Source organism: Alphaproteobacteria bacterium (genome assembly GCA_040218575.1).
Lineage (GTDB): Bacteria > Pseudomonadota > Alphaproteobacteria > JAVJRE01 > JAVJRE01 > JAVJRE01.
The window spans coordinates 1-54877 of sequence record JAVJRE010000005.1 but is presented as its reverse complement, the minus strand read 5'-3'; the positions used below and the strand labels follow the sequence as shown (position 1 = coordinate 54877).

The following is a 54877-nucleotide window of genomic DNA, read 5'->3' as shown; positions in this document are numbered from 1 at the left end:
CCGTTCGCGGCTCCAGGCGGTGGCGAAGCGCCGGCGGTACGCGGCGCTCCAGCTCAGCCATGGCCTCGCGCTGGCGGTCAATGGCGATGACACGCCAGCCGGCGGCCAGCAGGGCCAGGCTGTCGCGCCCGGCCCCACAGCCGAGGTCCATCGCCAGCGGCGCGTCCTGTGCGGCCGTTCGCTTGCCCTGCGGGGCGGCTGCCTGGTCTAGGACAAAGCACACTGTGTCATGGGGCGGGCGCAGGCCGCGCCCGGCATAGTATGCCGCCCAGTTCCGCGTTGGTCGGGGACTATGGTCCGAACCGCCGCCCTGGTCTCCGCGCCGACCGTCGCACCGGTCGCATCCGCCGCCATCTGGCGCGCCGCCGTCGCCGCCACTGTGCCCGGAAGTCACGCCTGGCAGACCACCACGTCGATGGTGTGCGGAATGCTGGCTGATTCCGTCCGCCAGCGCTTCAGGTGTTCGGAGGCGCGGTGTGCCTCCAGGGCGGCGGGGTTGCGGTACAACTCGAAGATCATGATACGGCCGGGCTTGTCCTCCGGCAGCAGAATGTCGAACTGCAGGCAGCCGGTCTCCAGCGACAGGCTGCGTGCCGCATGATGGCGCAGGATGTCCAGCAGCGCGTCACGCTGACCGTCTGCGACATCCACGGTGACAACAAGGGCGATGCGGCTCATAGAACTCTCCATTGAAAATAGACCAGTCGTCTAGTTATGCTTCAAGACTGTAACAGGCGGCCGAAGCTTAGTGCCAGAAAAGCATCCAGGGGTTCTGCGCCGCCGGTCACTTTCATCTGCAGCACCGCGCCCTCCCAGGCCGCCTGAAGATAGCGGGCGGTTCCTTCCGGTTCGACCCCGGCCGGCAACTGGCCGCTGTCCTTTGCCTCTGCCAGGCAGTGCATGACAAGAGTCTGCTCGCGCTGCAAGGCGATGGTGATGGCGGCGGCGAAGGGATTGCCGGGCCGCCCCAGCTCCAGGGCCAGATTCCCAAGGGGGCTGCCATTCTCCGGGCCGAGCGCCATCTGAGTGCGGTGGCTGTCCTGGTAATAGGCCCGCAGGCGGTCAAGCGGTTTCAGATCGTCACGGGCCAGGGCGTCCTGCAGATCAGTCAGGCGCTCTGCGGCAAACCAGTCAATAACCGCCAGGCCAAAGGCGGCCTTGTCCGCGAAGAAATGGTAGAAACTGCCCTTGGGAACTTCGGCTGCCGCGAGGATTTCAGCCAGTCCGGTAGCGTGGAAGCCCTGGGCCCAGATCAACTGGGCGCCGGCTTCGATCAGTCGCATACGGGTATCTTGTCCTGCCATCAGGAAAAAGTAGACCGGTCGCCTATTAAATAGCAACGAAAAAGGGCGCCGGTGGTGTTCCGGCGCCCGTCTTCGCTAAGCCCGTCTGACTCTAGTATTTGCGGTCCGGGATGGTCGCTGCCAGGCCGGTCGAATTGGCCAGATCCATCGACGTCTCATAGCCGGCTTCCGCATGGCGCAGGACGCCGATGCCGGTGTCCGCGTTCATCACCGCTTCCAGCCTTTCGCTGGCCGAGTCGCTGCCATCGGCCACGGTGGTTTGGCCGGCGCTCATGCCGGAGTGGACGGCAATCACGTCGGCGCCGGAGCAGGTGTTCAGCAGGGCGTTGATGATCGGCCAGTCACCGATGCGGTCGGAGCCGTCCTTCATCTTCTCGTTCTCGCGGAAGGGGATGGCGGTGGAGCCGGAGTCCAGGTGGTCGCGGGTGAAGGCGATGGGACCCTTGGTCTTGCCCTCTTTCACCGCCTGATTCACCAGCTTGGCCAGCTTGGCCCGGTCACCATAGCCAAGCCAGCCGATACGCGCTGGCAGACCGGTGAAGTGCACATGCTCGCGGGCCTGGCGGATCCACTGGACGATGGAACTGTTGTCCGACCAGTTGGCCTCGATGATGTCGTCAATTACCTCGATGTCGTGCGGGTCGCCGGAGATGGCCAGCCAGCGCGACGGACCTTTGCCCTCCTCGAACAAGGTCCGCACATAGCGCTCGATGAAGCCGCGCATCTGGCGGGCTTCGGGATAACCCGCCTTTTCCGCCTCCAGGCGCAGGCCGTTGCCATATTCGAAGACGATTGATCCCCGCTTCTCGAACTCCATCATGCACTGGGCATGGATCTTGATGGTCGCATGGCCGCGTTTGATGACTTCCTCGCGGTTGGTGCGGAACATTTCCACGGCCTCGTCCGAGGTCATGCCCTGGGGGACATAACCGCGACCGGCCCACACTGTGGTCTGGTCGGTGACGATGTCCGGTGTGATGTTGCGCTCCAGCAGGATCGGGTAGATGTCACCCACATTGGCCACCAGGCCCACCGACTTGCCCTTGCGCGCCTTCTTGGCTTCGTCGATCAGTTTGAGCGCTTCGTCCAGATCATGAGTCATGACGTCGCAATAGCCGGAGTCGATGCGCCGCTGAATGCGCTTCTCGTCCACGTCCAGCACCAGAGTTGCCGCACCGGCCAGCTTGCCGGCCAGCGGCTGGGCGCCGCCCATGCCGCCGCAGCCGGCGGTCAGCACCATGCGGCCTTCCAGCGTCCCGCCGAAGTTCTCCCGCGCCGCCGCCATGAAGGTCTCGTAGGTGCCCTGCAGAATGCCCTGGCTGCCGATGTACTGCCATGCGGCCGCCGTCATGCCGGGCATGATGGTCAGGCCCTTATCCTCCAGCTCCTGACGGATCGGATCGCCGAAGTCCATACCAACGACGTTGCCATTGCCCATGACCACCATGGGCGCAGTCTTCTGGGTGCGGAAGACACCGATCGGCTTGCCCGACTGCATGATGAGGGTCTGGTCTTCGTCCAGCGACTTCAGGGTAGCGACGATCTGATCATAGCTTTCCCAGTCCCGCGCCGCCTTGGCCCGGCCGGCATAGATCACCAGCTCGTCCGGATTCTCGCCATTCTCCAGATTGTTCTCCAGCATGCGGAGAATGGACTCCGCCCGCCAGTTCTTGCAGCGCAACTGAGTGCCGGTGGTGGCTTTGATACTGACGTTCTTACGTTTCAGCGTGCCGACCGCCATGGTCCGCCCTCCTGTCTGTTGTGGTTCCCAGTTTCCCCGGGAGTCTTGTCAAAGGCTCTGATGTTAGTATTTGCGGCCGGCGACAGACGCCGCCAGGCCAGACTCATTGGCCAGTTTCTTGGAGGTCTCATAGCCGGCTTCCGCATGGCGCAGGACGCCGATGCCGGTGTCGGTGGTCATCACCCGCTCCAGCCGCTCGCCGGCATCATCGCTGCCGTCGGCCACCGTGGTCTGACCGGCCGAGCCGATACCGTGAATGGCAATCACGTCGGCGCCGGAACAGGCGTTGATGAGTCCGTTCAGGATCGGCCAGTCGGCGATACGGTCGGAGCCATCCATCATCTTCTCGTTCTCGCGGAAGGGGATGGCGGTGGAGCCGGAGTCCAGATGGTCGCGGGTGAAGGCGATGGGGCCCTTGGTCTTGCCCTCTTTCACCGCCTGATTCACCAGCTTGGCCAGTTTGGCGCGCTCGCCATAGCCGAGCCAGCCGATACGCGCCGGCAGGCCGGTGAAGTGCACGTGCTCGCGGGCCTGGCGGATCCACTGGACGATGGAGCTGTTGTCCGACCAGTTGGCCTCGATGATGTCGTCAACCACTTCGATGTCGTGCGGGTCGCCGGAGATGGCGAGCCAGCGCGACGGGCCCTTGCCCTCTTCGAACAGCGTCCGCACATAGCGCTCGATGAAGCCGCGCATCTTGCGGGCCTCGGGATAGCCGGCGGCTTCCGCCTCCAGGCGCAGACCGTTGCCATACTCAAAGACGATTGATCCCCGCTTCTCGAACTCCATCATGCACTGGGCATGGATCTTGATGGTGGCGTGGCCCCGCCGCACCACCTGTTCCCGGTCCGTGTCGAACATGGCGTAGGCCTCGTCCGAGGTCATGCCCTGCGGGACGTAGCCGCGGCCCGGTCGTACGGTGGTCTGGTCGGTGACGATCTCAGGAATGATGTTGCGGTCCAGCAGGATCGGATAGATATCACCCACATTGGCCACCAGGCCCACCGACTTGCCCTTGCGCGCCTTCTTGGCTTCGTCGATCCACTTCAGGGCTTCGTCCAGGTCGTGGGTCATGACGTCGCAATAGCCGGAGTCGATGCGCCGCTGAATGCGGTCTTCATCCACGTCCAGAACCAGAGTCGCCGCACCGGCCAGCTTGCCGGCCAGCGGCTGGGCGCCGCCCATGCCGCCGCAGCCGGCGGTCAGCACCATGCGGCCTTCCAGCGTCCCGCCGAAGTTCTCCCGCGCCGCCGCCATGAAGGTCTCGTAGGTGCCCTGCAGGATGCCCTGGCTGCCGATGTACTGCCATGCGGCCGCCGTCATGCCGGGCATGATGGTCAGGCCTTTTTCTTCCAGTTCCTGGTGAATGGGGTCGCGGTTGGTGGCGCCGACCACACCGCCCGACGCCATGATCACCATGGGCATGGACTTCTGGGTGCGGAAGACGCCAAGCGGCTTGCCCGACTGCATGACCAGGGTCTGGTCTTCTTCCAGTATTTTCAGCGCGGCGACGATCTGGTCATAGCTTTCCCAGTCCCGCGCTGCCTTGGCCCGGCCGGCATAGATCACCAGCTCGTCCGGATTCTCGCCATTCTCCAGATTGTTCTCCAGCATGCGGAGGATGGACTCCGCCCGCCAGCTCTTGCAGCGCAACTGGGTGCCGGTGGTGGCCTTGATATTGACGTTGGGGCGGCGAAGCGTACGCGTGGCAGCCATGGTCATGTTCTCCTGTTTTGGGCGTCCGGGGGTGTCTGCGCGTGATCTACTCTTCGATCAACGGCACCCAGCCCGGCTGTGATTCGACCCGCTTGATCCAGGCTTGAATGGCCGGAAAGCGGTCCATGTCGTAATTCCCCAGATGCGCCATGCTGGTATAGGGGTAGAGATTGATGTCGGCGATCGAATAGCCATTCACCAGGAAATCGCTTTTCGCCAGACGCTTTTCCATTATGGCCAGCATGGGATAGCCCTGGTCCTGGAATTGTTTCACCACATCGGCCTTTTCTTCGCCCTGGCCAGCCAGAGCGACGATGAAGCGGGGAATGGCCAGCGGCTTCAGCAGGTCGCACTGTTCAAAGAACATCCACTCCAGAATCTTGTTGCGGGTCACCGGGTCGGCCGGAAAATATGTCGTGCCCTCGGCGATGCGGGCCAGGATGGCTGGCGACTGGGCCAGATAGGTGCCGTCATCGAACTGCATTACCGGCACCTGGCCGCGCGGGCTCATGGCCAGATATTCAGGCGTCTTGGTGTCGCCCTTGGCCAGGTCCAGGGTCTTGCGTTCGAAGTCCTGCCCCATGTTGCGCAACAACAGGCGCACTTTCCAGGCGTTGCCGGAACGCAGCGTGTCGAAAAGGATCATCTCATGCTCTCCCTCGTCGGCCGCGTGGGCGCAAACGGCCTGGCCAGTTGTCGATTGTGGTCTGCCGCCGGCCTCTGCGGGCCGGATCGGTTCAGTAGGTCTTGCCCGTGAATACGGGAATGGTGATCTCGCAGCCGGCCAGACCCAGTCCAGTCAGGATCAGCACCACAAGGCCCGCCGCGATGAGACCGCGAAACAAGAGCTCGGTCACCGCGTCAGGCTCCTGCGTTTCCCGGCCACATGAACTTGGCAGATCATGCCCACCGACGGTGCTCTTGGAAAGGCGAGGCGGCGGATGATTGGTCCAGACTCCATGGACCAATTCCTGTACCGCCGGTCATGGCGGGCCAATTGCCCTGCGTTCCGCCCGGCCTCCACTGACAGCCGGGCCGATTGTCACAGAGTGTGGCCAGGCGTCGCTCCTGACTGCCGCCGGCCCGGCGCGCCCTTCCATCGGTCTGCCGGCATCGGTCTGCTGGCGTCCGCGCTTGAGGCGCGCCCGGGCCGGCCCCATCATGCCGCGATGACCGTCATGCTTTTTACCCATCCGGCCTGCCTGGCGCACGATCCCGGCCCCGGCCATCCGGAGTGCCGTGAGCGGCTGGAGGCGGTCCTTACCCGCCTTGATCAGCCGGATTTCGCCGCGCTCGACCGCCGGGTGGCGCCGGCGGCCAGCCGCGAGGCGCTGGAGCGGGTGCATGATCCGCGCCATGTGGCGGATGTGCTGGACGGTGGGCCGGCAAGCGGCTTGCGGGCGTTCGATGCGGACACGATCACCGGTCCGGACTCGCCGCTGGCCGCCCGGCACGGGGCCGGTGCCGCCGTCGCCGCGGTGGATGCGGTGATGGCGGGAGAGGCGGCCCGCGCTTTCTGCGCGGTGCGGCCGCCCGGCCACCATGCGGAGCCGGCCCAGGCCATGGGGTTCTGCCTGTTCAACAGCATCGCCGTGGCGGCCGCCCACCTGGTGGCGGTGCACCGCCTCACGCGCGTCGCCATCGTTGATTTCGATGTCCATCACGGCAATGGAACCCAGGCCATGGCGCGCGGCCGGCCGGAGTGGTTCTTTGCCTCCGTTCACCAGTGGCCGCACTACCCCGGTACCGGTCGCGCAGACGACCGTGGCGATGGCAATGTGGTCAATCTGCCCCTGCCGGCCGGGACCGGCTCCGTTGCCTGGCGCACGGCGGTCAGGGACAGGCTGCTGCCGGCGGTGGCCGATTTCGCGCCGGAGTTTCTGCTGATTTCCGCCGGGTTTGATGGCCATCGTGACGATCCGCTGGCGGAATTCAACCTGACGGAGGCGGACTTCACATGGATCACGGCCGAACTGGTTGGCCTGGCCGGGAAATCTGCCGGCGGCCGCATCGTCTCAACGCTGGAGGGTGGTTACAATCTACCGGCGCTGGCCGCCAGCGCGGCAGCACACGTAGCGGCTCTCATGGCCTGACGGTCGACCGACACAGGAGACGGCAGTGAACGCGAAAGCCACAAAATCCGCCGGCAAGGCCGGCCCGGTGCCGGATGACATCAAGTCCATGTCCTTCGAAGACGCCCTGAAAGAGCTCGAGACCATCGTTGACCGGCTGGAGCGCGGCGAAGCGAAGCTGGATGATTCCATCCGCGCCTACGAACGGGGCGCGGCTTTGAAGCGCCATTGCCAGGCCAGGCTGGAAGAGGCGCGCAGCAAGGTGGAAAAGATCACCCTTGCTAGCGACGGGGCGCCCCAGACGGAACCGTTCGACGGGGATTCCGCATCCCCCTCAAAGCCCGGGTGACCCCACCGTCCGCCAATCGTCCGCTCAGCGCTGTGGGCAGCGCGGCCGGGCAGCCGGCGGATGAGGTTTTTGCCGCGGCCCTGGCCGCCGCCGCCGCACAGGTTGCTGAGGCGCTGGACCGCCTGCTGCCGGCGCCGGCCGGCGGCGAGGCGCGCCTGGCGGCGGCCATGCGCCAGGCCGCCCTGGCCGGCGGCAAGCGATTGCGGGCGTTTCTGGTTATCGCCGGCGGCACTATGCTGCAGGTGCCGGCCGACCGTTCTTTGCGCGTCGCCGCGGCGGTTGAGATGCTGCATGCCTATGCTCTGGTGCATGACGATCTGCCGGCCATGGACGATGCCAGTACCCGGCGTGGCCGGCCCGCCCTGCATCTCGCTTTCGACGAGGCAACCGCCATTCTGGCCGGCGATGCTCTGCTGACGGAGGCGTTTGCCGTCCTTGCCGACCCGGCGACGCACCCTGATCCGGCGGTGCGGGTGGACCTGATCGCCCGGCTCACCGCCGCATCCGGCCTTGCCGGCATGGCCGGCGGCCAGATGCTTGATCTGCGTGCGGCTGAAACGGTGACGGACGCGACGGACCTCCGCCGGTTGCAGGATATGAAGACCGGCGCCCTTCTGGCCTGGTCGGCCGCCGTTGGCGCCATGCTGGCTGCGGCGCCGGCGGCCCAGCTCCAGGCGCTTATGGACTATGGTCGGTGGCTGGGCTGGGCCTTCCAGATCGCGGATGACCTGCTTGATGTGGAAGGCGATCCGCTGGCGGTCGGCAAGCCGCTGGGTCGCGACCGGGCTCTTGGCAAGGCCACCCTGGCCGGGCAGCGGGGTGTGGCGGCGGCCCGTGAAGAGGCCTGGCAGGCGGCGACCCGCGCCGGCGAGTGCCTTGATTTGTTTGGCCAGAAGGCCGACCTTCTGCGATCCGCCGCGCGCTTTGCGGTGCTGCGGCAAAGTTAAAGACCGGCCACCCGATCGGCATAACGCGCGTCCGTTTGCCAAGCTTGTTTGCCACTTCCACCTGATCGCTCATGACTGACAGCAAGACGCCGCTCCTTGACCGTATCCATCAGCCGCGTGATTTACGCGGGCTGGATGTGGAGGAGTTGCGCCAGGTTGCGGCGGAGCTGCGCACGGAACTGGTGGAGGCGGTGTCGGTCACTGGCGGTCACCTTGGCGCTGGCCTCGGCGTGGTTGAACTGACGGTTGCCCTGCACCATGTCTTCGACACGCCGGACGACCGGCTGATCTGGGATGTGGGGCACCAGGCCTACCCCCACAAGATTCTCACAGGCCGGCGTGACCGTATCCGCACCTTGCGCAAAGGTGGCGGGTTGTCCGGCTTCACCCGGCGCAGCGAAAGCGCTTACGACCCGTTCGGTGCGGCGCACAGCTCGACCTCAATCTCGGCCGGTCTCGGCATGGCGGTGGCGCGCGATCTCAAGGGTGACCGCCGCAACGTGGTGTGCGTCATCGGAGATGGCGCCATGAGTGCGGGCATGGCCTATGAGGCCATGAACAATGCCGGCTCCAGCGATTCCCGGCTGATCGTCATTCTCAACGACAATGACATGTCCATAGCGCCGCCGGTTGGCGCCATGAGCGCCTATCTCTCACGCCTGATCTCATCGCGGCCCTATCGTTCGCTGCGCCACATGGCGAAGGACATGACCCGGCGTTTTCCGCGTTTCGCCCGCACGGCGGCACAGCGGGCGGAAGAATACGCCCGCGGTCTGGTCACCGGCGGCACTCTGTTTGAGGAGCTGGGTTTCTACTATGTGGGTCCGGTCGACGGCCACAATCTGGACCACCTGCTGCCGGTCCTGAAAAACATCCGTGATGATCGCGAACCGGGCCCGGTGTTGCTCCATGTGGTGACCCAGAAGGGCAAGGGTTATGGCCCGGCCGAGGAGTCACCGGACAAGTTTCACGGTGTGTCCCGCTTCAATGTGGTCACCGGCAAGCCGGATGCCGCCAGGCCGGCCGGCGGCGACGCCACCCCGCCCAGCTACACCAGCGTTTTCGCCGACGCCCTGATCCATCAGGCAGAGCGTGACAGCAATATCGTCGCCATCACGGCCGCCATGCCATCGGGCACCGGGCTTGATCGCTTCGCCAGGCGTTTTCCCGATCGCTGCTTCGATGTGGGCATCGCTGAACAGCACGCCGTCACCTTTGCCGCCGGCATGGCGACGGAGGGGTTCAAGCCTTTCGCCGCCATCTACTCCACCTTCCTGCAGCGGGCCTATGATCAGGTGGTGCACGACGTGGCGATCCAGAGCCTGCCGGTGCGTTTCGCCATAGACCGTGCCGGCCTGGTCGGGGCCGATGGCGCCACCCATGCGGGCGCCTTTGACCTGGCCTATCTCACCTGCCTGCCCGGGTTTGTGGTCATGGCGCCATCTGATGAAGCGGAGCTGGCGGCGATGGTGGCGACGGCGGCGGTGATTGATGACCGCCCGTCGGCCTTCCGTTACCCCCGTGGCAACGGCGTCGGCGTCGCCATGGACAGCGATCCGGAGCCGCTGGAGATTGGTCGTGGCCGGGTTCTGCGCGAAGGCTCGGCCGTCGCCCTGCTCAGCCTTGGCGGCCGCCTGCAGGAATGCCTGAAGGCGGCGGACGCGCTGGCCGCCCGCGGTCTCTCCGCCACCGTCGCCGACGCTCGCTTCGCCAAGCCGCTGGACCATGATCTGATCCGGCGGCTGGCCACGGAGCACGAGGTTCTGATCACCATAGAGGAAGGCGCGGTCGGCGGCTTTCAGGCCCATGTGCTGCAGTTCCTGGCGGAGGATGGTCTGCTCGACCGCGGCCTGAAGGTGCGACCGCTGACCTTGCCGGACCGCTTCATCGATCATGATTCGCCCGATGTCCAATATGATCAGGCCGGCCTTACGGCGCACCACATCACCGTCGCGGCGCTGGCCGCTCTTGGCCGCAATGACACGGGCTTCGATGTGGCGTCGCGGGACGGTCCGGTCCGTGCCTGACCGCGCCGCCTGAGCCAACGTCGTTCAGCGATGGCCGACCGTCCGGCGCCACGCCCACAGAAAATCAGGCTCGACGAATGCGTCGTCGCGCGCGGTCTGGCCGAAAGCCGAAGCCGCGCGCGGTCGCTTATCATGGCCGGAAAGGTGCATGTGGGCGAGCGCCGGGTTGATAAGCCCGGTACGCCGGTGGCGCCGGATGCCGACATCCGGCTGGCCCGGCCGGACCACCCCTGGGCGTCGCGCGGTGGCCTTAAGCTGGCTGCCGCGCTCGATCATTTTGCGCTCAATGTGAACGGCTGCGTGGCCCTGGATCTTGGCGCCTCCACCGGCGGCTTCACCGATGTTCTGCTGGCCCGTGGTGCGGCTTGCGTGCATGCGGTGGACGTGGGCTATGGCCAGCTCCACTGGCGGCTGCGCCAGGACGCCCGGGTCATCGTCCATGACCGGACCCACGTCCGCGACCTGACGGCCGACAGTCTGAGCTCTCCGCCGCAGGTCATCACCGCCGACCTCAGCTTTATCGGATTGCAGGTGGCGCTGCCGGTGGCGCTGGCGCTGGCCGCCCCGGGGGCGCTGCTGGTGGCCCTCATCAAGCCGCAGTTCGAGGTCGGCCCAGGCCGTGTGGGCAAGGGCGGAATCGTCCGCGACCCGGCGCTGCATGAAGAGGTCAAAGCGCGCCTGTGTACCTGGCTGGAGCAGGACATGGGCTGGGCGGTGATCGGCGTCATGGCCAGCCCGGTGACTGGCGCCGACGGCAATCGTGAGTTCCTGGTGGCGGCCCGCAAGGCCGCATCCGCTGCTTAGTCAGCCCACGCGGCGAAACGCCGGCGCCGCCAGCAGACGCTCGCCGGCAGGCTGGGTCGCCGCCGGCAGGGACGGCAGGCCCAGCGTTTGCAGCACGGCGGCGCGCAGCAGGCCGAACGGGCTGCTGCCCCTGTCCAGCAGGCTCAGCAGCGCCTGCAGCGGCGTCGCGGGTGGCGGCACATCGACCAGACGCAGGGTGCCGGACGCAGGTAGTCCTGCCAGCCGTCGGGCGGCGGTCATCGCTTCGTGTATGCCGCCCAGCGCGTCCACCAGGCCATGGCGGCGGGCGTCCAGTCCGGTCCAGATGCGGCCGTCGGCGATGCTCCGCACCTCTTCGGGATCAATGTGGCGGGCGGCAATCAGCTTGTCCGTGAAATCGTCATAGGCTTGTGACAGAAACTCCGAAATCCGTTGCCGCCCCTCCAGCGTGAAGGCCTGGGCCGGACTCCACAGGTCGGCGTTGGTGCCGGCCTGCACGCCGTCGATAGTGAGCCCCAGGGCCGGCCCCAGACCATCGTCATGAATCTTGCCGGCAAAGATGCCGATGGAGCCCGTCAGCGTCGCCGGATTGGCAATGACGTGGTCGGCGCCGAGGGCGATGAAATAGCCGCCCGATGCGGCGGTATCGGCCATGGAAACGACCACCGGCTTGGTCCGGGCGGCCTGGCGCATGGCGTGCCAGATGGCGTCGGACGCCGAATAGGAACCGCCGGGACTGTCGATGCGGACAATGATGGCGCGCATGGCATCGTTGGCGGCGGCGGTCTCCAGCGCATTGATGATCGTGTCGGCGCCGCTCCACGTCCCGTTCAGCCCGTCGCCGCTGCTTCCGGCGACGATGGGTCCGACGACGCGGATCAGCGCGATGTCCGCCGCCTCACTATCCGCCTCAAGGTGTGAGGCATAGGCATCAAGGGTCACCGTTGGCACGGTGCCGAACGCCGCCCCCGTCTCCACCTCTGCCGCCGTTTGCGGGCCGTCGGTTCGGCGGTGCAGGGCGCCAAGGGCCTGATCGCGATAGCCGAGACGGTCCACCAGGTTGTGGACGTTGGCGTTGCTGGCGATCACCGGCGCGCGGCCGATCAGGGATTCCAATCGCGACGGGGCAATCCGTCGCGCGCTGGCTATCTGGCCTGACGCGTGGGCCAGATCTGATTGCACGAACCGCTCCAGATTGATGCGCACCAATATGCTGAAATCTGACCGCGTCAGACTCTCCGCGCCGCCCTTATAGGAATTGGGCGTGATGAAATCGCCCTTCAGGCCGGCCCACGCCAGCGCCCCCTGAACAAAGATCTGCTCCAGCCGGAACCCGGTGATGGCCACCATGCCCGATGGCTGCATCCATATCTCGTCAAAGGCGGTGGCCAGGGTATAGCCGCGGGTGCCGTTAGTCTCGAAACTCTCTGCGTGCAGGGCGGTGGGCTTGCCACTGCGGCGAAAGCGCAGGACCGCTTCGCGCAGTTCGTCCACCTGGGCTGGGCCCAGTTGCGTCCCGCCGCCGATGGCGAACAGGCCCGTCACCCGCGGATCGTCGGCCGCCGCTTCCAGCGCCAGCACCATGTGGATCAACGATATCTCGCCGCCGCCGGGCAGGCCGGCAAGGGCCGGCTGTTCCGCCACACCGTCGCGCAGGTCCACGGTCAGGATAAACCGGTCCGGCAGGGGTTCCGGCACGATCTGCCACAGGCTGGCCGCCAGCAGCAGAAGAAGGCCACAGACAAACAGCGTCGTCAGCCCACCGGACAGCAGCAGGACCAGCAGGGTCAGGCGTCGCAGCAGGCTCATCGGGGGGCTTCGCGCATTTCTGCTCAGCCGCCGGGCGCCATACCGCCGGTCAGGGCCCGCTGTCGCAACGCATGGTCGGCCAGAACGCAGGCCATCATCGCCTCGCCGACCGGCACGGCGCGGATGCCGACGCACGGATCGTGCCGGCCGGTGGTGCTGACCTCCACCTCGTTGCCTGCCGAATCCACGCTGCGCCGGGGAATGCGGATCGAGCTGGTCGGCTTGACGGCAAAGCGCGCGACAATGTCCTGGCCGGTTGAAATACCACCCAGCACGCCACCATTATTGTTGGACAGGAAGGTCACGGCGTTGCCGGACCGGCGCATTTCGTCGGCATTGTCCTCGCCGCGCGCGGCGGCGGCAGCGAAGCCGTTGCCGATCTCCACCCCCTTGACCGCATTGATGGTCATGAAGGCGCGGGCCAGGTCGCCGTCAAGCTTGTCATAGATCGGCTCACCCAGCCCGGCCGGAATGCCCGATGCCACCACCTCGACAACCGCACCGGCCGAGGATCCGTCCTTGCGGACCGTGTCGAGATAGGACTCCCAGGGCTCCACACTTGTGGCATCGGGAGAGAAAAACGGGTTCTCGTCCACCTGGTCCCAGTCCCACCGGGTGCGGTCAATGGCGTGTGGTCCGATCTGCACCAGCGCACCGCGGATCGCGGCGTCCGCACCCAACACATGGGCCAGAACCAGTCGTGCAATGGCGCCGGCGGCGACCCGGCTGGCGGTCTCGCGCGCGCTGGCGCGACCGCCGCCGCGCCAGTCGCGAATGCCGTATTTGGCATCATAGGCGTAGTCGGCGTGGCCCGGTCGGTACTGCTGGGCGATCACTCCATAGTCCTTGCTACGGGCGTCGGTATTCTCGATCAGCAGCGAAATGGGCGTGCCGGTGGTCTGGCCCTCGAACACGCCGGACAGGATTTTCACCTGATCCGCTTCGCGCCGCTGGGTGGTGTGACGGGACTGTCCGGGCCGCCGCCGGTCGAGCCAGGGCTGGATATCGTCTTCCGTCAGGGGAATACGTGACGGCACACCATCCACCACACAACCGATTGCCGGCCCGTGGCTTTCGCCCCAGGTGGTGAAACGGAACAGAGTGCCGAAGCTGTTGCCGGCCATGGGTTGCGCTCCGGAAAATCAGGTTTCGGGCTTCAGGCCGCTCAACAGGTCCGCCACGTCGGCGGCGGCGTCAACCGACACCATGCCGACCACATGATAGCCGGCGTCAACGTGGTGCACCTCACCGGTGACTGATCGCCCCATGTCGCTCAGCAGGTACAGGCCCGACGCACCGACTTCCTCGATAGTCACGTTGCGGCGCAGCGGGGCATTGAACTGGTTCCACTTCAGGATATAGCGGAAGTCGCCGATGCCTGATGCGGCAAGCGTCTTGATGGGCCCGGCGGAGATGGCGTTGACGCGGATACCACGGGCGCCAAGATCGGCGGCGATATAGCGCACGCTGGCTTCCAGTGCCGCCTTGGCCACGCCCATAACATTGTAATGGGGCATGACCCGTTCGGCGCCATAATAGGACAGGGTCAGCAGGCTGCCGCCGCCGGTCATGATGGCGGCCGCCCGTCGGCACACTTCAGTGAACGAATAGCAGGAGATATCCAGCGTCCGCAGAAAGTTCTCGCGGCTGGTGTCCACGTAGCGGCCGGTCAGCTCTGCCTTGTCGGAATAGGCGATGGCGTGGACCAGGAAATCGAGCCCGCCCCACTCCTGCTGCAGGGTGGCAAAGACACTGTCCAGACTGGCCGGGTCGGTCACGTCGCACGGCAGCACCAGTTTGGCGCCGGCCTTTTCGGCCAGCGGGCGGATGCGTTTTTCCAGGGCGTCGCCCTGATAGGTGAGGGCCAGCTCGCCGCCGGCCTGGGCCACCGCCTGGGCGATGCCCCATGCGATGGACCGGTCGTTGGCGATACCCATGACCAGTCCGCGCTTGCCGCGCATGAGGCCCGGAACGTCTGTCATGATCTGCCTCATGCGGTGCGGCGGACGGTGGTCCAATTCTATACCACCTGTGGCCGGAAGCGGCCAATCTCCAGCGCCCTGCCGCGCCGGTCGGCAGCGTCGCGCCGTTCCGCCGGCGCCAGGGCGGTGGCGCGCCGGCCGCCGCTGTGGCATGGATTGGATGGTGCCGGTGGATGCCCAGACAGCACAGGCGACGGTGGACGTAAGACGGATGGCCAGGGACAGCGTGACCGACCAGACAGCAGCTCAGGCCCAGGCTGGCGTGCCTGACGAGCCCGCGCTGGTGCCCGAAGGGGATTCGCCGCTGGACCTGTTTCACCGCTGGTATGCCGAGGCGCGGCAGCACGAGGGGCGATTCTATGATGCCATGGCGCTGGCCACCGCCTCGCCGGATGGTGTCCCCGCTGTCCGTATGGTGCTCCTCAAAGAGGCCGATGCCCGTGGCTTCGTCTTCTACTCCAACACCGACAGCCGCAAGGGGCAGGAGCTGGCCGCCAACCCTGTCGCTTCCCTGTGCTTTCACTGGCAGGGTCTCAAACGCCAGGTGCGTATTGACGGCCGTGTGGAAAGAGTGGCTGACGAAGAGGCGGATGCCTATTTCGCCGGCCGGCCGCGCGGCAGCCAGATCGGCGCATGGGCGTCGGACCAGTCGCGCCCGCTGCCGGGTCGCGCCACCCTGGTCAAGCGCGTCGCCCAGGCCACGGCACGTCATGCCATAGGCACCGTGCCGCGACCGGACCACTGGCACGGCTACCGCGTGGTGCCCCACCGGCTGGAGTTCTGGCAGGACATGCCTTTCCGCCTGCATGACCGCCTGGTGTTCGAGGCGGCGGGTGATGGCTGGCGGCAGTACCGGCTGTATCCGTGATGGCGCCGGACGACACGGTCGCCACTGACCAGGCCAGCGATGCGCGGATTGCCGCACAGGCGCCACATGGCCCGCGCGAGGCCCGTCTGTTGCGTCTGGTCACCGCCAGTGCGGTGGCGCTGGCGGTGAGCCTGGTGGCCATCAAGGCGTGGGCCTGGTGGCTGACGGATTCGGTGGCCGTCCTGTCAACGGCGGTGGATTCGCTGCTCGATGCCGGCGCTTCGCTGCTCAATCTCCTGGCCGTGCGCCATGCACTGAAGCCGCCCAGCCGCAAGTTCCGTTTCGGCCATGGCAAGGCGGAAGCCATTGCCGGCCTTGGCCAGGCCATCTTTATCTCCGGCTCGGCCGTCTATCTGATGTTTGAGGCGGTGCAGCGGCTGGCCAACCCACAGCCTCTGCCGAACGGCGCCATCGCCATCGGCGTCATGGTGGTATCCATCGTGCTGACCATCGCCCTGGTCCTCTTTCAGCGGCATGTGGTGCGCCAGACCGCATCACTGGCGGTCAGGGGCGATTCCGTTCACTACACCTCGGACGTTCTGGTCAATACCGGCGTCATCGTCGCCATCCTGGCGGTCGGGGCAACCGGCCAGTTGTGGGTCGACAGCGTTGTTGGCGGCGCGATTGCGCTATTCATCCTGTGGAGTGCCCGCACTATCGCCCGTGACGCCATTCTCATGCTGATGGACCGCGAAATGCCGGAAGGCGACCGCCAGCGTATCCGCGCCATTGCCCTCGCTCATGCGGAAGTAGGCTCTTTGCATGATCTCCGCACGCGCCTGTCCGGTCCTACGGTATTCATCCAGATGCACCTGGAAATGGACGGCGACATGAGCCTGCGCCGGGCCCACCAGATCGCCGACGAGGTGGAAGCGGAGATCATCGCCGCCTTTCCCACGGCTGAGGTTCTGATCCATGAGGACCCGGAAGGCGAGGAAGAGCCGCCACCCCGCCTGGCCTGATCGCCGGCCAGCCAGCCAAACTGGCGGCGAGCCCGTTGTCCGGCCCACTATGACGCAGGCGCGTGTTGTGGAAGCGCCCTCGCGGTCGGTCTAGACTGCGTCCTCCGGGTGCCGCCCCGCTATGGCGGTGTTCGATCACGCAGGAGCCAGTGACCATGACCTATCGCGCCATTCTGATTCCTCTTCTCGGCGGCACGGCAGAGCCGGCGGCGCTGCAGACCGCCATCGCTCTGACCCGGCGCAGCGCCGGCCACCTGACCGGTCTGCACATCAAGCCCGACCCGCGCGATGTCATGCCCTATATCAGCGAGGGAGCGTCCGGCGCGTTGGTGACGGAGCTCATGGCGGCGACCGAGAAAGAAGGCGACGAACGCGCCCGCGAGGCGAAGAAGCGGTTCACCGAGGCGGTCAAGGCCGCCGGCATCGACATGGTGGAGCGGCCGGGCGGCCGCGGCGGGGCCACCTGCTCGTGGCGTGAAGTGGTCGGCCGCGAAGAGGTTGTCGTGCGCCGTATCGGACGCATGGTGGACGTGGTGGTCATGTCCTGGCCATCGGACGCCGACAATGTGGAGCAGGCGGTCACTCTGGATGCGGCCATGTTTGATACGGCACGGCCGGTATTGCTGGTGCCGCCGGATCGCACCGTGAGCGGCGCCGATACCATCTGTCTGGCCTGGAACGGGGGCCCGGAAGCGGCCCGCGCCGCCATGGAATCCATGCCCCTGATGCACGAGGCCAAGAAGGTCTATGTGCTGACCGCGGCGGACCCGCGCATGCGCGGAACGACGGTTGATGATCTGGTCCACTACCTCAACCAGCATGGCATCGAACCGGAGCTGGTCACCTGTCCGACCGAAGGCAAGACGGTTGGCGCCGCCCTGCTGGACGCGGTGCGGGAGAAGGGCGGCGATCTGCTGGTGATGGGCTGTTACGGTCGTTCGCGCATTAGCGAGCGGGTACTCGGCGGCGTCACCCGCCATGTGCTCAAGACCGCGTCGGTACCGGTCCTGATGGTGCACTAGCCCGCAGGCGGCCGCGTCAGGCCGCCTGGCTGCGGCCCAGCTTCAGGTCTTCCCAGACGCTGCCAAGGGCGGCGATCAGACGGTCCACCGCCGCGTCATCGTGCAGGGGGGTGGGCGTAATGCGCAGACGTTCCGTGCCGCGAGCGACGGTCGGATAGTTGATCGGCTGAACGTAGATGCCGAAATGATCCAGCAGACGGTCGCTGGCCAGCTTGCACAGCCGAGCATCGCCGACCATGACCGGCACGATATGGCTGGCGGAGTTCATTACCGGCAGGCCGGCCGCGGCCAGGCGCTGCTTCACGGTGGTGGCGCGTTCCTGATGGCGCTCACGTTCGACATCGCTGTTGCGCAGGTGTCGGACCGCGGCAAGCGCCCCGGCGGCGATGGCCGGTGGCAGAGCGGTGGTGAAGATAAAGGCGTTGCCGAAGCTGCGCACAAAATCGATCAGCGAGGCGGAGCCGGCGATATAGCCGCCAACCACGCCGAAGGCCTTGCCCAATGTGCCCTGAATGACGGCCGGCCTGTGGCCGACGCCGTCGCGTGCCGCCACGCCGGCGCCGCCGGGGCCATACATGCCAACCGCGTGAACTTCGTCCAGATAAGTCAAGGCGCCATGGCGGTCCGCCACATCACAGAGATCGGCGATGGGGGCGATGTCGCCATCCATGGAGTACACCGACTCAAAGACGACGATTTTTGGCCGGGCCGGATCGTCTGCCGCCATCAGCGCGTCCAGATGGGCGGCGTCGTTGTGGCGGAAGATGCGTTTTTCCACCCGGCTCCAGCGCATCCCCTCGATCAGTGAGTTGTGGTTGTAGCCGTCGGAATAGACGATCGCCGCCGGCAGGCGCGCCGCCAGTGTGCCGAGCGTCGTGACGTTGGCGATATAGCCGGAGGTGAAGATAAGCGCCGCCTCGCGGCTATGCAGGGCCGCCAGCTCCGCCTCAAGCTGCACATGCACATGGGCCGTGCCGGAGATGTTGCGGGTACCGCCGGCCCCGGCGCCGTGGGCGGCAATCGCTTCGGTCATGGCGCCGGTCACCGCCGGATGCTGGCCCATGCCCAGATAGTCGTTGCTGCACCACACATCCACCGTCTGCACCTGGCCATTCACATGGCGGCGGGCACGAGGGAACTGGCCGGCAACCCGTTCCAGGTCGGCGAAGACGCGATAACGCCCTTCCGCGCGCAAGGCGTCCACTGAATCCGCGAAAAATCTGTCGTAATCCATGAAAGCCCCGACCGTCGGCTTTACGCTGATGGGTTCACAATTGCGGCCCGGGCTCCCGTCGGCCCCCCGGTCGGGGACTCCGCCGGGTTCCCCCTTGGGCCATATCCGTTCCTGTGCCTGACGAGCAAACATGGCGCTCAGTATGTCCAAACAGGCTTAACGCCCGCCTAACTGGCGGCACGATATTACGTCCTGCCGGGGGCGTCGAGGGCCGCCCGGCCGGCCGGGGTGCGACCATTGGGAGCATGGGCCGGGCGCGATCCACCGCCGCTTCAGGCGGCTTCCACCAGCCCGGTTTCATTGACCCACGCCCAGGTGTCGTCAAGCGCCTTGCCGAAGCGCTCCAGCATGGTGGCGATCTCGTCCGCCGTGATGATCAGCGGCGGACAGAAGGCGATCGTGTCCACGGGCACAGCGCGCAGGATCACCCCGTGGTGCTGGGCCCGCTGATAGAGGTGCATGGCCACCTTCTGCGGCGGGTCAAAATGCCGGCCGGTCGTCTTGTCGGCCACCAGCTGGATCGCGCCGATCAATCCCATACCCCGGACATTGCCCACCAGCGGGTGGTCGGCAAAGGCGCGCAGGCCGTCCTGCAGTACTGGCGCCATGCGCTCTACCTGACTCAGGATATCGCGCTCCTCATAGATCTTGAGGGTTTCCAGCGCGACCGCCGCGGCCACCGGGTGGCCGGAATAGGTGTGGCCGTGGCCAAACTGGCCATACTTGTCCGACAGGTCGGCGATGCCCTGAAAGATCTCGTCGCTCATCATCACGCCGCCGATGGGCAGATAGGCCGACGACAGGGCCTTGGCGATGGAAATCAGGTCCGGCTTCATGCCCAGTGCCTGGCTGCCGAACATCTTGCCGGTGCGGCCAAAGCCACAGATGACTTCGTCGGCGATCAGCAGCACGTCGTGCTTTTTCAGCACCGCCTGAATCTTCTCATAGTATGTAGGTGGCGGAATCACCACGCCACCGGCGCCCATGATCGGCTCGGCAATAAAGGCGGCCACTGTTTCCGGCCCTTCGGCCACGATCATCCGGTCCAGTTCTTCGGCCAGACGGGTGGCGAAGGCCTCTTCGCTTTCGCCAGGTTCGGCATAGTCATAATAGTGCGGACAACTCACATGCTTGAAGCGGTCGAACGGCACGTCGAAGCCGTTCTGTGCATAGGCGACCCCGGTCATGTTGAGGGCGCCCAGCGTAATGCCGTGATAGGCCCGCTGGCGGGCGATGATCTTCTTTTTCTCCGGGCGACCACGGGCGTTGTTGTAGTACCAGACGATCTTGACCTGCGTGTCGTTGGCCTCTGAGCCGGAGTTGACGAAGAACACCTTGCTCATATTGTCCGGTGCAATCCGCATCAGGCGTTCGGCCAGTTCGGTGGTGATGTCCGGCACCTTGGCGGTGAAGCTCTGATAGAAAGGCAGGCGTCGCATCTGCCGGTTGGCGGCGTCGGCCAGCCGTGCCTCGCTAAAGCCCAGCGACGTGCACCACAGGCCGGCCAGGCCCTCCAGATACTCCTTGCCGTTCTCATCCGTCACATAGACGCCGCGACCCGAAGCGATGACCATGGGGCCGTCGCGCTCGATCGCCCGTGGATTCGAATAGGGGTGCAGGTGGTAGGCCTTGTCGCGGCCCACGGCCGAATTGATTCCGTCTGGCGTGGTCATGGTGTTCCCCTGTTGGCCTGCTGCCTCAGCCGGGTGGACGGCAGATGGTCGCCCGGTGTCTGGCTGACAGTCTATACTCCGCGCGATGGCATTCCACGACCTCCCGCGCTCACCGGGCGGTGAGCGGGCGGCCGCGGAAAAGGCCCGGGCCGGCGGTATTGGCGGAAGGATCAGGCGCCGTGACGATATATCTCATGCGCCATGGCGAGACTGAGTGGAATGTGGCCGGCCGGCTACAGGGACAGAAGGACTCGCCGCTGACCGCACGGGGCAGGGCGCAGGCGGCAGCCATGGGCCGGCGTCTGGCGCCGCTGCTGGCGGTGGGGCCGCCGCTCACGCTTTGGGCCAGCGCCCTTGACCGCTCCTGGCATACGGCCCGGTTGCTTGCGGCTGAACTGGCCTGCGACCCTGCGGCCATCCGGCGAGACGCTCGCCTCAACGAACAGTCCCTCGGTCCGTGGGATGGATTGACCGATGGTGAGATGATGGCCCGTGACGAAGCGGCGTGGACCGCCTGGCGCCGCCAGGCCGATCTCTGGATGGCGGCAGCGCCCGGTGGTGAGAGCCGGGCCGACATGGCGCTGCGGGCACGCGCCTGGCTTGACACTATCGATATGTCGGCCACTCACATGGTTGTCGGACATGGTGTGTTCAATCGTATTTTGCGCGGCGTCTATGGCGGGTTTGGCCGCGATCGGGTGACCGCCCTGGAATCGTTTCCGCACGAGGCCATTCTGGTGCTGGAGCGGGGACGGGAAACCTGGCTCGATGGCTAGTCGCTGGCCGTGCGGCCGAAATCGTCCTCGAAACGGACGATGTCATCCTCGCCCAGATAGTCACCGGACTGGATTTCAATCACGGACAGGGGCTCCGGCCCGTCATTGCCCAGACGGTGGAGCGTTTCCACCGGGATGTAGGTGCTTTGATTGGCCTCCAGCGCGAAGTGGCTGTCGCCGCGCACAACCTGTGCGGTGCCGCTGACGACGATCCAGTGCTCCGCCCGCCGGTGGTGCATCTGCAACGACAGCTTTGCGTTGGCGTAGACGTACAGGTGCTTCACCTGATAGCCCGGCCCCTGGTCCAGACTCTGGTACCAGCCCCACGGCCGATAGATACGGGTCGGTTCATCGGCGGCGCTGTAATTCTGTGCCCGCAACCGCTCGACCAGCAGGCCGGCCTCTGAGGCGCGGTCGCGCGGGGCGACGAATACCGCATCGTCGGTGGCCACCACCACCATGTCCGTCAGACCGACAACGCCAACCACCCCATGCTCCGCCCGCACATAGCTGCCATGGCTGTCCAGTGCGACAACCGGGCCGTGCAGGGAATTGTCATCGCTGTCGCGCCGGGCGATCTGCCACAACGCATGCCATGACCCTACGTCGCTCCAGCCGAGGTCGGCCGGCACCACCACGCCTCTGGACGTGCGTTCCATCACGGCGGTATCCACCGGTCGGGCCGGCGACCGGCAGAACGCCTCGCTGTCCAGGCGCAGGAAGTCCAGGTCCTGTGCGGCTCTGTCCACGGCCGCACCGCACGCGGCGTATATCTCCGGCTCCAGGGTTTGCAGCTCGTCCAGAAAGACCTGGGGGTCGAATACGAACATGGCGCTGTTCCAGTCATGGCCGCCTTCCGCCAGCATGGCTTCGGCTCGCGCCCGGTCCGGCTTCTCCACAAACCGCTGTATGGCGAACGCGCCGGGACACCCGGCCAGCGGCGCGCCGCGACGGATATAGCCATAGCCGGTGTCCGGCCGGTCTGGCGTGATGCCGAGTGTCGCCAGATAGCCTTGCGCAGCGGCGCCGGCGGCGGTGGAGACCGCCTTGATGAAGGCGTCTGTATCCGCCACCGCATGGTCGGAGGCAAAGACCGCCATCAGGGCCCCCGGCGACTGCCGGCGCACCAGCAGGGCGCCTGTCGCCACCGCCGGCGCCGTATTGCGGCCTTCCGGCTCCAGAGCGATGCATCCCGCGGTGACGCCGACGGTTCGCATCTGTTCGGCCACCAGAAAGCGCTGAGCCTCGTTGCAAATCAGGACCGGCGGCAGGAACCCGGCCGCGACGCCGGCCCGCAGCACGGTTTCCTGCAACAGTGACCGCTCCGTCACCAGCGGCAGCAATTGCTTGGGATAGCCGGCCCTGGACAACGGCCACAGACGGCTGCCGGCGCCGCCGGACAGGATGACCGGCACCAGTGGACGGGGCGTATTGATCTGAATCATTGGTCTTTCCCGGCCAAGGGCGTTTATCCCTGTGCAGTGGCTGGCGGCCAGCCGGACAGCGGCCTAAGTTTCACGTGTCATACCCCCTGGCCGCGTCCGCTGACTGGCTGGCCCAGGCATTGTGTCGGCTCAATCCCCCGCCGCGGCGTTTGGCCAAAGCCACGCGCACGGCTCTCAGGAAGGACAGATCCATGACCATCAGGGACATTCTCGTGCATGCGGACGCGTCGCGCCACCTGCCGGCCCGACTGGCCTACGCCCTGGCTCTGGCCGAGCGCAGCAAGGCGCGGATCGCCGGCCTCTATGTGGTAGGGACGCCCATGGTGATGGCGAGTATGGGCCAGCCCATGACGGCGGAAGTGTATGAAACCCTGATGGACGTGGCGAAAGAGGGCGCCGCCCGATCGAAGGCGATGTTCGAGAAGGCGGTCTCCGGCGCGGGCGGCTCCGTCGAGTGGCGTGAGGCGCGCGATGGCGTTGACGAGGCGGTCGCCCTGCATGGTCGCTATGCGGATCTTATTATCGTCGGTCAGCCTGACCCTGACGAGCCGACCCCGCCCGGCGGCTCCAGCACCGTCGCCGCCAGCGCCGCGCTCAATGCCGGGCGGCCGGTTCTGGTGGTGCCCTACGCCGGTGCCTTCACGCCGCCGCCGCGCCATGTGGTAGCGGCGTGGGACGCCAGCCGGGCCGCGACCCGCGCCATTCATGACGCATTGCCGCTGATGGCTATGGCGGAAAAGGTGACCCTCTTGTCTGTTGCGCCGGATGCCGAGGATCTGGGGCCGTTGCCCGGGGCCGACATGGCCGCGCACCTGGCCCGTCACGGCCTTGATGTGACGGCGCGGACCGAACAGGGCGCCGATTCCTCCGTCGCCGACATTCTGCTCAACTTCATTTCCGATGAAGGCGCGGAAATGCTGGTCATGGGTGGTTACGGCCATTCGCGTATGCGGGAACTGGTTCTCGGTGGGGCCACCCGCGGCATACTGCGCAGCATGACCGTGCCGGTGCTGCTCGGCCACTAGGCGACTGACCGGCCGATGATCCTGGTCTTCGGTTCGGTCAATCTGGATCTGTCTTTCCCGCTGGCCAGGTTGCCGCAGCCGGGCGAGACCGTGCTGGGCGATGATTATGTCATGGCCCCCGGCGGCAAGGGCGCAAACCAGGCTTTGGCCGCCAGCCGTGCCGGCGCCGCTGACGTCCGGCTTGTGGCGGCGGTCGGCCGCGACGATTTCGCCACGGCCGCACTCGCCGGCGTGCGTGGTGCCGGGGTCGATCTCGCTGCGGTGGTGCGAACGCAATCACCGACCGGATGTGCGGCCATCGCCGTCGCTGCCTCCGGCGAGAACGCCATCATGGTCGCTTCCGGCGCCAATCGCGATCTGCGGGCCGGTCATGTGCCGGCGGCGTGGTATTCGGCCGACGCCACTCTCCTGCTGCAGATGGAAATAACGGCCGGCGAGTCGACCGCGGTCGCCCGGCGGATACACGATGCCGGCGGTCGGGTCATCCTCAATCTGGCGCCGGCCATGCCGCCGCCGGCCGGTCTGCTGGCGGCGAGCGACGTCCTGCTGGTCAACCGCATCGAGGCGGCCATGGCCATGGGCGTGGCGGAGAACGCTCGTCCGCCGGCCGACCTGGCGCGCGATCTCGCCGCCGCGCACGGGCTGGAGGTGATCATCACACTCGGCGGCGATGGTCTCGTCGGGGTTGATGGCCACGGTGTTTTCTCCATGGCCGCACTGCCGGTCAGGCCGGTGGATACCACCGGGGCCGGCGACTGCTTCGCCGGTGTCCTCGCCGCCGCACTCGATGGCGGGCTCGATCTTCGCGAGGCGGCCCGCCGCGCCGGGGTCGCCGGCGCTCTCGCCTGTCTGGGGCTGGGGGCGCAGTCCGCCATGCCGCGGGCGAGCGAGATAGAGCGCCACATGGCGGCGGCTCCTGAGGTCATCGCCGCCGGCTAGAGGCGGCGGGCCTGGCGGCGGATCAGGTCCGGCGGCTCGGGTCGTCGCTGACCTGCACCAGAACCTTGCCGAAATTGTCGCCGCTCAGCAGGCTGCGAAAGGCTTGCGGCAATGCCGTCCAGCCTTCTGCAATGTCCTCACGATAGTGCAACTTGCCGGCGCGGACCCAGGCTCCCACCTGGCGGCGAAACGGTTCCGCCTCCTCCGCATAGTCGGAAACGATGAATCCCTGCATGCGAATACGGCCATAGATCAGCCTGAACAGATTGTTAGGGCCGGCCTCTGCCCCCAGGCGGTTGTATTGCGAGATCATGCCGCACAGGGCGATGCGGCCATGCGTGTTCATATTGGCGATCACCGCCTGCATCACCGGGCCGCCTACATTTTCGAAATCCACGTCCACACCATCCGGCGCCAGCGCGGCGATGGCTGTGGCAAGGTCACTTGCGCTGCGGTGGTTGATCATCCCGTCATAGCCCAGCACGTCCCGCGCCCAGGCGCACTTCTCGTCGCTGCCGGCGCAGCCGATCACCCGGCAGCCGTGCAGCCGGGCGATCTGGCCGGCGACGCTGCCGACGGCGCCGGTGGCGGCGGACACGAACACGCTCTCGCCGGGCTCGATACCGGCCACATTGTGCAGACCCGTCCAGGCGGTCAGCCCGGGCATGCCGAGGACGCCCAGTGCCGTGCTGACCGGCGCGTCATCGGCGTCGAGCAGGCGGACCTGGTCGGCCGCTACCGCGCTGAAGGACTGCCACGGCAGGCTGGCCTGGACCCAGGCCCCCTGGCGCAGGCCGCTGTTGCCGCCGTCGGCAATACGCCCGACCACGCCGCCGCTCATGGCCTCGCCAACCACGAAACTGCCGTTCATGGCGCCACGCATATAGGGGTCCAGCGACACATACACCGCCTCCACCAGAACCTCGCCCGGCCGGATCGCGGGTACGGCTATCTGGCGAAAGCCGAACACATCATCGCCCGGCATATGGTCGGGACGGCGGGCCAGAAAGACCTGGGTGTTGGCGCCGCTCACGGGCACGTGCCACTCACTGGCCGGCGCCCGTATGGCGGGCCTGCCAGGCGGCGGGATCGGCCAGGAACGATTCGACCTCGCGCAGCATGTCCGGCGCAATGCGCTGCTCCTTACGGGCGACGGCGATGATGTCGGCCCAGCTTGCCAGGCTCAGCAACTGGACGCCGACTTCGGCCAGGCGCGCTACGGCCGCCTCACCATAGCGAAATGTCACCCAGCACTCCTTGACCACCGCGCCCGCGTTGCGCAAGGCATCGATGAAGACCATCTTGCTGCCGCCGTCGGTGGTCATGTCCTCGGCCAGCAATACGCGGGCGCCCTCTTTGACGACACCCTCGATCTGGGCGTTGCGCCCGAAACCCTTGGGCTTTTTGCGCACATACAGCATGGGACAGCCAAGCCGGTCGGCCAGCCAGGCGGCATAGGGAATACCGGCGGTCTCGCCGCCGGCCACCATGTCAATGTTGGTCCGGCCGATGCGGGTGTCGATCTGCGCTACGGCGGCGGTAATGATCTGGTTGCGTTCGGACGGGAAGCTGATGATTCGCCGGCAATCCACATAGACCGGGCTTGGCTTGCCGGAGGTCAGGGTGAAGGGCGCCTCGGGACGCATGGACACGGCACCGATGTCCAGCAGGCTGCGGGCGATTGAACGCGCCACGGCGTCGCCGGGGGCGGGCGTCGGGGTGCTGGAACGAACGGCCATCAGGAACTCCCGGGACTTGCTTCGTCCTGTTTAGGTGTTTTGCGCGGTGTCGGCAATTGGCCCCTCTTGCCGTGCAGCAGCAGGTCGGCCAGGCGGCCGCCATGTTCAAGGCGTCGGCTTGCCTCGTCCGCAACAACGCGCCCGGCGGACATCACCAGAGTTCGCGGCGCAAAGGCGAGGGCGGCGGTGATGTTCTGCTCGGCCACCAGCATGGCCATGCCGTCATCGGCCAGGTCGGCCAACCGGTCATAGAGGCCGGCGGCGGCCGCCGGTGCCAGGCCGGCGCTGGGCTCGTCCAGCAACAGCAGCGCTGGCTGCATCATCAGGGCGCGAGCGATGGCCAGCATGTGCTGCTCACCGCCGGACAGCCGCCACGCTGTCGTGCGTAAACGGCGACCCAGACCCGGGAACAGGGTCAGCACACGGTCGCGTCGCTGGCGGCGCAGGCGGCGGCTGGCCGGCCCGGCGGCAATCAGGGTTTCCTCCACGCTGAGGCCGGGGAACAGGCGGCGGCCTTGTGGCACCAGGCCGATACCGAGACGGGCCCGCCGCGCTACTGCAAGGTGCGTGATGTCTGTGCCATTGAAAACGATGCGGCCCGCCGCCGGCAGCAGGCCCATGACCGCCAGCAGAAGCGTGGATTTACCGGAACCGTTGGCCCCCAGCACGGCGACCCGCTGGCCCGGTGTCATCTGCAGGGAAACATCCTCCACCCCGTCGCCGGTTTGTGGCCAGCGGGCGGTCAGGTTCTGAATATCCAGGCACACTCGGGTCATGAGGCGCCGCCTGCCACGCTGGCTGTCCGGCCCAGCAGGGCCGCGGCAATGGTCGGATCGGACATCGCGGTACCGCCGCGGGCTTCGGCGACGATGACTCCGTCGGCCAGGCACAGGACCCGTCCGGCGATGCGGCCGAGGAAGGTCAGATCGTGTTCGATAACCAGAACCGCCATGCCCAGGGCCTGTCGCCGCCGCAGGGCCATTGCCAGGTGATCGCGCCCTTGGGCGGTCAGGCCGGCGGCCGGCTCGTCCAGGATCAGCAGGCCGGGCCGGCCGGCAAGGGCGCGGGCGATTTCCACCCGACGGGCCATGCCATGGGCCAGTGTATGGGCCAGGGCGTGAGCCTGGTCGGCGATGCCCATTTCCTCCAGCAAAGCCGCCGCCTGCTGTATGGCTGCATCACCGGTCGGTTGTCCCGCCAGGGCGACCGCCACATTGTCGAGCACGGTCATATGGCCGGCCAGCCGGCGGCTCTGAAACACCCGGCTGATGCCGAGGCGCGCCCGCCGCCAGGGCGCAAGCCCGGGCCCGATTACGGCCCCCCCGATCATGATGCGGCCGCTATCGGGCTGGACCAGTCCGCTGACGATATTGGCGATGGTGCTTTTGCCCGAGCCGTTGGCGCCGACCAGCCCGACGCATTCGCCGGCCGTGATCGTCAGGCCCACACCACTCAGCGCCCGTACGCCGCCGAAGCGCTTGTGCACGTCGTCAAGCCGCAGGACGGGACCATCATTGGCCAGCGGCCTCATTGGCCGGTCCACGACCGAGCTGGTCTGGCCGACCGGGCGGGTGCCGGGTCGTGGCCGGCGCACCAGGCCATCGGGCGCCGCGATCAGCACCGCGAGCATCACACCGCCGACCGCCAGCAGATAGTATTGCTGCAGCGGCCGCGCCACTTCCGGCATCACCACCAGCAGCAGAGCGCCCGCGATGGGTCCTGCCAGATGGCCGCGGCCGCCGATCACGGTCATGGCCAGAATCAACACCATGCCCTCGAACGCCAGGGCGCCGGCGCTGATCACGCTCAGCACATGGGCCTGCAGGCCGCCGGCCAGTCCGGCCAGGGCGCCGGCAACCACCAGTGCTTCGTGACGCAGTCGGCCGCCGTTGATGCCGATGCTCGCCGCAGCGGTCTCGTCCGCCGCCAGCAGGCGAAAACTCTGGCCGCGCCGGCCCCGCGTCATCAGCCATGACACGGCCGCCGCCGCCGCCACCGCCAGCCACACCAACAGCGTATCGTTGAGTGGCGCGCTGGCCAGCAGGCGGGGCAGGCGCGGAATACCGAACAGGCCGTTGGCGCCGCCGGTCAGGCCGCCGCCGTGTACCGCCGCCAGGCGCAGCAGCTCGGCCACCGCCAGGCTGGCCAGGGCGAAGTAATGGGCCGCCAGACGCCGCGCCAGCCAGCCAAGGGAAAGGGCGACCACGCCGGGCAGAACCATGGCGAAGCCCAGCGTCAGTGGCACCGGCCAGCCGAAGTGGATGGCCAGCAGGGCCGCGCCATAACCGCCGAGACCCATCAGGGCGGCCTGGGCCAGGGACAGCAGCCCGGCTTCACCGAAGGCCAGACGATAGCCAAGCGCGGCAATGCTCCAGATACCGGCGCTGGTCAACAGGCGCAGGCCATAGTCGCCGCCGAGCCCATGGACCTGCACCACCAGCCATACGGCGACGACAGCGACCGCCATCCACAACAGGGGCCGGCCGGCCCGGCGCCGGGCGAACCGGGCGGCCGCGGCCGCGTTCATGGCCGCTCACCGGATTTCTCGCCGAGCAGTCCCCCCGGCCGCACCACCAGCAGCACGATAACCAGACCATAGAGCAGGGCTTCCGCCGCGACGAAGCCAAGCAACGCTGCGCCTGCCGTCTCCAGCAAGGCGATCACGCAGGCGCCCATGATGGCGCCGCTAAGCCTGCCCCAGCCGCCCAGTGTGGCGGCTATATAGGCCTTCAGCATAAAGCCGGCGCCGTCGGCCGGGGTCAGGAAGAACTGGTGGGCCAGCATCAGCCCGGCCGCTCCCGCCAGGGCGGCGGCAAGCGCGAAGGTGGCCAGGCGCACGACGGCCACCGGCACGCCCATGGCCGCCGCCATGTCGCTGTCCTCGGCCACCGCGCGCAGGCGAAGGCCAAACCGCGTGCGGGTCAGGATCAGGCCGGCGGCCAGCAGCAGCCCGCCGGCGACCACCAGAACCGCCAACGTCTGGCGGTCGAGGCTGAAGCCCGGCAGGTCCACGGGCCCGCCGCTCAGCAGCGGTGGAGTCGACCGCGGCGCCGGGCCAAACAGGCCCAGCAGGCCGTTTTGAATCATCATGGCGACGGCGATGGAGGCGAGGAATATGGTCGGTGCGCTGCGCCGCGCTAGTGGCAGATAGGCCAGTGCGCCAAACGCTACCCCGCCTACGGCCATGACCAGCAGGGTCAGCGGCAACACCACCAGTGGCATCATCCACGGCCCGTCCGGTATGATCGCCAGCACCGCGACAGCCATGAACCCGCCGGCCACCACCAGATCGCCCTGGGCGAAATTGACCGCCCCGGTCATGCTCAGCACCAGGACAAATCCCAACGCCACGAGGCTGTAGGCCGCGGCCAGGGACAGGGCGGCGGCGATCAGGCTGGCCGGATCCACGAAAATTGCCGTTCAGGCCGCGCCGGCGCGCTAGTTCGCGCTGCCGAGGGGGGCCAGCGGGCCAAGCGGGTTGTCATAGCGCCGGACGATGGCCGGCACCCGGCTCTGTCCGTCATAGCAGACGATCAGCGCGCTGTGCGCCATGTTGCCCGTGCCATCGGAGCGGTAGGTCATGGCCAGGCCGCTGAAGCTGTTGCTGGCCAGGGCGTCGCGCACCGCGGCGGGGCTGTCGGCGCCCGCCGCCACCACCGTCAGGACCGCCTGCACCGCGTCATACTGGCCGACGGCGAAGGCATCGGGTGCGGCGCCGAAGGCCTCTTCATAGGCCGTAGTGAACGCCACCATGGCGGCGTTGCCGCCGGACAGTGGCGAGGCGCTGGTTTCGGCGCACACCCCCTCCAGCTCAGCCGGCTCCAGCAGGGCCGCCGTGGCTGGCTGGTGCATGGCTGAGCCAGCGATGATCGGCAGGCCCAGCCCCATGGCCGCCGCCTGCCGCACGGCCAGCGCCGTCGACGGGGCATGCAGATGCAAAATCAGCGAGTCGGCGCCGGCGGCGCGCGCCCGCTGCAATGCTGGCCGCAAGTCCTTGACCGAGGTGTCCACCGCCTCGCTCGCCACCGGAGTAACCCCAAGGCGGGCGAATACCGCCTGCAACTCGGCAAGACCCGACTGGCCATAGGCGGTTGTCTGGGTAATCAGGGCCGGCCGGGTCAGGCCCAGCTCCTGCACGGTGAACCGCGCCTGTGCCGCCTTGACCACCGCGTCGCCGGGAAAGAAGCGGAACACCCAGGGGTTGTCCTGTTCGGTTATGGCGGCGGTACCGGAGACCGTGACCAGCGGCACGCCCGCGTCGGCGGCAAGTGGCAACAGGGCCAGCATCTGGGTGCCAAGAATTGGCGCGGAAATGGCCAGCGCGACGCCTGCGCCACCGGCTTCGGCCAGACCGCGGTTGAAGGCATTGACCGCGATCTCCGGCTGCGTCGCCGTGTCCAGCACTACCGGCTCGACCGTCAGGCCGGCCGGCGCGGCGGCGACCGCCAGCAGGGCGCCGTTACGCTGGCTTGCCCCCTCCAGGGCGACGAATCCGGTCAGCGGTGCCAGCACCGGCAGAATGATCTGCCGCTCTTGGGCAACGGAAAGGGTGCCGCCGCTGGCCACAACCAGCAAGCCGACGGTGAGGACGCCGCCGCAAGCGCGACGCCACCAGCCACGGCTAAACCGCTTTGACCGGGATATGGACGACAGGAACAGCGGCGGCGGGGACAGGGGCGACGGGGGCATGGGCAGGCTCCGTTGCGGGCCGGCCATTTGGTGGACTATCGCCGCCGGAAGAACAGGTCACCGGCGGGTCGCCGGTTCCGGGCGGTGATGGCTCCCTCCGCTGGCATGACCCAGTTCAGGTTCGATGGGTGCGCGTCTCAGCCCCGGTTGCCCGGGACGCCCCAGCATCACAGAACGCCAGCATGGCGCTCGTCGCCGACCCTTGTCAAACCGTCGCCGCTACCAGTTTCATGAGCGCGGGGGTATGCATGTCTGAGGCACCATTACAAAACCTGGTTGACGACGCCCGGCTTGCGGCGGACCTGGCTGTCGCCTCCACCGCGTCGCTCCATACCGAACTGCTCAAGCGTGGGGTGCGACGGGTCTTCATGGCTGGTGTCGCCGACCTGGCGCGGCCGGCCCGGCGCTTCTTCGGTCCGGCGGTGACCCTGCGCTTCCTGCCGTTGCGCGAGGATCTGTCGTCACCTGAATCAGTGGCCGATCCGGCCCACCCGCAGCGCCGCGCGATTGATACCTTTCCCGCCGGCCATGTGCTGGTGGTCGACGCCATGGGGATGCAAGGGGCAGGGGTGCTCGGTGATATTCTGGCTGCCCGGTTGCAGGTGCGCGGGGCGGCGGCTGTCGTCACCGACGGCGCGGTGCGTGATGCGGCGACTCTGGCCGCGCTGGATATGCCGATGTTCGCTGGCGGTGCCGCGGCGCCGGCGCACTTTGCCACCTTGATGGCGGCCGACACCGGTCTGGCTATTGCCTGCGGCGGGGTGGCAGTGGAGCCCGGGGACATGATCGTCGGCGATGGCGATGGCGTCATCGTTCTGCCGCGTCGGCTGGCGGCGGTGGTGGCCCGCGCCGCCGCGGAGCGCGAGCCGCTGGAAGCCTTTCTTCGCCAGCGGGTGGCGGCGGGTGCAGCCCTGCCGGGTACCTATCCGCCGGATGCGGACACACTGGCGGCCTATGCCGCGCACAGAGCGGTCGCTGGCCGCAGGGAGGAATGATGAGTCGATCGGAGCACAAGGCCTGGGGTCCGCTGGAAGAGGAGGTGCGTGACCTGCTGAATCAGTGCACCGCCGCCACCGTCTCGGGCATCCTCTGGCGCAGCGGCATCCGCAACAACATCATCCGTGACATTTCACCAATCGACGACCGGCGCGCTTCCTTCATCGGCACGGCCTATACCTTGCGCTATTTGCCGGCGCGTGATGACGTGGTCAATCCGTCCATGGCCTACCGCTCGGACCGGGCGCTGCATGTGGCGGCCGATGAGATCGCCGAAGGCGATGTGCTGGTGGTGGACGCGCGCGGCGTCACTGATGCCGGCGTGATCGGCGACGTGCTGGGCGGCCGCATTGTCAAACGTGGCGGTGTCGCCATCGTCACCGATGGCGGCATGCGTGACGTGGCGGAGCTGCGTGAGATGGGTCTGCCGGTATGGTGTCGCAGTCGCGCCGCGCCCGGGCCCAGCGCCAGCCACTACCCCTACGAGGTGCAAAGCGCCGTCGCTTGCGGCGAAACCCTGGTCATCCCCGGCGACGTGCTGATCGGCAACGATGACGGGGTCATCGTCATTCCCCGTCAGATGGCAGCGGAGATCGCCCGCCATGCCCGTGACCATGACGCCATGGAGGCGTTCATCCGCCGCCGCATCGACGCCGGCGCGCCGGCCCACGGCAATTACCCGCCGAGCGAGGAAACCCTCGACGCCTTTGAAAAGGAAATGGGCTACCGGCCCCGCTGGTAACCCCTGCCGGTAGTGCCGCCTTGATAGTCGCCGTCTCCGCAGCAGCCCGGCGGTGCCGGGCCTGCCGCGGTCGGGTGTGGGCGGCGGCGGTCAGATGACCCGGTAGGTCGCCCGTCCCAGGGCGCCGTGGTCGCACACCACGGTCTGGCCGATGACCGGGCGGATGACCGGCACCAGATTGCCGGTCTGAACGATCATGCCGGCCTTGAGCTCGCGGCCGCGTTCGGCCAGGTGATTGGCGCACCACGCTACCGCATTCAGCGGGTCGCCCAGCGCCGCCTTGCCAAAGCCGCTGCCGATCTCCTTACCATCCAGGATGGTCTTGGCTTCGCTGTTCAGCAGGTCAATGTCTTTCCAGCGCGCGACCGGCTCACCCAGGATGGTGCCATAGTGCCAGAAGTCATCGCCGATGACGGTTGGGATGTGGGCGTTGCGGGTTTCTTCCTGAATGGCGTAGCGCTGTTCGACCAGCTCAATGCTGCCGATGACGCTGTCCACATAGGCGGCCACCTTCTGGCCGTCCCAGGGCGCCATGCCGGCCGGCATGTCCTTGCCCAGACGCACCACAATCTCGTTCTCGATGCCCATGGACCGGACGACGCGGCCATCGTGAGTCACTTCATGATTGAAGATGCAGGTGTTGACGATAACCCCGGCGGCCGGATGGTCCAGGCCAATGCGTTCCTGCATCAGCGGCGTCGTGCACCCCAGCTTGTAGCCAGCCGGATCGCCATATCCCGCGGCTGACAGCTTGCGGTGCAGCGCATCGTTGATCTGATAGCCCTCGGCCTCGTCCGCCGGCACGCAGTCGGGCGCCAGATGGTCCAGGCGAAATGTCGGGTCAAGCCGCAGGCGGAACAGAACGTCCGCCGCCTTGACGATGGATTCCGGTGTCATGCTGTGTCCCCTGCATCTGGCGTGGTGGCGAACCTTAAGTCAGGCGCTTCGCCTCGGCCATCCTGCCCGCCGGTGCAGGCTCACGCGCGCTCCGCGCCGTAGTAAAGCGTCACCACGTGCTTGGCCTCGGCGAAGAACAGCCAGCGCTCCACAATCAGGCCAAGACCGGCCGGAAACAGGGCCAACAGCGCCGCGATAATGCCCAGCATCCGCAGGTTGGCGGCAGAGGCATGCTCCGCCGCGGCGGCGCTCTCCGCCGCGTCTGCCATGACGACCGCCAGTGCCGCCCTGTCTTCCTCTTCTTTCGTCTGGGCCGTGGCCACCAGCTCCAGCGCCGCGCTCCGTTGCTGTGCTGCGGCCTGGTCCAGGCCCGGCGCCCGGTCAGCGGCGCCGGAGGCGGCGTTGGCGAACAGAGCCGCCACCACCACCAGGATGGCTGGCACGGCGAACAGCAGGACGCGCACCAGAGTCCGCAGACGCGTCGCATGACGGCGGGCCAGACGATAGCCCATCTCCTGCATCAGATAGCTGGACTGGGTATGGGGCGATTCGAACAGACGGACTTTGCCCAGCGCGCCAAGGCCCGTCGCCGACTCCGCCGTGATGCGGCCGGTGCCGCTATCGGCGTGGCGCCAGTAGGACTCTTTCGCCATCCAGCCCAGCGCCAGGCCGACGATGGCCATTATGGCGAACAGGGGCTCGAACGGCGCCCATGGCAGGCGCAACACGTTAAGCAGCAGTGCGCCGCCGGCGACGGCCAGGGCTACATAAGCCCAGTTGGTTCGCACCGTATGCCACTGCGGCACGGTCGGCAGGCTGGCGTAGATCATGCCGGTGCACCATACGGTGATCAGGCACAGGACCGCGGCGATGGGTCCCGCCAAGCGCCAGGCCTCCGGTGCATCGGCAAAGAACACCCAGCCGATACCAAGCCAGGCCAGCGGACCGTAGGTGAGGATTGAGGCGACCCCCTCGCGCGACAGCCACGACGAGCGCCACTGAGTCAGCGCCCGCAGGAAGCGCTCAGGATGCCCCAGGTGGGCCATGGAGGACAGCAGGCCACCGGTGATCAGCGCCATGGCCAGCCCCAGGCCCACAAGGCCCAGCACCGGGTCGGCCGGCAGATGGCCGCTGGCCACCAGAATGCCCAGCAGGCCCAGCAGGCCATAGCCGGTCCCGGAGGCGGTGGTGAAGAAAATGACGGAATAGGCCGGATGCATCGCTTCGCCCTCTGTCCTATGCCGACAACATGCGGTCAACCCAGCCGAGGAAGCCCTTGGCCCCGGCCGCGCTGTCGCTGCCGGCCGCCGCCAGCTCGGCCAGCGGCGTCAGGGCGTCGCCGGTGCCCGTGGCGCCGCTCTTGTCCTTGCGCGGCCGCGGCGGCAGGTACTTGTTCACCGGCTGATAGCCCAGCTCCGCCATGAGGTCGAAGCCGCCGCGCTCCGTTACCAGATGCGACACGTCAGAGTCCGGGTCACCCAGATCGCCAAAATGACGGGCGCTTACCGGACAGGTGGAAACACAGGCCGGCACCCGGTCCACCTCTTCCAGATTCTCGTTGTAGATGCGGTCGATGCACAGGGTGCACTTCTTCATCACACCGTCGCTCTGGTCATATTCGCGCGCGCCATAGGGGCACGCCCATGAACACAGTTTGCAGCCGATGCAGGTGTCGGCATTGACCAGGACGATGCCGTCTTCCTCGCGCTTGTAGGAGGCGCCTGTCGGACACACGGTGACGCAGGCCGGCGTCTCGCAATGCAGGCACGATTTCGGGAAGTGCACCGTCCGGCTGGTCGGGCCGTCGCCGCACTCATAGCTGTGGATGCGGTTGAACCACACACCGCTCACGTCCTTGCCATAGGGCTCCTGGTCGGTCAGCGGCGCGGAGTGGCCACCGTCATTCCATTCCTTGCAATTGACGGCGCAGGCATGACAGCCGACGCAGATATCCAGGTCGATGACCAGGCCCAGCTTTTTCCGGCGGCCACCATCCGTCTGTCGCGGCAGGCTGGTCATGAGCCGTCTCCATCGGGCCGGAACATGGTGCCGCGGCGCAGGATGTGCGGCCTGACCGGCATATTGTGGGGCAGCCGCGGCTCGGCAAAGCGTGGTTCGGTCTCGCCGGCTTCTTCCGGCGCCACCTTCTGCAGCCGGACGCGCAGGTCGTACCACGCTGCCTGGCCGGTGATCGGGTCGGCATTGGCATAACGATAACCGTCGCCCTGCGCCGGCAGCAACTCGGTGATCACATGATTCAGCAGGAAGCCGCGGCGGAATTCCGCCACGTCCGAATCCAGATTCCAGGCGCCGCGCCGTTTGCCGATGGCGTTCCATGTCCAGACCGTTTCCGGCTGCACCCCTTCCATCAACTTGATTTCAGCCTTGACCCGTCCCCACGGCGACGTAATCCACACCCAGTCACCATCGCTCAGATCCTGACCGGTTGCCCAGGCCCGGTTCACATATAGCGGGTTGGAGCCGTGGATCTGTCGAAGCCAGGCGTTCTGCGATCCCCACGAGTGATACATCGCCATGGGCCGCTGGGTGATCGCGTGCAGGGGATAGGTCTCTTCATCCAACCCGCTTTCTTCGAACGGCGCATACCAGATGGGCAGCGGGTCGCAATAGGCCTGCAGACGCGCGCGGTGGCGGTCCGGCGGCTGCACCGGGCCATGACCGCGTGCCGCCTGACGCAGGCGCGCCAGCGGCTCCACATATAGCTGAAAGACGATTGGCGCCGCTTTGCCGATGAAGCCGGCTGCCGCCGCCCACTCCAGATAGTCGCGATTCTGTGTCTTCAGATAGCGACCGGCCGGCGGAATCTCATGGCGGTAGAAACAGCCATTGGCGATATAGCGCTGCAACTGGTCGGGATTGGCCGGCCCCTTGCCGAACTGGTCGCCGTCGGGGCCGCGAAAGCCGGTGAGCATGCCGACGCCGGGCGTACGCTCATGATTGACCATATAGTCGGCATAGCCGCCGGGATAGCGTGGTGTGCCATCCTCCTTTACCAGCCCCGGCAGGCCTAGCCTGGCGCCCAGGTCAATCAGCACGTCTTGAAAGGGACGCACATCGCGGTCCAGCGGCATGATCGGCTGGCGGATGGCGTCGCCCGCCGCTTCCGCATCGCCGATCGGCCGGTCCAGGGTGGAAATACAGTCCCACCGCTCCAGATAGGTGGTGTCCGGCAGGATCAGGTCGGCGTAGGGCACCATCTCGGAATAGAAGGCATCGGAATAGATGATGCGCGGAATGCGATAGCTGCCGTCCTCGTTCATGTCGGCCAGCATGTCTATGGTGGCTTTGGTGTTCATGGAGGAGTTCCAGGCCATGTTGGCCATGTACATGAACAGCGTATCCACCGGGTAGGGATCACCGGCCCAGGCGTTGCGGATCACCGTGTGCATCATGCCGTGGGCGGCCAGCGGCGCCTCCCAACTGAACGCCTTGTCCAGACGCAGTGGGTTGCCGTCGGCGTCGATCACCAGATCTTCCGGGCCCATGGGAAAGCCAAGCGGCGGGCCTTTCAGCGGCTGGCCCGGCGTCACGTCGCCTGGTTTGCCGGCGGGCCGCAGCGGCGGCGGTGTCGCCTTGGGATAGGGCGGCTTGAAGCGGAAGCTGCCCGGCGTCTCCACCGCCCCCAGCAGGAGCTGCAGCACATGCACCGCGCGCACCGTCTGAAAACCGTTGGAGTGGGCGGAGATGCCGCGCATCAGGTGCATGGCCACCGGCCGCCCGGTGACCGTCTGGTGTTGCTTGCCGCGCCAGTCGGTCCACGGCTGGTGCACGGTGATGGCCTGGTCGAAGGCGGCGTGCGCCAGTTCGGCGGCGATGCGCCGGATCGTCGCCGCCGGCACACCGCACCGTTCGGCCACCGCATCCGGCCCATAGGCCGGGTCGAGATAGCGCCGCGCCAACAGGCTGAAGACGGTCTCGCCCTGGCGTCCGTCCGGCAGTGGGCGGGTGCCGGTCAGGGCCGGTCGGGCTGCCGGGTCCGTGGCGCTGGCCAGCCGCTCGCCGGCCTGGTCCCAGACCAGCGCCTCGCCATCCTCGCCGCGCGCGAACAGACCGTCCTCGCCCTTGCCCTCATCGCTGATCACCAGCCACGGCGCATTGCTGGTCATGGCCAGATAGTCCAGGTCCACCTTGCCGGCGCGCAGCAGCTCGTGCACCAGCGCCAGGACGAACAGGCCGTCGGTGCCCGGCCGAATGCCGATCCATTCGTCGGCGATGGCGGAATAGCCGGTCTTGACCGGATTGACCGAGACGAACTTCGCCTGGCCCGCCGTCTTCAGGTGGCCCAGGCCGATCTTGATGGGGTTTGAATCATGGTCCTCCGCCACACCGAACATCAGCAGGTAGCGGGTCTGCTCCCAGTCCGGCTCGCCGAACTCCCAGAATGAGGCGCCGAGGGTATAGAGCCCGGCCGCCGCCACATTGACGGAGCAGAAGCCGCCATGGGCGGCATAGTTGGGTGTGCCGAACTGGGTTGCCCACCAGCCGGTCAGGGCCTGGCTCTGGTCGCGTCCGGTAAAGAAGGCAAGCCGGCGCGGGTCGCTGGCGCGAATGCGGCCCAGCCAGTCGCTCGCCGTGGCCAACGCCTCGTCCCAGCTTATTTCCTCGAACTCGCCACTGCCGCGCGGTCCCTTGCGGCGCAGCGGCCGGGTCAGGCGGGCCGGCGAGTGCTGGGTCATGATGCCCGCCGATCCCTTGCCGCACAGTACGCCCTTGTTGACCGGATGATCGCGATTGCCCTGGATGTAGCGGATCTGACCGTTCAGCAGGTGCACCTTGATGCCGCAGCGGCAGGCGCACATGTAGCAGGTGGTGGTCTTGACCTCGTCCGCCACCTTGGGCGAGGTGTCCACCTGCTCGCGGCCGCTCCAGAAATCCGTTGTCATGCAAACTCCATGGGGCTGATGACCGGTCGGGCCGGTGCCTGCGCGCGGTCCGCACCGTCGGCCAGCGGCCCGTTCAGGTCAAGGCCGGACCAGGTCAGGGCAGGGCCAGGTCAGGTCAGGCCGTCGATCTGCTCATCGCTCAGGCTGCCCGGCACGATGGTCAGGGGTACATGCAGACGTCCAGCGCCGCGACCGGTCAGAAAGCTGATCAACGGGCCGGGGCCCTTGCGGCCACCGCTGGCGGCCAGCACCAGGACGGATATGGACGGCTCTTCATCAATAAGGTTCAGCAGTTCGTCCCGGCGGTTGCCCTCGCGCAGATATAGGGTGGGCATCTGGCCGGATATCTCATGCACCTGGGCGGAATAGCGTTGCAGCAGTTGCTCCGCCTCTTCCCGCGCTTCTTCGCGCATCAGGTTGCCGACCGCCGCCCAGTGCTCGAACTCGGTCGGCTCCGTAACGTACAGAAGGGCGACCCGGCCATTGGTCTTGGCGGCGCGACGACAGGCGAAGCGCAGCGCCGCGCGCAGTTCCTCACTGTCGTCGAGAACGACGAGAAAGACGCGACCGCCTTCGGGCGGGTTATCGCCGGCTGGATTGCCGCTGACAGGGACATCGCTCATGTCCGCATTGTCCGTTGTCGGCCGGTGTGCTGCAAGAGCATGGCCCTAGCGGCGGAAGACGATAGCGGCAAACCAGCCGGCGGCCAGCGCCAGGGCAATGGCGACCAGGCCGTATATGGCCGACTGGTTATGAGCGAACTCAAAGACACTGGCGCCCACTCCAGTGCGCTCCACCCGCAGGGGCGTTGTTCGCACACTGATGAGTTCGCCATCCTGAAACAGCATGACGCGGGTCAGATAGGTGCCGATGGGAACGTTCGACGGCATGGCGATTCGGGTGCGGAACAGACGCTCGTCGATGACCTCAACGGCTCGCGTTTCCGTCACAACCAGACCGGCCTTGACCAGGTTGCGGCGCAGGCCGTCACGAAAGGCCGTGACGGTTTCCGGCGCCACCCCAAGCGGTCGCTGCAGGGCAATGTTCTCAAAGCCGATCTCGTGTCGCCGCCGCGCCGCTTCGTCGGTCACCTGGTCCAGCGGTCGGGTGGCCGCCACCGCATAAAACCCCGGAACGCCACCGAAGGTGGCGGACTCCGTGTTGACCCACACGCCGCTCACCCGCGATTTGCGGCGCACTGTCATGTCATGCTTTGGCCCGGTGACCACCACCACCAGATCGCCATCTTGTTCCGTGGCGCCGAACAACAGCAAGCTGGTTCCGGCGAAACCGGTGGAAATAGCCACCGTGTGGTCCGACAGGTCGACCGCCAGTTGCGCCGCCGGCGCACTGCCCGCCAGTGCGGTCAGCGCCAGCATCACGGTCAGGACCGAGCGCAACGAGGTTCTCATGAGCCGTGCCCCAGTGGCCCCAGGCTGTATACGTCGCCTGGCGTCACCACCAGGTCGAACAGCAGCTTGCCGCAGACCATAAGCACCATCAGCGCCAGCAGGCCGCGCAATTCCTCGCCCTGCAAGCGGCCGCCGAACCGACTGCCGATCTGCGCGCCGATGACGCCGCCGGTCAGCAGCAGCAGGGCCAGAACCACGTCAACGGTCTGGTTCTGTACGGACTGCAGAAAGGTCACGTTGGCAGTGACGAATATGATCTGGAACAGGGAGGTGCCGACCACCACGGCGGTCGGCATACCCAGAAGATAAATCATCGCCGGCACCATGATGAAGCCGCCGCCGACGCCCATGATCGCCGCCAGAATACCCACCAGAACACCGATCGCCAGCGGCAACAGGGCACTGATATAGAGGCGCGATTTGCGAAAGCGCATCTTGAACGGCAGGCCGTGCATCCACGTATGCTGGTGCAGTTTGCGACGCGCGCCACCGCCGCTGCGCCGGCGCAGGATGGCGCGCACGCTTTCCTGCAGCATCAGCGCGCCGATGATGCCGAGGAACAGGACGTAGGACAGGGAAATCACCAGATCAATCTGGCCAAGGTTGCGCAGTACGCTGAACAGCCACACACCGAGGGTCGAGCCGATGATGCCGCCGGCCAGCAGCACCAGCCCCATCTTGAAATCCACATTGTTGCGCCGCCAGTGGGCGAGAACGCCCGACACTGACGAGGCAACGATCTGATTGGCTTCGGTGGCGACGGCGACCGGCGGTGGAATGCCAATGAAAATCAGCAGCGGCGTCATCAGAAAGCCGCCGCCGACGCCGAACAGGCCGGAGAGAAACCCCACACCGCCGCCCAGTCCCAGGATGATGAAGACGTTGACCGAAAGCTCGGCAATGGGCAGGTATATATTCATGCGTCGGCGGAGAATCCGGCCGGAGAATCCAGGTGCCCGACGGGGCGAGGCGCATACTCTGCCCGTGACGACTCGCGGTCAACCGAAGAGGCGCGGAATGTGCAGCTTTTTGTTATTCCCGGGTGCCGGTACAGGCGCTCGTGCCGGTGTGGCGGAACGGCCATGACCGGCCGGCCCGACCCCGCCGCCACGGCCGGTCATGGCGCTGACGAGACGATCCTCGACACATCCGGCCAGAAGTGCCCCATACCGGTGTTGCTGGCGCGGCGGGCCCTGAAGCCGGTGCCACCGGGCGGTGTCCTGCGGGTGATCGCCACCGATCCCGGCGCGCGAGCCGACTTTCGCTCTTTCTGCGAGACTACCGGCGATGAGCTTCTGTCCGTGGCGGAGGAGGGTGAGCGCCTCATCTTCCGTATCCGCAAGGCGCCGGCTGTCTGACCGCTCGGGCACCAGCCGCCGGCAAACAAAAGCCCGGCCGGGGCCGGGCTTTTGCCACTATGGGAAAACGCCGGCCGTCAGTTGAGCGGCTTGCGGTAGGTTTGGTGGCAGGCCTGACACGAGCCACCCAGCGCCTGCATACCGGCGCCGACGCCTGCGGCATCTGTCGCGTCGGCCAGGTTGGCGGCGGCCATCTGCATGTCACTCAGCTTGCTATCGAAGTCCGCCATGTTATCCCAGATGACATCCAGCGCGTTGGTGTCTCCGTCAGCGGCCCCGGTGCCGGCCGGGAACAGATGGCCATACCCGTTGGCCAGCGCCTGCAACGCCTTGGCGCTGTTGGTGACATGGGCGCCGAAGGCCAGTTCGCCCTTGGCGACGGCGCTCAGCAGACCGGTATGGGCGCCGACACTGCGCATAATGGCGCGGCGAGCGGCAATCACGTCATCCGCATCCATATCCAGGCCGGCCGCCATCATGGCGTCGTCGCTCATGGAGTCACTGCTCATGGCGTCATCGCTGGCCATGGTGCCGTCGCTGGCCATGGTCTCGCCATTGTCCATGGCGTCGTCAGCCATCATCGGGCCATGGTCGCCGGTCTGGCTGAGAACCAGCCACATGACCAGCGCACCGGCGGCGGCGGCGATCACGGCGGTTATTACAATGCGAGGCATAAGCTTCCCCGGATTGAAGTGTCCGGACAGCGCCCGGTAGGGCGCGGATCGGCGGACGCTATCAGGCGGCGAATCCCGGTCAAAGGCCGCTGCTGCCTGTTCGCGAAGTTGTGAAGCCAATGCGGGCGTTGCCGGCCTGCCTGTTTCCGGCTCCGCGCTGCCGGTTCTGCACTGTCCGGACCGCCTCAGCCGCCGGTCGGGTAGGTGGCGGCCGGGTGGGTGGCGGCCCAGTGACGGGCGATTGCCTGGCGGTCGGTAAACCACACCCTGTCGTGTCGCCGGATGTGGTCCAGGGCCCGGATCAGCGCCATGGCCCGCCCGGGCCGGCCGATGATTCGCGAATGCAGACTGATGGTCATCATCTTCGGCCGCTCCGCGCCCTCGGCGTACAGCATGTCGAAATTGTCCCGCAGGTATTGCTCGTAGTGGCCGCCATAGGAGAAGCCGTTGACGTGCACGAGCTTCGAATCATTGTTGTCGAACTGGTGCGGCACAATCAGGTGCGGTTGACCACCGACCGTCTCCCAATAAGGCAGGTCGTCGGCATAGCCATCGGAATCATAAAGAAAGCCGCCATGCTCCACGACCAGCCGGCGGGTATTCTGGCTCGGCCGCCCGGTATACCAGCCTACCGGCCGGCGGCCGATCAGCCGCGTCAGGCTGTCTACGTTGCGCGCCATGTGCTCGCGCTCCAGCGCTTCGTCCATGCCGTGATAGTCGATCCACCGCCAGCCGTGGCTGCACACCTCCCAGCCCGTGCGGGCAATCGCCTCGGCCGCTGCCGGGTTGCGTTCCAGCGCCATGCCGCAGGCATAGATCGTCACCGGTAGCTCACGCTCCTGCAGAATGCGCATCACCCGCCAGAATCCGGCCCGGCTGCCATACTCATACATGCTCTCTATATTGACTTCGCGCTGGCCCGGCAGTTGTGACAGGCCGGCCACCTCCGACAGTATTGATTCCGAGTGGCCGTCACCGTGCAGGATCGAATATTCCGCACCCTCCTCGTAGTTGACGACGATAGAGACGGCGATTCTCGCGTCGCCGGGCCATTGGGCGTGTGGCGGCGTCTCGCCATAGCCGATCAGGTCACGGGGATAGGCGCTATCGGCGGGGCTCATGGGGGTCTCCTGCGGCGGGTTGGGTAGGACGTCTCACTCGGGCGGTTTCAGGTTGGTAGCCTGCGGCGGAGCCCCTTACGGCGGGCTCTAATTCGGTGGAATACGTACTTTGCGTAGGGACGGTCGGGTCTTGACCTGGTCATACCAGGCGGCCAGGACCGGTCGGCCGGCCCGCCAGTCGTAGGCCGGGTCGAGGCCGGCAAGGGCCTTGCCCACATTGGCCGCCACCGCCTCGACGAAGCTGACCGCTCCGGCGGTGAATATCTGCGCCGCGTCGAACGGGCCCGGCTCGGCGGCGTCCTGCTCCATGCGGTCGAGGCCCTTGACCACCTTGCGCCAGGCACGCTCCACATCGCCCTGGCGTTGCTGCTCCGGCGCAAACCGTGACTCCAGGCTCAGCGCCACCATGGCTTCAAACACTCCTTCGGCCAGGGTGATGCGGGTCAGGGTGCGCCACAGGGCCGGCCCCGGGCCGGGATAGAGGCTTGGACCAGGTGACAGGGAGTCCAGATACTGGCAGATGACCGGGCCGCCATAGATTGCCTCGCCCTGGTCCGTCACCAGCGTCGGCACCTTGCCCAGCGGGTTGATGGCGCTGATATCCACATCCGCTGCGAAGGGGATGACCGGCACCATCTCCATGCGGTCCAGAACGCCGGCCTCCTGGGCGAAGGCCAGGACCTTGTGGATATAGCCGTCACTCGGCGTATAGATCAGCTTCATGGTGCGCTAGCCTCGACAAGGGGCGATCAGGAGCCGACTGTCGGTCCCTGTTTGTTGCGGTGCAAGGCCCGCCGCGATGTGCACACAGGGCCGCAATCATAGTCGCCACGGGCCCCCGCTGGCCCCCTACTGGCCCCCTACGGATTGAACCATGAACGAAATGCCGAGCGACCCTTCAGCCGAAACTCACTTCCGCCGCCGCTTTGCACACCTTGGCTGCTTTGTGCCGCACGAGGATGTAGCCCTGCCGGGTGCGGCCAGCGGTCCTCTGGTGGGCCGCTCCTTTGCGGTCAAGGATATCTATGACATTGCCGGCCATGTCACCGGCTGCGGCAACCCCGACTGGCTGCGCAGTCATTGGCCGGCCGGCCATACGGCGCCGGCCGTAGCGCGGTTGCTGGCGGCCGGCGCCCGTATGACGGGCAAGACCATCACCGACGAGCTGGCCTTCTCCATCATTGGCGCCAACCATCACCACGGAACGCCCCTGAACAGTGCCTGCCCCGATCGTGTGCCGGGCGGATCCTCGTCCGGCTCGGCGGCAGCGGTGGCCGGCGGCGCGGTGGACTTTGCGGTCGGCTCCGATACCGGCGGTTCGGTGCGGGCGCCCGCCAGCTTCTGCGGCATCCTGGGATTTCGGCCCAGTCATGGCCGCATCGCGCTGGATCATGTCATGCCGCTGGCGCCCAGTTTCGACACATGCGGCTGGTTTGCCCGCGACCCCCTGCTGCTGGAGCTGGTTGGCCGTGTCCTGCTGCAGGATCACACTCCGGCTGCGGTCACCGCACCGGGTCGGTTGTTGCTGGCCGAGGATGCCTTTGCCGTGCCGGTCGCCGCGGCGCAGCAGGCGCTGGCGCCGGCCCGCCGTCTGGCCGAACAGGTGCTGGGTCCGGCGACGCCGCTGACCGTGGCGGCCGACGGCCTTGCCATCTGGCTCGACACTTTCCGTCCGTTGCAGTTCAGTGAGATCTGGAAAACCCATGGCGCATGGATTGAGGCGACCGACCCTGACTTTGGTCCAGGCGTCCGCGAGCGCTTCATCGCCGCTCGCGACGTGGATCCGGCGGTGGTTGCGGCGGCGGCGCGGCGGCGTGAGACGATCACCCGGCACATGGACGCGCTGCTGGCCGACGGCGCCATCCTGTGCCTGCCAGCGGCGCCCGATGCGGCGCCACGCAAGGACGCCGGCCAGGCGGTGTTTGAGGATTTTCGGGCCCGCACCCTGACGCTCACCTGCATCGCCGGCCTGGCCCGCTTGCCTCAGGTCAGTTTGCCGCTGGGCCGGGTCGGCGGTTGTCCTATCGGTTTGTCGCTGATCGCCGGGCGCGGCAATGATATTCTGTTGCTGGAGGCTGCCCGCCGCGTGATGGCCGCGGCCTGACGCCAACCTGTCGCGAAACAGCCTGACCGCACCATGTCCACTTCAACCCCCCGTGCCACACAGCGCACCACAACCGCCGCTATTGCCGGGCGCAAGGGCGGCCAACCCATCGTCGCGCTCACCGCCTATACGGCGCCCATGGCCCGAGCGCTCGATGGCCATGCGGATTTGCTGCTGGTGGGCGATACGGTGGGCATGGTGCTCTACGGCTATGACAGCACCCTGCCGGTCACCCTCCGGATCATGATCGCCCACGGCCGGGCCGTGGTGGCGGCCAGCCATCGTGCCTGCGTCGTCATTGACCTGCCGTTCGGCTCCTACCAGGAATCGCCGGTGCAGGCTTTTCGCAGCGCCGCCCGCGTGTTGCAGGAGACCGGCGCCCAGGCGGTAAAGCTGGAGGGTGGTCTGGACATGGCTGAGACCGTCGCCTTCCTGGTGCGCCGTGGCATTCCGGTCATGGGCCATGTGGGGCTGCAGCCACAGTCGGTGAACACGGTCGGTGGGTACCGGGTGCAGGGCAGAGATGCGGTTTCCGGCCGGCGGGTGCGTGATGATGCACAGGCGATCGCCGCCGCCGGCGCCTTCGCTCTGGTGGTGGAGGCGGTGGCCGAACCTGTGGCCCGCGCCATCACCGCCGAGGTGCCCGCGCCGACCCTTGGCATCGGTGCGTCAGCCTTCTGCGACGGCCAGATTCTGGTGAGTGAGGACATGCTGGGCCTCAATGGACCGGACGTGCCGCGCTTCGTCACCCGCTACGCCCGTCTCGACGAGGCCATTGAACAGGCTGCCGCGCGCTACGCCGCCGACGTGCGCGCCCGGCGCTTTCCTCAGCCGGAGAATATTTATCCCGGCAATGCCTGGCCGCCTGGCCGGCGGCCGGACACCCGCAAGGCCTGACCCGGTGGCTGATGTGCTGGTGGTGCGGCGGCGTGACGCGCTGCAGGCGGCGCTTGCCGAATGGCGCGGCGCCGGCCACAGCATAGCCCTGGTGCCGACCATGGGTGCGCTCCATGCCGGCCATGTCTCGCTCATGACCATCGCCGGCCGCGCCGCCGACCGGGTGGTGGCCAGTCTGTTCGTCAATCCGCGCCAGTTCTCCGCCGGTGAGGATCTGGCCCGCTATCCGCGCGATGAGGCGGGCGATCTCGCCACCATGGCCCGGGCGGGGGTTGGCCTGTGCTATGCGCCGCCGGCTGATGACATCTATCCGCCGGGTTTTGCCACCACCGTCCGGGTGGCGCGACTGGGCGATGATTTGTGCGGCCTGGCACGACCCGGCCATTTCGAGGGGGTGGCAACGGTAGTCACCAAGCTGCTGCTGCGGGTTCTTCCTGACTATGCGGTGTTCGGCGAAAAGGACTGGCAGCAACTGGTCATCATCCGCCGCTTGGTGGCCGATCTCGATATACCGGTGCGGATATTGTCGGGGCCGACCGTGCGGGAAGGCGACGGCCTGGCTCTATCGTCGCGCAATGCTTATCTGACGCCCGGTCAAAGGCGCATCGCGCCGATGCTGCACCAGACCCTGCAAGAGACCCGCTCCCGTCTTGCCGCCGGCCAACCGGCGGCCGTTGCCTGTCAGGCTGCCGGACAGGCGCTCGTCGCCGCCGGCTTCAGTGACGTGGATTATGTGACCGTGCGTGACGCCGCCACCCTTGGGCCGGCCGCTGACCCTGGCGCCGCCGCCCGGCGCATCCTTGCCGCCGCACGTCTCGGCGCGACCCGCCTGATCGACAATATTGGGGCCGACTGACAGGGCGCCGCTGACCGGCCGGGTGTCAGCCGGCGTCGCCTGCCGTTGTCGCGGGGCGTGGCCCCGATCCGGACGCTCTCTGCGGACGCGCTAATGTGGCGAGCCACAGGCCAAGGCCGATAAGGCCGATCCCCGGCAGGTGGAACAGGCGCAGGGACTCGTCCAGCAGCAGCACCGCGCCCAGGGTGGTGAACACCGGCATCAGGTGCAGGAACAGGCCCGACACATTGGGCCCGACCATGGCGACGGCCCGGTTCCAACTGACATAGGCGCCGATGGAGGCGAACAGCGCCACATAGGCGATCGATCCGGCGCTGACCCAGGTCACCGGCATGGGCCGCCCCCAGATGGCTTCCGCCACATAGACCGGCAGCAGCAGAACCAGGCCGATGGCGACCAGTGTGGTGAGCAGGGCCAGCGGCGGCACGTCCGGCGGCGCGCGGCGCAGCAGAACCGAATAGGTTGCCCAGAAGGTGATCGCCAGGACCATCCACAGATCGCCCCGGTTGAAGCCTAGACTGGCGATGACCGCAATATCGCCGCGGGTGATGATGACCAGGGCGCCGGCCAGCGACAGCGCAACCCCGGCTATCTGGCGCGGCGTCGCCGGCCGCCGGTCCAGCAGCCACGACACCAGCACGATCAGCACCGGCGTGGCCGAGACGATCAGCACCCCGTTGACCGCGGTGGTGGCGCCCAACGCCAGATAGGCGGCGCTGTTGAACCCGGCGATGCCAAGACCGCCCAGCAACAGAAGCAGGCCGAAGTGGGCGCCGAGGACGGCCCGGTGGCGCAAGGCTGCCGCGCCCGCGAACGGCAGGAGTATCAGCAGGGCCAACACCCAGCGCCAGAAGTTGAGGCCGATCGGCGGCACATCCAGATGCACCGCCCGCGCCAGCAGGAAATTTCCTGACCAGAACAGGGCCGCCAGAGTGAGAAGGGTGTAGGCCAGCGCCGGCGAGGCCTGGCGGCCTTCGCCTATCCCGCGACGGGCCATGCCGGTGCGGCTCAGGCGACCGTGCGCAGCCCGGCCACCGCGCCCGGACCGCCGGCCCGGATTTCGCGCCAGGAATGGGCGCACGGCGTTCCGTCGCTGACCCATAGAGTGCCGTCGGCCGGCCGCAGCACAACCGACGCCCGCGACTCACAGGTGGACCGTCCGTCCGCCACATGGCCACAGATGCTGAGCGGCGAATCCGCATGATCCGCCAGGCAGGCCTGCAGGATCCCGGCTGAAATCTCGCCATGACTGCGCGCCAGAAGCTGCATCATGCGTCCTTCACGGACGAAGGTGCTGTGGCCATAAACGCCCAGGCTGAGCGGCTGCAGGGAGTCTGCGCGGATGTGATTGGCGAAGGCGACGCTGTCCGCCGTCACATAAGTGACCGCGTGTTGTGCCGCGCTGGTCTCCACGTCCATCAGACCGAAATCAGAGCCGATCAGATAGTGGATGCCGATAGTGCGCTCGGCCTTGACCACGGCGTCCGTCGCCTCGCTCAGCGTTCGCCGTGACAGGATCATCCGGCCAATCACCGGCGCGGGCAGGCCTGGCCGCTGGTCCTGGACCAGAATGGCGCTGGCGACAAAACCGATGCCCGCGTCATTGACGCCGAACTCGCACATGATCCCCGCGTGGCCGATGGCCACCTGCGCCGGGCTGTCGTCATGGGCCGCGATGCGGAAGGCAATGGGCGTCCACAACGGCTCGATATCGTAGTTCTGACCGAGATAGACATTGCCGTCGCGCGCCGCGCCGCCCTGAACGCCGAAACAGGTGCAGCCACGCTGGCCCTCGGCCGCCAGGTGGCCGGCGTCGATCAGGCTCTGGCGCACCCGGCCCTGACGCAGTCGGCGGACCTCCGCGACACAGGTCAGGGTCATGATGGCGTCGCGGCTGGTCGCCGCGCCCTCGGCGATGCCTTCGATCTCGTCGGCCAGATCGGGTGCATCGCGGCGGATGGCCGGCCAGTGGGCCCCGGCATAGGCATTGATAGTCGCTTCATCGAAGCCTGGTGCGCCGTGCTCGCCCCGCGCCATCAGGCCGCGGAAGGTGTCGTACAGTGCGCCGATCTCGTGCCGCAGGGTCTCGCCATGTTGACGGCCACGCGTCCGCGGCGACCCGCTCAGTTCGATCAATCGGATTTCGTCCATGTCGCTCATTCCCCATGAAGGACCGTCATGCCGACAACGGGCGCCGGCGGTGCCCGGTCGGTCATCTGCCGAAAAGCTAGCAGGGACTCTGACTAATGGCCATGAAGTATGGCCGGGGGACTAATGGCCATGAAGCATGGCCGGGGGACTAATGGCCATGAAGTATGGCCGGGACGGGGAATCGACTCTGTGCCGTCCGGCGCTAGACTGGCCGGGCCATCCGGTGCCCCGCAGTGACCGGTCAGCCATTCGACGTCCATCGCTATCGCAAGGGAGATATCACATGTCCGGAATTCAGGCTTTCAGCCGCAAGGACCAGACCATCGACAACGCCCGGCCGGTCTTCACGGTGCCGGTCATCAATGCCGGCAACAGCGGCGGCATTGGCGGCGGCTTCTGCCACTTCCGGAAGTGCGAGATGGAGCACACGGTTAAGGGCTATAACGAAATCCTCTACATCATCTCTGGCAAGATGAGCCTGCGTCAGGGCGACAAGCGCTGGAATGTAGGGCCCGGTGATATCCTGTGGATCCCCAAGGACACCAAGTTCGTTTACGAAGCCGGTGACGAGATGTGCGTGACCTTCTACGCCACCGACCCGGCCACCATGTCTGGGTCGACCAAAAAGACCGATGCCTTCCCGGAGATCAAGCCGGTCAAGGTCGGCTGACCCGTCGACGGTCCGCCGTCCGGCTGTGCCGGCGCCCGCGCCATGTCAGGCGGCGCCATGACCAGCCCTGCGCCGGCCGGCGATCTTTTCTCTCTGGCCGGGCAGGTGGTGCTGGTGACCGGTGCGTCACGCGGGCTTGGCTGGGCCATGGCCCGCGCCATGGCGGGGCAGGGCGCTCATGTGGTGCTCAACGGACGGGATGGCGCGACGCTTGCCGCGCGTTGCGAAGAGCTGGCGGCGGCCGGCCACAGTGGCGAGGCAGCAGCCTTTGACGTGACCGACGAGGCGGCGGCCATCGCCGCGTTGGACCGGCTCATGGCGCGGCATGGTCGTCTCGATACGATCGTGCTCAATGCCGGTATCGGCGTCCGCAAGCCGCTGCTGGAGGTGACCACCGACGACTACCGCCAGGTGACCGAAACCAACCTCACCGCCTGCTTTGTTCTGGCCCGCGAGGCGGCCCGGCGCATGGTGCCGGCCGGCCGTGGCCGTATTATCCTGACGGCCTCGGTCATGGGTTTCGTCGCCCGGCCGGGGGTTGCGGCCTATGCGGTCGCCAAGGCCGGACTGCATGGCCTGACCCGCGCTCTCGCGGTGGAGCTGGGGCCGCAGGGCATCACCGCTAACGCCATCGCCCCCGGCTATTTCAAGACGGAGCTCAACCGCCCCTTGTGGCAAGATCCGGACTCCGGTTTTGCCCGCTGGATCGAACAGCGCACACCGCTCGGCCGCTGGGGTGAGCCGGACGAGGTGGCCGGCGCCGCCATCTTCCTCGCCTCGCCGGCCGGCGCCTTCGTCAGCGGTGCCATTCTGGCGGTGGATGGCGGCATGCTGGCCAATCTCTAGCCATCCGCCCCAAAGTGGACCTCTGGCCGCCCCCTCAGACTGTGTGACGATTCAGGCGCCGCGCGCCGCCTTGATTTCCGCCGCCGAACCAAGGGCCATCATCCGCCAGTCGATGGCGACGGTCACCAGGTCCATGCCCTGCTCGATCAGCCGCCGGCCCATGGCGCCGCCCGTGCAGTGCATGGCGCAGGCCTGGCCGCGCGCCTTGGTCGCTTTGCGCACGCGGGCGATGGCCTCCAGCACTTCCTTGTCCTGCGGGTCCGGCGAGGCGGCATAGCCCAGCGACAGGGACAGGTCATTGGGGCCGATATAGACTCCGTCCAGTCCCGGCACATCCAGGATCGCCTCCAGATTGTCCATCGCCTGACGGGTTTCGATCATGGCCAGGGTGACGATCTCGTCATTGGCGTGCAGCAGATAATCACTGCCGCCATACAGCGTGCCGCGGGCCGGGCCGACACTGCGATAGCCGTCCGGCGCATAGCGGCAGGCACCGACGAAGGCCCGGCATTCCTCGGCCGTGTTGACCATCGGGCAGATGATGCCATAGGCGCCGGAGTCCAGCGCCTTCATGATCAGCGCCGGATCGTTCCACACCACCCGCATCAGCGGCGTTGCCTCGGTGGTGGAGATGGCCTGCAGCATGGCGATGGCCTGCTGTCCGTCCACCATGCCGTGCTGGGTATCCACCGTCACGGTGTCAAAGCCGGCATGGGCCATGACTTCGGCCGAAAAGCTGGAGGCGACGCCAAGCCAGGCATTGATCGCCGGCTTGCCGTCACGCCACAGGGCTTTCAGGGCGTTCTGGCGCATGGTGCTGTCCTTATGGGGCTGGTGGTCCTCGGTGGTGCGTTATCTTGGCCGGTTGGCCGGCCGCCATGCAATTGCTCGCGCCCGGTGCTTGACCGGCGGGCCGACCCGGCGTCAGCGTATAGCGGCAACAGGTGCGGTGCTGTTCCCGGGCGAGGGGTGATCATGACTGACACGGTGACGATCCGATCGGCGGAGCCGCAGGCGGATGAAGTGCTGCAGGTCAGCTTCAGTGACGGACATACGACCGGATATCATTTTGTCTGGCTGCGTCACGACCTGTTCTTCCCGACGGCGCAGGGCGCCAAGTCCGGCGACGCCACCCCCTCCTTTCCGGACGCGCCGGGCGCCGTCACGCCGCGGCACATAGACACCGCCGGCGACACCCTGGCCATCGACTGGTCGGATGGCCGCGCCACCCGCCACGACGCCGCATGGCTGCGCCGTCACGCCTATGACCGGACCACCCGTCAGGCCGCCCGCCACCGGCCCGTGCTGTGGGATAGCCGTATGGGCAATGGCTTGCCAGCCCTTGGCTATGACCGGGTGGCGGCGGGCGACGACGGCCGTCTGGCTGTGGCCCGCCAGGTGCGCGACTACGGCTTCGCCCGTCTCACCAATGTGCCGACCTCACCCGGCACCGTGGCCCAGGTGGCCGGCCTGTTCGGCGTGCCGAGTCAGGGCAAGCACGGGCCCGTGTCGGAGATCAAGGTGGACTCCGCCTTCAACTATGGCGGCACCGAAGTGACGGAGTTCCTGCCGCTGCACACCGACAACAATTATGGCTACTACCCGCCGGGTATCAGCTTCTTTCACTGCCTGGCGGCCAATCCCGGCGGTGGCGACAGCTTTCTCGCCGACGGCTTCGCCATCGCCATGGCGTTGCGCGATGAGTCGGAGGAAGCGTTCGACCTGCTGGCCAGTACGCCGCTGCCCTATTCGATTCAGTCGGACGACCTGGACTACCGCGCCCACGGCCGGACCATCACCCTGGATGGAGACGGAAATCTGGCGGGTATTCGTTTCAGCGACCGGGCGCTGGACCCGCTGGACGTGCCGCCGGATCAGGTGCGTCCGGTCTATGACGCGCTGGCCCGCTGGGTCCGCCTGCTGCATGACCCGCGTTTTCAGATTCGCTACCACATGGAGCCAGGCGACATGTCGGTCTATGACAATCAGCGTATCCTGCACGGCCGCACCTACTATGAGCCGGGGCAGGGCCTGCGCCACATGCAGAGCTGTTTCGTCAGCCGCCAGCACTTCCACAGCGAGCTGCGCGTCCTGCTGAAGGCGGTCGGCGCGGCCGATGCGGATCTGTGGCTGGCGGAAGGGGCGCGGGGCTGACAGCCGGGCCCGGCTTTCGCCGCTGACGGCGGAAGGCCGGAGCGGCCTGGACGTATCGCGCCGCGCCCTCTGGTGCCGGCTGAGGGATTTGAACCCCCGACCTTCGGTTTACAAAACCGCTGCTCTACCACTGAGCTAAGCCGGCCCAGGCGGGCCGGACCTTAGGCGCAGACGGCCCCGTCCTGCAATCAGCCCGGCCCGGCGGCCCGCCCGACCAGCCCGGCTAGCCCCCGTCAACCGGGCGTCATGGCGGCCCGCCGCCGCCAGCACTCCCACAGAACCACCGCCGCACTGGCCGCCAGATTCAGGCTCTCGGTGCCGCTGGCCATGGGAATGCGGGCGAGGGCGTCACAGCGTTCGCGCGTCAGACGGCGCAGGCCCTCTCCTTCAGCGCCCAGCACCAGACAGACCCGTCCCTCCAGCGGCGCCTGATCGAGCGGCATCGCGCCCGCCGCATCCAGGCCGATGCACCAGAACCCGGTCGCCTGCAGCCGCTCCAGGGTCTGCGCCAGATTGACCACCCGGGCGACCGGTACCCGTTCAGCCGCGCCGGAGGCGGCTTTCAGGACGGTGCCGGTCAGGGGCGGCGAATGGCGGTCGGGCAGGATCAGGCCGGTGGCGCCGAAGGCGGCGGCGGAGCGCAGGACCGCACCCACATTCTGCGGGTCGCTCGCCTGGTCCAGCGCGACAAGCACTGCGGCCGGCCCGCTGGCACGGATCAGATCCTCCAGATCGGCCGCCGCCGGCGGCCCGGTCAGCAGGGCGATGCCTTGGTGGACCGCCCCTGGCGGCAGCAGGCGGGTCACCTCGCCGCGGCCCACAACGTCGCGGTGGGCGGCGCGGCCGGCCAGATCCGGCGCCAGATCGGCCAAAGCCTCGGCGGTCAGGGCCAGGCGCTGGCAGTCGCGATCGGGATTGGCCAGCGCCGCCTCGACCGCGTGGCGGCCCCAGACCCAGTCGGTGCCGCCCGCCCGCCGCCCACGGCGGCCCGGGCCGCTGCGACCGGGGCCATTATCGGGCCCTGGCGGGCGGGAGGGGTTTTTGTCTCGGTTGCGTCCGGCCATGAGGTTCGACTATATAGAGTGTTGAGACGAGGAACGGGACGCCGTGGTGGCCGGGATGCCGGAAACCGCGACGCTTGTTCTTTCCCTTTGTGGCAGGGTCGTTGACTCCCGTGGCGGGGTCTTTGACCACAGTGGCAGGGTCGTTGACAGGGCTCGGAATATCTCGATATTGCGCGGGCGCTTTGGCTGCAAGCCCTGATTTTCGGGGTGGTTGCGCCAGCCAGGCAGGGAGGGGTGGCCGAGCGGTTAATGGCAGCAGACTGTAAATCTGCCGACTTATGTCTACGTAGGTTCGAATCCTACCCCCTCCACCACCACCGCACCATGGCGTTGGTGGCGGCAAGACCCGGGCCGGACCAATCCGGTCTGTAAACGGGCGGCGCCTATAGGCGCTGAAGAAGTTCGGGCGCCGCGTGGCGCGGTATCAGTGGCGCCGGGCGGGCGCACGAAGACCCTGGTCGCGATGGATCGCTGCCGGGGCATACGGTTGACGATCCGGGGTGGCGGCGGACCAGGGAATACACGACAGCTCAGACACAGACTCAGGGGCCGATATTCGGCGGCGTGGCGGGTGACCGGGCGGGTGTAGCTCAATGGTAGAGCACCAGCCTTCCAAGCTGGTGACGTGGGTTCGATTCCCATCACCCGCTCCATTGTCGCCCCCTCCCGCCCTCTGGCCGGAGAAGGCCGGGCCAGGGATCGGGCGTATTGGGACGGGCGTGCTGGGCAGGGACAAGGTGGTGCGGGCCGCGAGGGCTGTGCCGGATGCGACAACGACTTGAGACGAGGGAGATCCTGACCGATGGGGAAGGAGAAGTTTTCGCGGACGAAGCCGCACTGCAACATTGGGACTATTGGTCATGTTGACCATGGGAAGACGACGCTGACGGCGGCGATCACGAAGGTTCTTGCGGAATCTGGCGGTGCGA

General features: G+C 67.1%; 53 protein-coding genes, 3 tRNA genes and 1 riboswitch (1 of these 57 cut by a window edge). Of the genes, 23 read left to right on the top strand and 33 right to left on the bottom strand.

The annotated features are described in order from the left end of the window. The 6 genes from RIE31_06185 to RIE31_06160 all read right to left on the bottom strand — a co-directional run. On the bottom strand, positions 1-151 hold the 5' end (the start) of the coding sequence (locus RIE31_06185; GenBank protein MEQ8640174.1) for a class I SAM-dependent methyltransferase. Its footprint begins 332 nt before the window's first position; 151 of the gene's 483 nt are visible here — the first part of the coding sequence; it begins with the start codon at positions 149-151; the stop codon falls past the left edge of the window. A 239-nt stretch (positions 152-390) separates the two neighbouring features. After that, positions 391-678 (bottom strand): putative quinol monooxygenase, encoded by a 288-nt coding sequence (locus tag RIE31_06180; protein ID MEQ8640173.1) that lies wholly within the window; start codon positions 676-678, stop codon positions 391-393. 41 nt (positions 679-719) lie between these two features. Continuing rightward, positions 720-1283, bottom strand: coding sequence for a TetR family transcriptional regulator C-terminal domain-containing protein (locus RIE31_06175; protein ID MEQ8640172.1), 564 nt, complete (start codon positions 1281-1283; stop codon positions 720-722). A 112-nt stretch (positions 1284-1395) separates the two neighbouring features. Continuing rightward, positions 1396-3045: a urocanate hydratase gene (locus RIE31_06170; protein ID MEQ8640171.1), complete on the bottom strand. Its 1650-nt coding sequence runs from the start codon at positions 3043-3045 to the stop codon at positions 1396-1398. Positions 3046-3108: 63 nt separating this feature from the next. Then, positions 3109-4761: a urocanate hydratase gene (locus tag RIE31_06165; GenBank protein MEQ8640170.1), complete on the bottom strand. Its 1653-nt coding sequence runs from the start codon at positions 4759-4761 to the stop codon at positions 3109-3111. A gap of 46 nt (positions 4762-4807) precedes the next feature. Continuing rightward, entirely contained in the window at positions 4808-5407 is a 600-nt protein-coding gene (locus RIE31_06160) for a glutathione S-transferase family protein (protein ID MEQ8640169.1), read from the bottom strand. Positions 5408-5930: 523 nt separating this feature from the next. Between RIE31_06160 and RIE31_06155 the strand changes: the two genes are divergently transcribed. The 5 genes from RIE31_06155 (at position 5931) to RIE31_06135 (ending at position 10960) form a co-directional block, all read left to right on the top strand. After that, entirely contained in the window at positions 5931-6854 is a 924-nt protein-coding gene (locus RIE31_06155) for a histone deacetylase family protein (protein MEQ8640168.1), read from the top strand. A gap of 25 nt (positions 6855-6879) precedes the next feature. Further along, entirely contained in the window at positions 6880-7182 is a 303-nt protein-coding gene (locus RIE31_06150) for an exodeoxyribonuclease VII small subunit (GenBank protein ID MEQ8640167.1), read from the top strand. After that, positions 7179-8129: a polyprenyl synthetase family protein gene (locus RIE31_06145; protein MEQ8640166.1), complete on the top strand. Its 951-nt coding sequence runs from the start codon at positions 7179-7181 to the stop codon at positions 8127-8129. Before RIE31_06150 ends, RIE31_06145 begins: the two co-directional genes overlap by 4 nt. A gap of 71 nt (positions 8130-8200) precedes the next feature. Beyond that, positions 8201-10156 carry a 1-deoxy-D-xylulose-5-phosphate synthase gene (dxs, locus tag RIE31_06140; GenBank protein ID MEQ8640165.1) on the top strand — a complete coding sequence of 652 codons (1956 nt, stop codon included), beginning with the start codon at positions 8201-8203 and terminating at the stop codon, positions 10154-10156. A 30-nt stretch (positions 10157-10186) separates the two neighbouring features. Beyond that, a complete protein-coding gene (locus RIE31_06135; protein ID MEQ8640164.1) occupies positions 10187-10960 on the top strand; it encodes a TlyA family RNA methyltransferase in 774 nt (257 codons plus the stop codon). Here the strand turns inward: RIE31_06135 and sppA are convergent, their stop codons facing one another. Genes sppA through fabI form a run of 3 tightly spaced genes read right to left on the bottom strand, consistent with a single transcriptional unit; the run spans position 10961 to position 14730 of the window. Further along, positions 10961-12748 (bottom strand): signal peptide peptidase SppA, encoded by a 1788-nt coding sequence (sppA, locus tag RIE31_06130; GenBank protein MEQ8640163.1) that lies wholly within the window; start codon positions 12746-12748, stop codon positions 10961-10963. Positions 12749-12771: 23 nt separating this feature from the next. Continuing rightward, positions 12772-13872 carry a chorismate synthase gene (gene aroC, locus RIE31_06125; protein ID MEQ8640162.1) on the bottom strand — a complete coding sequence of 367 codons (1101 nt, stop codon included), beginning with the start codon at positions 13870-13872 and terminating at the stop codon, positions 12772-12774. A gap of 18 nt (positions 13873-13890) precedes the next feature. Then, positions 13891-14730, bottom strand: a complete 840-nt coding sequence (gene fabI, locus RIE31_06120) for an enoyl-ACP reductase FabI (GenBank protein ID MEQ8640161.1) — start codon at positions 14728-14730, stop codon at positions 13891-13893. A gap of 151 nt (positions 14731-14881) precedes the next feature. On the opposite strand from fabI, the gene pdxH reads away from it, so the two are divergent. From pdxH to RIE31_06105, 3 genes are all read left to right on the top strand, one after another. Next, the gene (pdxH, locus tag RIE31_06115; GenBank protein ID MEQ8640160.1) at positions 14882-15598 is read left to right on the top strand and encodes a pyridoxamine 5'-phosphate oxidase; all 717 of its coding nucleotides are present in this window, start codon (positions 14882-14884) and stop codon (positions 15596-15598) included. Next, on the top strand, positions 15598-16560 hold the full coding sequence (locus tag RIE31_06110; protein MEQ8640159.1) for a cation diffusion facilitator family transporter: 963 nt from the start codon (positions 15598-15600) through the stop codon (positions 16558-16560). The genes pdxH and RIE31_06110 overlap by 1 nt, the downstream gene beginning before the upstream one ends. A 155-nt stretch (positions 16561-16715) precedes the next feature. After that, the gene (locus RIE31_06105) at positions 16716-17582 is read left to right on the top strand and encodes a universal stress protein (GenBank protein ID MEQ8640158.1); all 867 of its coding nucleotides are present in this window, start codon (positions 16716-16718) and stop codon (positions 17580-17582) included. A 16-nt stretch (positions 17583-17598) separates the two neighbouring features. Here RIE31_06105 and hemA read toward each other — a convergent pair whose 3' ends face one another. Then, a complete protein-coding gene (gene hemA, locus RIE31_06100) occupies positions 17599-18816 on the bottom strand; it encodes a 5-aminolevulinate synthase (GenBank protein MEQ8640157.1) in 1218 nt (405 codons plus the stop codon). Positions 18817-19088: 272 nt separating this feature from the next. Continuing rightward, positions 19089-20489 carry an aspartate aminotransferase family protein gene (locus RIE31_06095; protein ID MEQ8640156.1) on the bottom strand — a complete coding sequence of 467 codons (1401 nt, stop codon included), beginning with the start codon at positions 20487-20489 and terminating at the stop codon, positions 19089-19091. Positions 20490-20668: 179 nt separating this feature from the next. On the opposite strand from RIE31_06095, the gene RIE31_06090 reads away from it, so the two are divergent. Continuing rightward, on the top strand, positions 20669-21265 hold the full coding sequence (locus RIE31_06090) for a histidine phosphatase family protein (protein MEQ8640155.1): 597 nt from the start codon (positions 20669-20671) through the stop codon (positions 21263-21265). Here the strand turns inward: RIE31_06090 and RIE31_06085 are convergent. Further along, positions 21262-22710 (bottom strand): mannose-1-phosphate guanylyltransferase/mannose-6-phosphate isomerase, encoded by a 1449-nt coding sequence (locus tag RIE31_06085; protein MEQ8640154.1) that lies wholly within the window; start codon positions 22708-22710, stop codon positions 21262-21264. The two genes, RIE31_06090 and RIE31_06085, sit on opposite strands and share 4 nt — an antisense overlap. 191 nt (positions 22711-22901) lie before the next feature. Here RIE31_06085 and RIE31_06080 point away from each other — a divergent pair, with 191 nt between their 5' ends. After that, positions 22902-23735 carry a universal stress protein gene (locus tag RIE31_06080; protein MEQ8640153.1) on the top strand — a complete coding sequence of 278 codons (834 nt, stop codon included), beginning with the start codon at positions 22902-22904 and terminating at the stop codon, positions 23733-23735. A 15-nt stretch (positions 23736-23750) separates the two neighbouring features. Then, positions 23751-24674, top strand: a complete 924-nt coding sequence (locus RIE31_06075; protein ID MEQ8640152.1) for a PfkB family carbohydrate kinase — start codon at positions 23751-23753, stop codon at positions 24672-24674. 22 nt (positions 24675-24696) lie between these two features. Here RIE31_06075 and RIE31_06070 read toward each other — a convergent pair whose 3' ends face one another. From RIE31_06070 to RIE31_06045, 6 genes are read right to left on the bottom strand one after another with little or no spacing between them, the layout of a single operon-like run. Continuing rightward, positions 24697-25713, bottom strand: coding sequence for an NADP-dependent oxidoreductase (locus RIE31_06070; protein MEQ8640151.1), 1017 nt, complete (start codon positions 25711-25713; stop codon positions 24697-24699). A gap of 7 nt (positions 25714-25720) precedes the next feature. Next, entirely contained in the window at positions 25721-26413 is a 693-nt protein-coding gene (locus RIE31_06065) for an orotate phosphoribosyltransferase (GenBank protein ID MEQ8640150.1), read from the bottom strand. Beyond that, positions 26413-27189: an ATP-binding cassette domain-containing protein gene (locus RIE31_06060; protein MEQ8640149.1), complete on the bottom strand. Its 777-nt coding sequence runs from the start codon at positions 27187-27189 to the stop codon at positions 26413-26415. Before RIE31_06060 ends, RIE31_06065 begins: the two co-directional genes overlap by 1 nt. Beyond that, positions 27186-28940, bottom strand: a complete 1755-nt coding sequence (locus tag RIE31_06055; GenBank protein MEQ8640148.1) for an ATP-binding cassette domain-containing protein — start codon at positions 28938-28940, stop codon at positions 27186-27188. The genes RIE31_06060 and RIE31_06055 overlap by 4 nt, the downstream gene beginning before the upstream one ends. Continuing rightward, complete coding sequence (locus RIE31_06050) at positions 28937-29821, bottom strand: branched-chain amino acid ABC transporter permease (GenBank protein ID MEQ8640147.1); 885 nt, start codon at positions 29819-29821, stop codon at positions 28937-28939. Before RIE31_06050 ends, RIE31_06055 begins: the two co-directional genes overlap by 4 nt. A gap of 30 nt (positions 29822-29851) precedes the next feature. Then, positions 29852-31102 (bottom strand): ABC transporter substrate-binding protein, encoded by a 1251-nt coding sequence (locus RIE31_06045; protein MEQ8640146.1) that lies wholly within the window; start codon positions 31100-31102, stop codon positions 29852-29854. 74 nt (positions 31103-31176) lie between these two features. Next, positions 31177-31276, bottom strand: a riboswitch (TPP riboswitch). 74 nt (positions 31277-31350) lie between these two features. Here RIE31_06045 and RIE31_06040 point away from each other — a divergent pair. Beyond that, entirely contained in the window at positions 31351-32097 is a 747-nt protein-coding gene (locus tag RIE31_06040) for a ribonuclease activity regulator RraA (GenBank protein ID MEQ8640145.1), read from the top strand. Beyond that, positions 32094-32840 carry a ribonuclease activity regulator RraA gene (locus RIE31_06035; protein MEQ8640144.1) on the top strand — a complete coding sequence of 249 codons (747 nt, stop codon included), beginning with the start codon at positions 32094-32096 and terminating at the stop codon, positions 32838-32840. The genes RIE31_06040 and RIE31_06035 overlap by 4 nt, the downstream gene beginning before the upstream one ends. Positions 32841-32930: 90 nt before the next feature. Here the strand turns inward: RIE31_06035 and RIE31_06030 are convergent, their stop codons facing one another. The 7 genes from RIE31_06030 to RIE31_06000 form a co-directional block, all read right to left on the bottom strand. Continuing rightward, positions 32931-33737 carry a hypothetical protein gene (locus RIE31_06030; protein MEQ8640143.1) on the bottom strand — a complete coding sequence of 269 codons (807 nt, stop codon included), beginning with the start codon at positions 33735-33737 and terminating at the stop codon, positions 32931-32933. 80 nt (positions 33738-33817) lie between these two features. Further along, entirely contained in the window at positions 33818-34957 is a 1140-nt protein-coding gene (locus tag RIE31_06025; protein ID MEQ8640142.1) for a DmsC/YnfH family molybdoenzyme membrane anchor subunit, read from the bottom strand. 16 nt (positions 34958-34973) lie between these two features. Next, positions 34974-35756 (bottom strand): 4Fe-4S dicluster domain-containing protein, encoded by a 783-nt coding sequence (locus tag RIE31_06020; protein ID MEQ8640141.1) that lies wholly within the window; start codon positions 35754-35756, stop codon positions 34974-34976. Next, entirely contained in the window at positions 35753-38641 is a 2889-nt protein-coding gene (locus RIE31_06015) for a molybdopterin oxidoreductase family protein (GenBank protein MEQ8640140.1), read from the bottom strand. The genes RIE31_06020 and RIE31_06015 overlap by 4 nt, the downstream gene beginning before the upstream one ends. 110 nt (positions 38642-38751) lie before the next feature. Next, complete coding sequence (locus RIE31_06010; GenBank protein ID MEQ8640139.1) at positions 38752-39264, bottom strand: universal stress protein; 513 nt, start codon at positions 39262-39264, stop codon at positions 38752-38754. A 45-nt stretch (positions 39265-39309) separates the two neighbouring features. Beyond that, complete coding sequence (locus RIE31_06005; protein ID MEQ8640138.1) at positions 39310-40053, bottom strand: TIGR02186 family protein; 744 nt, start codon at positions 40051-40053, stop codon at positions 39310-39312. Beyond that, positions 40050-40973 carry a sulfite exporter TauE/SafE family protein gene (locus RIE31_06000; GenBank protein MEQ8640137.1) on the bottom strand — a complete coding sequence of 308 codons (924 nt, stop codon included), beginning with the start codon at positions 40971-40973 and terminating at the stop codon, positions 40050-40052. The genes RIE31_06005 and RIE31_06000 overlap by 4 nt, the downstream gene beginning before the upstream one ends. 162 nt (positions 40974-41135) lie before the next feature. On the opposite strand from RIE31_06000, the gene RIE31_05995 reads away from it, so the two are divergent. Beyond that, the gene (locus tag RIE31_05995; protein ID MEQ8640136.1) at positions 41136-41411 is read left to right on the top strand and encodes a sulfurtransferase TusA family protein; all 276 of its coding nucleotides are present in this window, start codon (positions 41136-41138) and stop codon (positions 41409-41411) included. Between the two features lie 77 nt (positions 41412-41488). Here RIE31_05995 and RIE31_05990 read toward each other — a convergent pair whose 3' ends face one another. The 3 genes from RIE31_05990 to RIE31_05980 form a co-directional block, all read right to left on the bottom strand. After that, a complete protein-coding gene (locus RIE31_05990; protein ID MEQ8640135.1) occupies positions 41489-42085 on the bottom strand; it encodes a cytochrome c in 597 nt (198 codons plus the stop codon). A gap of 185 nt (positions 42086-42270) precedes the next feature. Continuing rightward, positions 42271-43206 (bottom strand): allantoinase PuuE, encoded by a 936-nt coding sequence (puuE, locus tag RIE31_05985; protein MEQ8640134.1) that lies wholly within the window; start codon positions 43204-43206, stop codon positions 42271-42273. Positions 43207-43293: 87 nt separating this feature from the next. After that, positions 43294-43929 (bottom strand): glutathione S-transferase family protein, encoded by a 636-nt coding sequence (locus RIE31_05980; protein MEQ8640133.1) that lies wholly within the window; start codon positions 43927-43929, stop codon positions 43294-43296. Positions 43930-44080: 151 nt separating this feature from the next. Here RIE31_05980 and RIE31_05975 point away from each other — a divergent pair, with 151 nt between their 5' ends. From RIE31_05975 to panC, 3 genes are read left to right on the top strand one after another with little or no spacing between them, the layout of a single operon-like run. Then, positions 44081-45310, top strand: a complete 1230-nt coding sequence (locus RIE31_05975; protein ID MEQ8640132.1) for an amidase — start codon at positions 44081-44083, stop codon at positions 45308-45310. Positions 45311-45343: 33 nt separating this feature from the next. Beyond that, positions 45344-46207: a 3-methyl-2-oxobutanoate hydroxymethyltransferase gene (gene panB / locus RIE31_05970; protein MEQ8640131.1), complete on the top strand. Its 864-nt coding sequence runs from the start codon at positions 45344-45346 to the stop codon at positions 46205-46207. Positions 46208-46211: 4 nt separating this feature from the next. Next, positions 46212-47063: a pantoate--beta-alanine ligase gene (gene panC / locus RIE31_05965; protein MEQ8640130.1), complete on the top strand. Its 852-nt coding sequence runs from the start codon at positions 46212-46214 to the stop codon at positions 47061-47063. A 25-nt stretch (positions 47064-47088) separates the two neighbouring features. Here the strand turns inward: panC and RIE31_05960 are convergent, their stop codons facing one another. Both RIE31_05960 and RIE31_05955 read right to left on the bottom strand, forming a co-directional pair. Continuing rightward, entirely contained in the window at positions 47089-48060 is a 972-nt protein-coding gene (locus RIE31_05960) for a DMT family transporter (GenBank protein MEQ8640129.1), read from the bottom strand. Positions 48061-48071: 11 nt separating this feature from the next. Beyond that, positions 48072-49214 carry a C45 family peptidase gene (locus tag RIE31_05955; GenBank protein ID MEQ8640128.1) on the bottom strand — a complete coding sequence of 381 codons (1143 nt, stop codon included), beginning with the start codon at positions 49212-49214 and terminating at the stop codon, positions 48072-48074. Between the two features lie 283 nt (positions 49215-49497). Between RIE31_05955 and RIE31_05950 the strand changes: the two genes are divergently transcribed. After that, a complete protein-coding gene (locus RIE31_05950) occupies positions 49498-49884 on the top strand; it encodes an AraC family ligand binding domain-containing protein (protein MEQ8640127.1) in 387 nt (128 codons plus the stop codon). Positions 49885-49941: 57 nt separating this feature from the next. Further along, a complete protein-coding gene (locus RIE31_05945) occupies positions 49942-50730 on the top strand; it encodes an SDR family oxidoreductase (protein ID MEQ8640126.1) in 789 nt (262 codons plus the stop codon). Between the two features lie 51 nt (positions 50731-50781). Here the strand turns inward: RIE31_05945 and RIE31_05940 are convergent, their stop codons facing one another. Further along, complete coding sequence (locus RIE31_05940) at positions 50782-51543, bottom strand: aldolase/citrate lyase family protein (GenBank protein MEQ8640125.1); 762 nt, start codon at positions 51541-51543, stop codon at positions 50782-50784. Between the two features lie 162 nt (positions 51544-51705). Here RIE31_05940 and RIE31_05935 point away from each other — a divergent pair, with 162 nt between their 5' ends. Continuing rightward, positions 51706-52884, top strand: coding sequence for a TauD/TfdA family dioxygenase (locus tag RIE31_05935; GenBank protein ID MEQ8640124.1), 1179 nt, complete (start codon positions 51706-51708; stop codon positions 52882-52884). Between the two features lie 70 nt (positions 52885-52954). Here RIE31_05935 and RIE31_05930 read toward each other — a convergent pair. Beyond that, positions 52955-53029: transfer RNA gene (locus RIE31_05930), tRNA-Thr, on the bottom strand. A gap of 88 nt (positions 53030-53117) precedes the next feature. Further along, positions 53118-53948, bottom strand: coding sequence for a 23S rRNA (guanosine(2251)-2'-O)-methyltransferase RlmB (gene rlmB, locus RIE31_05925; protein MEQ8640123.1), 831 nt, complete (start codon positions 53946-53948; stop codon positions 53118-53120). Positions 53949-54176: 228 nt separating this feature from the next. On the opposite strand from rlmB, the gene RIE31_05920 reads away from it, so the two are divergent. The 3 genes from RIE31_05920 to RIE31_05910 form a co-directional block, all read left to right on the top strand. Then, positions 54177-54262 (top strand) — tRNA-Tyr (locus tag RIE31_05920). Positions 54263-54527: 265 nt separating this feature from the next. Further along, positions 54528-54601 (top strand) — tRNA-Gly (locus tag RIE31_05915). 149 nt (positions 54602-54750) lie between these two features. Further along, positions 54751-54877, top strand: a 127-nt coding sequence (locus RIE31_05910; GenBank protein ID MEQ8640122.1) for a GTP-binding protein, incomplete at its 3' end; no start/stop codon positions are given.

What these genes read in the sequence shown, in the direction of transcription:
- RIE31_06180 (MEQ8640173.1), bottom strand. Translation starts at nt 678, where the DNA reads ATGAGCCGCATCGCCCTTGTTGTCACCGTGGATGTCGCAGACGGTCAG.
- RIE31_06175 (MEQ8640172.1), bottom strand. Translation starts at nt 1,283, where the DNA reads ATGCGACTGATCGAAGCCGGCGCCCAGTTGATCTGGGCCCAGGGCTTC.
- RIE31_06170 (MEQ8640171.1), bottom strand. Translation starts at nt 3,045, where the DNA reads ATGGCGGTCGGCACGCTGAAACGTAAGAACGTCAGTATCAAAGCCACC.
- RIE31_06165 (MEQ8640170.1), bottom strand. Translation starts at nt 4,761, where the DNA reads ATGGCTGCCACGCGTACGCTTCGCCGCCCCAACGTCAATATCAAGGCC.
- RIE31_06160 (MEQ8640169.1), bottom strand. Translation starts at nt 5,407, where the DNA reads ATGATCCTTTTCGACACGCTGCGTTCCGGCAACGCCTGGAAAGTGCGC.
- RIE31_06155 (MEQ8640168.1), top strand. Translation starts at nt 5,931, where the DNA reads ATGACCGTCATGCTTTTTACCCATCCGGCCTGCCTGGCGCACGATCCC.
- dxs (MEQ8640165.1), top strand. Translation starts at nt 8,201, where the DNA reads ATGACTGACAGCAAGACGCCGCTCCTTGACCGTATCCATCAGCCGCGT.
- RIE31_06135 (MEQ8640164.1), top strand. Translation starts at nt 10,187, where the DNA reads ATGGCCGACCGTCCGGCGCCACGCCCACAGAAAATCAGGCTCGACGAA.
- sppA (MEQ8640163.1), bottom strand. Translation starts at nt 12,748, where the DNA reads ATGAGCCTGCTGCGACGCCTGACCCTGCTGGTCCTGCTGCTGTCCGGT.
- aroC (MEQ8640162.1), bottom strand. Translation starts at nt 13,872, where the DNA reads ATGGCCGGCAACAGCTTCGGCACTCTGTTCCGTTTCACCACCTGGGGC.
- fabI (MEQ8640161.1), bottom strand. Translation starts at nt 14,730, where the DNA reads ATGACAGACGTTCCGGGCCTCATGCGCGGCAAGCGCGGACTGGTCATG.
- pdxH (MEQ8640160.1), top strand. Translation starts at nt 14,882, where the DNA reads ATGGATTGGATGGTGCCGGTGGATGCCCAGACAGCACAGGCGACGGTG.
- RIE31_06110 (MEQ8640159.1), top strand. Translation starts at nt 15,598, where the DNA reads ATGGCGCCGGACGACACGGTCGCCACTGACCAGGCCAGCGATGCGCGG.
- RIE31_06105 (MEQ8640158.1), top strand. Translation starts at nt 16,716, where the DNA reads ATGACCTATCGCGCCATTCTGATTCCTCTTCTCGGCGGCACGGCAGAG.
- hemA (MEQ8640157.1), bottom strand. Translation starts at nt 18,816, where the DNA reads ATGGATTACGACAGATTTTTCGCGGATTCAGTGGACGCCTTGCGCGCG.
- RIE31_06095 (MEQ8640156.1), bottom strand. Translation starts at nt 20,489, where the DNA reads ATGACCACGCCAGACGGAATCAATTCGGCCGTGGGCCGCGACAAGGCC.
- RIE31_06085 (MEQ8640154.1), bottom strand. Translation starts at nt 22,710, where the DNA reads ATGATTCAGATCAATACGCCCCGTCCACTGGTGCCGGTCATCCTGTCC.
- RIE31_06080 (MEQ8640153.1), top strand. Translation starts at nt 22,902, where the DNA reads ATGACCATCAGGGACATTCTCGTGCATGCGGACGCGTCGCGCCACCTG.
- RIE31_06075 (MEQ8640152.1), top strand. Translation starts at nt 23,751, where the DNA reads ATGATCCTGGTCTTCGGTTCGGTCAATCTGGATCTGTCTTTCCCGCTG.
- RIE31_06065 (MEQ8640150.1), bottom strand. Translation starts at nt 26,413, where the DNA reads ATGGCCGTTCGTTCCAGCACCCCGACGCCCGCCCCCGGCGACGCCGTG.
- RIE31_06060 (MEQ8640149.1), bottom strand. Translation starts at nt 27,189, where the DNA reads ATGACCCGAGTGTGCCTGGATATTCAGAACCTGACCGCCCGCTGGCCA.
- RIE31_06055 (MEQ8640148.1), bottom strand. Translation starts at nt 28,940, where the DNA reads ATGAACGCGGCCGCGGCCGCCCGGTTCGCCCGGCGCCGGGCCGGCCGG.
- RIE31_06045 (MEQ8640146.1), bottom strand. Translation starts at nt 31,102, where the DNA reads ATGCCCCCGTCGCCCCTGTCCCCGCCGCCGCTGTTCCTGTCGTCCATA.
- RIE31_06040 (MEQ8640145.1), top strand. Translation starts at nt 31,351, where the DNA reads ATGTCTGAGGCACCATTACAAAACCTGGTTGACGACGCCCGGCTTGCG.
- RIE31_06035 (MEQ8640144.1), top strand. Translation starts at nt 32,094, where the DNA reads ATGATGAGTCGATCGGAGCACAAGGCCTGGGGTCCGCTGGAAGAGGAG.
- RIE31_06030 (MEQ8640143.1), bottom strand. Translation starts at nt 33,737, where the DNA reads ATGACACCGGAATCCATCGTCAAGGCGGCGGACGTTCTGTTCCGCCTG.
- RIE31_06025 (MEQ8640142.1), bottom strand. Translation starts at nt 34,957, where the DNA reads ATGCATCCGGCCTATTCCGTCATTTTCTTCACCACCGCCTCCGGGACC.
- RIE31_06020 (MEQ8640141.1), bottom strand. Translation starts at nt 35,756, where the DNA reads ATGACCAGCCTGCCGCGACAGACGGATGGTGGCCGCCGGAAAAAGCTG.
- RIE31_06015 (MEQ8640140.1), bottom strand. Translation starts at nt 38,641, where the DNA reads ATGACAACGGATTTCTGGAGCGGCCGCGAGCAGGTGGACACCTCGCCC.
- RIE31_06010 (MEQ8640139.1), bottom strand. Translation starts at nt 39,264, where the DNA reads ATGAGCGATGTCCCTGTCAGCGGCAATCCAGCCGGCGATAACCCGCCC.
- RIE31_06005 (MEQ8640138.1), bottom strand. Translation starts at nt 40,053, where the DNA reads ATGAGAACCTCGTTGCGCTCGGTCCTGACCGTGATGCTGGCGCTGACC.
- RIE31_06000 (MEQ8640137.1), bottom strand. Translation starts at nt 40,973, where the DNA reads ATGAATATATACCTGCCCATTGCCGAGCTTTCGGTCAACGTCTTCATC.
- RIE31_05995 (MEQ8640136.1), top strand. Translation starts at nt 41,136, where the DNA reads ATGACCGGCCGGCCCGACCCCGCCGCCACGGCCGGTCATGGCGCTGAC.
- RIE31_05990 (MEQ8640135.1), bottom strand. Translation starts at nt 42,085, where the DNA reads ATGCCTCGCATTGTAATAACCGCCGTGATCGCCGCCGCCGCCGGTGCG.
- puuE (MEQ8640134.1), bottom strand. Translation starts at nt 43,206, where the DNA reads ATGAGCCCCGCCGATAGCGCCTATCCCCGTGACCTGATCGGCTATGGC.
- RIE31_05980 (MEQ8640133.1), bottom strand. Translation starts at nt 43,929, where the DNA reads ATGAAGCTGATCTATACGCCGAGTGACGGCTATATCCACAAGGTCCTG.
- RIE31_05975 (MEQ8640132.1), top strand. Translation starts at nt 44,081, where the DNA reads ATGAACGAAATGCCGAGCGACCCTTCAGCCGAAACTCACTTCCGCCGC.
- panB (MEQ8640131.1), top strand. Translation starts at nt 45,344, where the DNA reads ATGTCCACTTCAACCCCCCGTGCCACACAGCGCACCACAACCGCCGCT.
- RIE31_05960 (MEQ8640129.1), bottom strand. Translation starts at nt 48,060, where the DNA reads ATGGCCCGTCGCGGGATAGGCGAAGGCCGCCAGGCCTCGCCGGCGCTG.
- RIE31_05955 (MEQ8640128.1), bottom strand. Translation starts at nt 49,214, where the DNA reads ATGGACGAAATCCGATTGATCGAACTGAGCGGGTCGCCGCGGACGCGT.
- RIE31_05950 (MEQ8640127.1), top strand. Translation starts at nt 49,498, where the DNA reads ATGTCCGGAATTCAGGCTTTCAGCCGCAAGGACCAGACCATCGACAAC.
- RIE31_05945 (MEQ8640126.1), top strand. Translation starts at nt 49,942, where the DNA reads ATGACCAGCCCTGCGCCGGCCGGCGATCTTTTCTCTCTGGCCGGGCAG.
- RIE31_05940 (MEQ8640125.1), bottom strand. Translation starts at nt 51,543, where the DNA reads ATGCGCCAGAACGCCCTGAAAGCCCTGTGGCGTGACGGCAAGCCGGCG.
- RIE31_05935 (MEQ8640124.1), top strand. Translation starts at nt 51,706, where the DNA reads ATGACTGACACGGTGACGATCCGATCGGCGGAGCCGCAGGCGGATGAA.
- rlmB (MEQ8640123.1), bottom strand. Translation starts at nt 53,948, where the DNA reads ATGGCCGGACGCAACCGAGACAAAAACCCCTCCCGCCCGCCAGGGCCC.